The 57,512-nt window shown below is 61.9% G+C and carries 49 protein-coding genes and 1 pseudogene (1 of these 50 running past the window's edge); 17 read left to right on the forward strand and 33 right to left on the reverse strand.

Annotation, left to right across the window (positions count from 1 at the left end; genetic code table 11):
* The first annotated feature begins 273 nt into the window (after positions 1–273).
* Positions 274–1,644 (forward strand): transposase, encoded by a 1,371-nt coding sequence (locus ACSX1D_RS08355; RefSeq protein ID WP_439861095.1) that lies wholly within the window; start codon positions 274–276, stop codon positions 1,642–1,644.
* A 663-nt stretch (positions 1,645–2,307) separates the two neighbouring features.
* The gene (locus ACSX1D_RS08360; RefSeq protein ID WP_439861792.1) at positions 2,308–3,438 is read left to right on the forward strand and encodes a restriction endonuclease; all 1,131 of its coding nucleotides are present in this window, start codon (positions 2,308–2,310) and stop codon (positions 3,436–3,438) included.
* 365 nt (positions 3,439–3,803) lie between these two features.
* Here the strand turns inward: ACSX1D_RS08360 and ACSX1D_RS08365 are convergent, their stop codons facing one another.
* The 7 genes and pseudogenes from ACSX1D_RS08365 to ACSX1D_RS08395 form a co-directional block, all read right to left on the reverse strand.
* Complete coding sequence (locus ACSX1D_RS08365; RefSeq protein ID WP_439861793.1) at positions 3,804–4,190, reverse strand: hypothetical protein; 387 nt, start codon at positions 4,188–4,190, stop codon at positions 3,804–3,806.
* 589 nt (positions 4,191–4,779) lie between these two features.
* Positions 4,780–5,286 (reverse strand): annotated as a pseudogene (locus ACSX1D_RS08370) (RES family NAD+ phosphorylase); the annotation flags it as partial.
* Positions 5,280–5,684: an antitoxin Xre-like helix-turn-helix domain-containing protein gene (locus ACSX1D_RS08375; protein WP_439861794.1), complete on the reverse strand. Its 405-nt coding sequence runs from the start codon at positions 5,682–5,684 to the stop codon at positions 5,280–5,282. The gene ACSX1D_RS08375 and the pseudogene ACSX1D_RS08370, both read right to left, overlap by 7 nt.
* A 118-nt stretch (positions 5,685–5,802) precedes the next feature.
* Entirely contained in the window at positions 5,803–6,111 is a 309-nt protein-coding gene (locus tag ACSX1D_RS08380) for a helix-turn-helix domain-containing protein (protein ID WP_439861795.1), read from the reverse strand.
* The gene (locus ACSX1D_RS08385; protein ID WP_439861796.1) at positions 6,108–6,452 is read right to left on the reverse strand and encodes a toxin; all 345 of its coding nucleotides are present in this window, start codon (positions 6,450–6,452) and stop codon (positions 6,108–6,110) included. The genes ACSX1D_RS08380 and ACSX1D_RS08385 overlap by 4 nt, the downstream gene beginning before the upstream one ends.
* Before the next feature lie 193 nt (positions 6,453–6,645).
* Positions 6,646–7,572 carry a LysR family transcriptional regulator gene (locus ACSX1D_RS08390; RefSeq protein WP_439861797.1) on the reverse strand — a complete coding sequence of 309 codons (927 nt, stop codon included), beginning with the start codon at positions 7,570–7,572 and terminating at the stop codon, positions 6,646–6,648.
* A 22-nt stretch (positions 7,573–7,594) separates the two neighbouring features.
* The gene (locus ACSX1D_RS08395) at positions 7,595–8,794 is read right to left on the reverse strand and encodes an MFS transporter (RefSeq protein WP_439862282.1); all 1,200 of its coding nucleotides are present in this window, start codon (positions 8,792–8,794) and stop codon (positions 7,595–7,597) included.
* A 154-nt stretch (positions 8,795–8,948) separates the two neighbouring features.
* Between ACSX1D_RS08395 and ACSX1D_RS08400 the strand changes: the two genes are divergently transcribed.
* Complete coding sequence (locus ACSX1D_RS08400) at positions 8,949–9,818, forward strand: helix-turn-helix transcriptional regulator (protein WP_439861798.1); 870 nt, start codon at positions 8,949–8,951, stop codon at positions 9,816–9,818.
* On the opposite strand, the gene ACSX1D_RS08405 is transcribed toward ACSX1D_RS08400, so the two are convergent.
* The 9 genes from ACSX1D_RS08405 to ACSX1D_RS08445 form a co-directional block, all read right to left on the reverse strand.
* Complete coding sequence (locus ACSX1D_RS08405) at positions 9,815–11,758, reverse strand: DUF3363 domain-containing protein (protein WP_439861799.1); 1,944 nt, start codon at positions 11,756–11,758, stop codon at positions 9,815–9,817. The genes ACSX1D_RS08400 and ACSX1D_RS08405 overlap by 4 nt on opposite strands.
* A gap of 351 nt (positions 11,759–12,109) precedes the next feature.
* Entirely contained in the window at positions 12,110–12,634 is a 525-nt protein-coding gene (locus tag ACSX1D_RS08410; RefSeq protein ID WP_439861800.1) for a S26 family signal peptidase, read from the reverse strand.
* A complete protein-coding gene (locus ACSX1D_RS08415; RefSeq protein ID WP_439861801.1) occupies positions 12,631–12,873 on the reverse strand; it encodes a hypothetical protein in 243 nt (80 codons plus the stop codon). Before ACSX1D_RS08415 ends, ACSX1D_RS08410 begins: the two co-directional genes overlap by 4 nt.
* Entirely contained in the window at positions 12,870–13,508 is a 639-nt protein-coding gene (gene parA / locus ACSX1D_RS08420) for a ParA family partition ATPase (protein WP_439861802.1), read from the reverse strand. The genes ACSX1D_RS08415 and parA overlap by 4 nt, the downstream gene beginning before the upstream one ends.
* Before the next feature lie 244 nt (positions 13,509–13,752).
* Positions 13,753–14,580 (reverse strand): replication initiator protein A, encoded by an 828-nt coding sequence (locus ACSX1D_RS08425; RefSeq protein ID WP_439861803.1) that lies wholly within the window; start codon positions 14,578–14,580, stop codon positions 13,753–13,755.
* An 11-nt stretch (positions 14,581–14,591) separates the two neighbouring features.
* Complete coding sequence (locus tag ACSX1D_RS08430; protein ID WP_439862283.1) at positions 14,592–14,873, reverse strand: helix-turn-helix transcriptional regulator; 282 nt, start codon at positions 14,871–14,873, stop codon at positions 14,592–14,594.
* Between the two features lie 600 nt (positions 14,874–15,473).
* Positions 15,474–15,986, reverse strand: coding sequence for an antirestriction protein ArdA (locus ACSX1D_RS08435; protein ID WP_439861804.1), 513 nt, complete (start codon positions 15,984–15,986; stop codon positions 15,474–15,476).
* Between the two features lie 206 nt (positions 15,987–16,192).
* Positions 16,193–16,489, reverse strand: coding sequence for a LasR-specific antiactivator QslA (locus ACSX1D_RS08440; RefSeq protein ID WP_439861805.1), 297 nt, complete (start codon positions 16,487–16,489; stop codon positions 16,193–16,195).
* A complete protein-coding gene (locus ACSX1D_RS08445; RefSeq protein ID WP_439861806.1) occupies positions 16,482–16,757 on the reverse strand; it encodes a hypothetical protein in 276 nt (91 codons plus the stop codon). The genes ACSX1D_RS08440 and ACSX1D_RS08445 overlap by 8 nt, the downstream gene beginning before the upstream one ends.
* 595 nt (positions 16,758–17,352) lie before the next feature.
* Between ACSX1D_RS08445 and ACSX1D_RS08450 the strand changes: the two genes are divergently transcribed.
* The 5 genes from ACSX1D_RS08450 (at position 17,353) to ACSX1D_RS08470 (ending at position 25,231) form a co-directional block, all read left to right on the forward strand.
* On the forward strand, positions 17,353–18,714 hold the full coding sequence (locus tag ACSX1D_RS08450) for a purine-cytosine permease family protein (RefSeq protein WP_439861807.1): 1,362 nt from the start codon (positions 17,353–17,355) through the stop codon (positions 18,712–18,714).
* A 112-nt stretch (positions 18,715–18,826) separates the two neighbouring features.
* The gene (locus tag ACSX1D_RS08455) at positions 18,827–20,005 is read left to right on the forward strand and encodes a porin (protein WP_439861808.1); all 1,179 of its coding nucleotides are present in this window, start codon (positions 18,827–18,829) and stop codon (positions 20,003–20,005) included.
* Between the two features lie 364 nt (positions 20,006–20,369).
* The gene (gene capB, locus ACSX1D_RS08460) at positions 20,370–22,049 is read left to right on the forward strand and encodes a caprolactamase subunit beta (protein ID WP_439862284.1); all 1,680 of its coding nucleotides are present in this window, start codon (positions 20,370–20,372) and stop codon (positions 22,047–22,049) included.
* Between the two features lie 35 nt (positions 22,050–22,084).
* Positions 22,085–24,175: a caprolactamase subunit alpha gene (gene capA / locus ACSX1D_RS08465; RefSeq protein WP_439861809.1), complete on the forward strand. Its 2,091-nt coding sequence runs from the start codon at positions 22,085–22,087 to the stop codon at positions 24,173–24,175.
* 96 nt (positions 24,176–24,271) lie between these two features.
* On the forward strand, positions 24,272–25,231 hold the full coding sequence (locus ACSX1D_RS08470) for a helix-turn-helix domain-containing protein (protein WP_439861810.1): 960 nt from the start codon (positions 24,272–24,274) through the stop codon (positions 25,229–25,231).
* Positions 25,232–25,646: 415 nt separating this feature from the next.
* Here ACSX1D_RS08470 and gabT read toward each other — a convergent pair whose 3' ends face one another.
* From gabT to csiR, 9 genes are all read right to left on the reverse strand, one after another.
* Positions 25,647–26,927 carry a 4-aminobutyrate--2-oxoglutarate transaminase gene (gene gabT / locus ACSX1D_RS08475; RefSeq protein WP_439861811.1) on the reverse strand — a complete coding sequence of 427 codons (1,281 nt, stop codon included), beginning with the start codon at positions 26,925–26,927 and terminating at the stop codon, positions 25,647–25,649.
* A gap of 91 nt (positions 26,928–27,018) precedes the next feature.
* Positions 27,019–28,482: an NADP-dependent succinate-semialdehyde dehydrogenase gene (gene gabD / locus ACSX1D_RS08480; protein WP_439861812.1), complete on the reverse strand. Its 1,464-nt coding sequence runs from the start codon at positions 28,480–28,482 to the stop codon at positions 27,019–27,021.
* Between the two features lie 19 nt (positions 28,483–28,501).
* Complete coding sequence (locus ACSX1D_RS08485) at positions 28,502–29,329, reverse strand: ABC transporter permease (RefSeq protein ID WP_439861813.1); 828 nt, start codon at positions 29,327–29,329, stop codon at positions 28,502–28,504.
* 13 nt (positions 29,330–29,342) lie between these two features.
* Positions 29,343–30,590, reverse strand: a complete 1,248-nt coding sequence (locus ACSX1D_RS08490; RefSeq protein ID WP_439861814.1) for an ABC transporter permease — start codon at positions 30,588–30,590, stop codon at positions 29,343–29,345.
* Between the two features lie 66 nt (positions 30,591–30,656).
* Positions 30,657–31,688 (reverse strand): ABC transporter substrate-binding protein, encoded by a 1,032-nt coding sequence (locus tag ACSX1D_RS08495; protein WP_439861815.1) that lies wholly within the window; start codon positions 31,686–31,688, stop codon positions 30,657–30,659.
* A gap of 43 nt (positions 31,689–31,731) precedes the next feature.
* Positions 31,732–32,844 carry an ABC transporter ATP-binding protein gene (locus ACSX1D_RS08500; protein WP_439861816.1) on the reverse strand — a complete coding sequence of 371 codons (1,113 nt, stop codon included), beginning with the start codon at positions 32,842–32,844 and terminating at the stop codon, positions 31,732–31,734.
* 158 nt (positions 32,845–33,002) lie between these two features.
* The gene (locus tag ACSX1D_RS08505; RefSeq protein ID WP_439861817.1) at positions 33,003–33,632 is read right to left on the reverse strand and encodes a response regulator; all 630 of its coding nucleotides are present in this window, start codon (positions 33,630–33,632) and stop codon (positions 33,003–33,005) included.
* Positions 33,629–36,037 (reverse strand): PAS domain-containing sensor histidine kinase, encoded by a 2,409-nt coding sequence (locus ACSX1D_RS08510; protein ID WP_439861818.1) that lies wholly within the window; start codon positions 36,035–36,037, stop codon positions 33,629–33,631. Before ACSX1D_RS08510 ends, ACSX1D_RS08505 begins: the two co-directional genes overlap by 4 nt.
* 68 nt (positions 36,038–36,105) lie before the next feature.
* Entirely contained in the window at positions 36,106–36,825 is a 720-nt protein-coding gene (gene csiR / locus ACSX1D_RS08515; protein ID WP_439861819.1) for a DNA-binding transcriptional regulator CsiR, read from the reverse strand.
* A gap of 187 nt (positions 36,826–37,012) precedes the next feature.
* On the opposite strand from csiR, the gene glaH reads away from it, so the two are divergent.
* The 4 genes from glaH (at position 37,013) to gabD (ACSX1D_RS08535) (ending at position 42,431) form a co-directional block, all read left to right on the forward strand.
* Positions 37,013–37,990, forward strand: coding sequence for a glutarate dioxygenase GlaH (glaH, locus tag ACSX1D_RS08520; RefSeq protein ID WP_439861820.1), 978 nt, complete (start codon positions 37,013–37,015; stop codon positions 37,988–37,990).
* 62 nt (positions 37,991–38,052) lie between these two features.
* Positions 38,053–39,282 carry an L-2-hydroxyglutarate oxidase gene (lhgO, locus tag ACSX1D_RS08525; protein WP_439861821.1) on the forward strand — a complete coding sequence of 410 codons (1,230 nt, stop codon included), beginning with the start codon at positions 38,053–38,055 and terminating at the stop codon, positions 39,280–39,282.
* A gap of 225 nt (positions 39,283–39,507) precedes the next feature.
* Positions 39,508–40,875, forward strand: a complete 1,368-nt coding sequence (locus ACSX1D_RS08530; RefSeq protein ID WP_439861822.1) for an aspartate aminotransferase family protein — start codon at positions 39,508–39,510, stop codon at positions 40,873–40,875.
* Between the two features lie 104 nt (positions 40,876–40,979).
* Positions 40,980–42,431, forward strand: a complete 1,452-nt coding sequence (gene gabD, locus ACSX1D_RS08535) for an NADP-dependent succinate-semialdehyde dehydrogenase (RefSeq protein ID WP_439861823.1) — start codon at positions 40,980–40,982, stop codon at positions 42,429–42,431.
* 112 nt (positions 42,432–42,543) lie between these two features.
* Here gabD (ACSX1D_RS08535) and ACSX1D_RS08540 read toward each other — a convergent pair whose 3' ends face one another.
* The gene (locus ACSX1D_RS08540) at positions 42,544–42,732 is read right to left on the reverse strand and encodes an HU family DNA-binding protein (RefSeq protein WP_439862285.1); all 189 of its coding nucleotides are present in this window, start codon (positions 42,730–42,732) and stop codon (positions 42,544–42,546) included.
* Positions 42,733–43,420: 688 nt separating this feature from the next.
* On the opposite strand from ACSX1D_RS08540, the gene ACSX1D_RS08545 reads away from it, so the two are divergent.
* The 5 genes from ACSX1D_RS08545 (at position 43,421) to ACSX1D_RS08565 (ending at position 50,202) form a co-directional block, all read left to right on the forward strand.
* Positions 43,421–44,080: a TetR/AcrR family transcriptional regulator gene (locus ACSX1D_RS08545; protein ID WP_439861824.1), complete on the forward strand. Its 660-nt coding sequence runs from the start codon at positions 43,421–43,423 to the stop codon at positions 44,078–44,080.
* A gap of 264 nt (positions 44,081–44,344) precedes the next feature.
* Positions 44,345–46,945, forward strand: a complete 2,601-nt coding sequence (gene acnB, locus ACSX1D_RS08550; RefSeq protein WP_439861825.1) for a bifunctional aconitate hydratase 2/2-methylisocitrate dehydratase — start codon at positions 44,345–44,347, stop codon at positions 46,943–46,945.
* A gap of 51 nt (positions 46,946–46,996) precedes the next feature.
* A complete protein-coding gene (locus tag ACSX1D_RS08555) occupies positions 46,997–47,251 on the forward strand; it encodes an OadG family protein (RefSeq protein ID WP_439861826.1) in 255 nt (84 codons plus the stop codon).
* Positions 47,252–47,276: 25 nt separating this feature from the next.
* Complete coding sequence (gene oadA / locus ACSX1D_RS08560; protein WP_439859104.1) at positions 47,277–49,055, forward strand: sodium-extruding oxaloacetate decarboxylase subunit alpha; 1,779 nt, start codon at positions 47,277–47,279, stop codon at positions 49,053–49,055.
* Positions 49,056–49,065: 10 nt separating this feature from the next.
* Positions 49,066–50,202 (forward strand): sodium ion-translocating decarboxylase subunit beta, encoded by a 1,137-nt coding sequence (locus ACSX1D_RS08565; protein ID WP_439859103.1) that lies wholly within the window; start codon positions 49,066–49,068, stop codon positions 50,200–50,202.
* A gap of 270 nt (positions 50,203–50,472) precedes the next feature.
* On the opposite strand, the gene ACSX1D_RS08570 is transcribed toward ACSX1D_RS08565, so the two are convergent.
* From ACSX1D_RS08570 to ACSX1D_RS08600, 7 genes are all read right to left on the reverse strand, one after another.
* Positions 50,473–51,657: an acetyl-CoA C-acyltransferase family protein gene (locus ACSX1D_RS08570; RefSeq protein ID WP_439861827.1), complete on the reverse strand. Its 1,185-nt coding sequence runs from the start codon at positions 51,655–51,657 to the stop codon at positions 50,473–50,475.
* Between the two features lie 384 nt (positions 51,658–52,041).
* On the reverse strand, positions 52,042–53,355 hold the full coding sequence (locus ACSX1D_RS08575) for a spinster family MFS transporter (protein ID WP_439861828.1): 1,314 nt from the start codon (positions 53,353–53,355) through the stop codon (positions 52,042–52,044).
* 65 nt (positions 53,356–53,420) lie between these two features.
* Entirely contained in the window at positions 53,421–54,449 is a 1,029-nt protein-coding gene (gene dmpG / locus ACSX1D_RS08580; RefSeq protein WP_439861829.1) for a 4-hydroxy-2-oxovalerate aldolase, read from the reverse strand.
* Between the two features lie 9 nt (positions 54,450–54,458).
* Positions 54,459–55,388: an acetaldehyde dehydrogenase (acetylating) gene (locus tag ACSX1D_RS08585; RefSeq protein ID WP_439861830.1), complete on the reverse strand. Its 930-nt coding sequence runs from the start codon at positions 55,386–55,388 to the stop codon at positions 54,459–54,461.
* Positions 55,389–55,419: 31 nt separating this feature from the next.
* The gene (locus ACSX1D_RS08590) at positions 55,420–56,211 is read right to left on the reverse strand and encodes a fumarylacetoacetate hydrolase family protein (protein WP_439861831.1); all 792 of its coding nucleotides are present in this window, start codon (positions 56,209–56,211) and stop codon (positions 55,420–55,422) included.
* A gap of 73 nt (positions 56,212–56,284) precedes the next feature.
* Positions 56,285–57,058 (reverse strand): glucose 1-dehydrogenase, encoded by a 774-nt coding sequence (locus ACSX1D_RS08595; protein ID WP_439861832.1) that lies wholly within the window; start codon positions 57,056–57,058, stop codon positions 56,285–56,287.
* A gap of 52 nt (positions 57,059–57,110) precedes the next feature.
* Positions 57,111–57,512: the 3' portion of a flavin reductase gene (locus ACSX1D_RS08600; RefSeq protein ID WP_439861833.1), read on the reverse strand. 579 nt of this gene lie beyond the right edge of the window; only the last 402 of its 981 coding nucleotides appear in the window; its start codon lies beyond the right edge, outside the window; its stop codon occupies positions 57,111–57,113.

The following is a 57,512-nucleotide window of genomic DNA, read 5'->3' on the forward strand; positions in this document are numbered from 1 at the left end:
TTGAGAACGTACTAACAGTAACATCCAGTACGACAGTATCCGGAGGGCTGCATCATCCTCGCCGAATGATGATGGAGGCGGGGGCGTATGGCCTGGCCTGCAGCTACCGACCGCGTCTGGCCCCTGGGGCTCATCCGCCTGTGACAACCGGCTGCAGTCGACCCAATGCAGCCGGTGGCGATAGGCTGGAGTCGGGCGATTCTGTTGAAAAAGTAGCTGCCACCCCGAGACGCCGGCAGAATTGCTCTGTCAGCGAGCGCGGGGGCGAACAGCATGATGGGACAGTTACCGGGAGGACAGCAGCGGCTGTTCTACTCGTTCAACTTGGAAGAGCATGTCCCGCCGCAACACCTCCTGCGCAGCATCGACCAGTGCCTGGATCTCAGTGACCTGCGCGCCCACCTGGCGGATTTCTATAGTCCCATCGGGCGACCCTCGATTGACCCGGAGTTGATGGTGCGCATGCTGGTCGTCGGCTACTGCTATGGCATCCGCTCCGAACGACGGCTATGCGAAGAAGTGCACCTCAACCTGGCCTACCGTTGGTTCTGCCGGTTGGGTCTGGAGGATGAAGTCCCCAATCACTCGACCTTCTCGAAGAATCGCCACGGCCGCTTCCGTGACAGCGGCCTGTTCCGCTGGTTGTTCAATGAGGTGCTGCGACGCTGCATGGCGGCCGGCCTGGTCAAGGGCGAAGGCTTCGCCGTCGACGCCAGCATCATCAAGGCGGATGCCAGCCGGCAACGTGGGGTGGCGGGAGATGAAGTCGATTGGAGTGATCCAAAGCTCAGCAGCCGCGCCGTACGCGAGTACCTCGAAGCCCTTGATGAAGAGGCGCTGGCTGAGACTCTTCCCAAGAAAATTTCGCTCACCGACCCTCAGTCCCGTTGGACAGCAGCGCCAGGCGGCCCGGCTTACTTTGCCTACTCCACCAACTACCTGATCGACACCGAGCACGGCGTGATCATGGATGTAGAGTCGACTCCGGCGCATCGTACCGCCGAGGTCGATTCGACCAGGACGATGGTTGAGCGTGTCGAAGCGCAGTTCGACCTCACACCGGAACGCCTCATCGGCGACACCGCCTATGGCACTGCGCCGATGCTGGCCTGGATGGTCGAAGAGAAGAACATCGAGCCGCATGTGCCGGTGTGGGACAAGACCGAACGCAAGGACGACAGCCTCTCCAGTAATGACTTCCACTGGAATCAGGAGGCCAATGAATACCGCTGCCCAGCCGGCAAACCGCTGCGCAGTGCATGGCGCACCTTCACCCAGCAAAGATCGCGGGTGACCAAGGCCAACACCATCATCTACCGCTCCAGCCAAACTGACTGCGCCACCTGCCCGCTGAAAGCGAAGTGCTGCCCCAATACCGCATTCCGCAAGATCGCTCGGAGCATCCATGAAGCGGCCCGTGACGTGGCGCGACGCATCGCCAAGACGCCGGAATACCTCGTCTCTCGTTGCGAACGGAAGAAGGTGGAGATGCTGTTCGCCCACCTCAAACGGATCATGAAACTCGACCGTTTACGACTGCGTGGACTGACGGGTGCGACTGACGAATTCACCTTGGCGGCGACCGTGCAAAACCTGAGACGTATGGCCAAGCTACTGCCTCACGGGCCGCCGATCACGGGATAGGTGCGCCTGCGGCGAGCAGAAACCCTCGAAATAACCTTCAGACCTGGGCAAGGAAGCTCAGTGATACGCCGAAAGGCAACTTGAAGTGGCTTCCAGCCACTTCGACAGCAGGCACATCCGGCCGGCTGGCTGCCGCTGAACCTACTTTTTCAACAGAATCGGCCAGAAGCGGACTTTCAGTACAGCCTGCTCAAGTAAAAAAGCCACTTCGGGATTTAACGTGTTGCACTGACATCGACCTGCCCACTAGCCAGCAACGCGCCACGTATAAAGCCTTCCGCCAAGCGGCGTTCAACGAAGTCGCGTACATAGGACGCACTGCCCCCCCCCCCTACTTCCCAACGGCTCTTTCTGAAGCCTCCAGCCATTCGGCCCGGGCATTACGTTGCAGGTGTCCACTTCCGCCCTCATAGCATGGCTACCCCACAATAGCAAATTCCTGCCAGTTCTGGCATTTCAGCTTGATCCAGTCCCCACTCCCATCCCACCGAGTTCTACAACAAAGATAATTTACAAGAAGAATTGCAAGTAAGTTTTGGGATACTACAATTTAGTCAGCCATGATTATTAATAAATGCCAGCTAGCCAATTAGGCTGCGTGCGCAGCTAAAATATTTTTATTCGCGAGCGGGTCTCCGCACGAAGAGCAGGAGGGAATGACAGGTGCATTACTTTGATGATGAAAAATTTGCTCAATACATACTAGGAGAGTCAGGGATTTTTACACCTGATTCTGCACGGATAGTGCAGTTGTGGAATGAAATATCCGAAGAATGCATGGAGCTATATGGAATATATTCGGTCAGCCAAATAGACCATGAAGATTATGAGGGGTTTGAGTACATGCTGGCCCACTATGAAGAATATAGACACTATGAAAGCCACGATGAATGCTCCGCCGACTTTGATTGCAACCTCTATAACGACCCGCGATTCGACATTGCAAATAAATTCAAGTGCCTAATTGATAGCATTAATGAGGCCGCCAGCAGTTTTCAGCTAGATCTGAGAGTATCCAGAAGTGATTCGCCAGAAAAAATCTCTAGCCACATTATTGAAATCACAAAAACACTCATAGAAAAAGATGAATTATTCAACCAAGAAAATCTCTCGCAAGTGCTTGATGACTACTGTATGGATAATTACACATCCATATGCAAAAGTCTTAATGGCAATACCTCCAGCTGCGGACTCAAAGGAATTCTGGCAGCCCAAGACTTCTCTAGGTTTATTGCTGGATTATATGAGGAATTGGGGCGACTGTCGCCTTTTTTAGAGTTCCTAATAAGGCACAAAGAAAGCATATTGAACTTTTTTAATGGACGAAATGTCAGGCTCGTAACCGGCGAGCTTGATTGGGCCAAGATTCGTAAACTATTGAAGAAGGACTTTGCTTACCAAGGACAGGTTGAGCATTTGCTTTTTGAGAGATTCATCTACTCAAAAAACTCTTCCACTCCAACGCTCCCTAGTACGACCTCAAAAGGTCAAGACTTAGAGGTGTCGATTTCAAGGCTCTATGAATCGCTTGGATATAGGGTGACACTAACTAAGACTTCCGGCGACTTTGGCGTGGATATAATTGCCGAGTCAAACTCAGAAACAATTGCGATTCAGTGCAAGAATTACGAATCCCTGGTTGGAGTTGACGCAATCATGCAGGCATACTCTGGAGGTCGTTTTCATGACTGTTCCAGATATTGTGTCGTTACAACTTCAGGTTTTACCGAGCCCGCAAGAGAGATGGCAGATAAGCTTGGCGTTGAAGTACTAATCTATAGCGGAACCAGGTAATATTGTAAGTCATGGGAAAGTGCGGCCGATTAATTCACCAAAAGATATAGTTTATATCATTAAACTATTTAGGGGGAACCCGCCCCTCGGCTTACCAGAGGCTTTTTCCGTGGCTGTTTAGCCCAGTTGCGTGTCCTGAAACCTGGAAGGCGGCGTTGACGCGTTTTACGATCAGGTCGAAGACAGGCTGCCGCAGCAGTAACCCCAACCCCGGTTACACAAAATTCTGCACACCCTATTGGTTCCGGTCTTTCGTAATGGGCAGCTTCCAACTCAGAGCAGCCACTCGCGACTGGCAACAACCGGTCAATAAATGAGAGTTTACCCTATAAATTAATTCGTCCAATTTTTCTGTCCCGCAATGGCTATTTGAAGTCTTTATGTGAGAATTTTTTTATGTCGGCATGATTTTCCTCGCCAAGGATCACTGAACGAACCTCAAGAGTCTTTTCGTCCAACTTCTTGTAATAGACCCGAAGGTTTTGCGACCACCGCCCTATGTATTCGTCTTTCCATCGAATCTCTGTTGGCTCAATTTTGCACCAGAACTTGAAATGCTTTCCGTCTGATGGGCGCAGATAAGAGACCTCCACGATACCCTCTTGGGAAGATAAAACCTTAACTGCTCTGGCACTGTGTCCGTTATTTGTGGCAATGGCTGCTTGGCACAGTTGTGCATCGTTGAACGCTGGCGCAGCGATAAGCACTGGCGATATAAAAATCGTTGCGATGAGAACAAGAAGAGCCCGCATGATTTTTTCTCCGGTTAGCCTCAACGCCAAGGTTCAACAGCAGGCCCCTAAGCCTGGGCAAGAAGCACTAACATTCGGTGGTGCTAGGCATGCGGTCACTGGGACTGTGAAGTCGATTTGCAGAATACGCACTTGGACCAATCGTATTGGGTGGACATGCCGTAGCGCCTGGCAATTGGACAACTGTCTTTGTCGCTGCAGTCGGTACGCGAGACAGTACGGGCGAGTTCTGCCCCGTTGTTGTCCAAGAGAATCTGGTGATCTCGATTAATGGTTACGGTGCGGCCTACTAGCGTGCAGGCGAATGCTGTGTTCGTGGACTCAATATGGCTGCGTGTCATCTGTTTTCCCCCGGTAGAGATGATGGATACGGATGAGCGAATTGTGGGCCAAACGATGTACACACGACAGCTTAGACGGCCGCAAGCGCCCAGTCGATAAAGGCGAAGGGCAGAGTGCGAGGGGGAAACTCGTGTCCGACAAAGGGGTAGATTTTTTTGGTGTTTGGATGTCCGCTTTTTGCCGACTTCAGCCTGTTGCGACAGGCCAAAATTTGCGAGTTGCACTGACTATCTATCTGGGGGTACGGGAGTTGATGCGAGTGCGTGTCGTCGTCAGGGGGCGTAGATGGGGTTCGACAGCGGCACCGGTGTCGCGTCCTTTATCCCAGCATCTGCGAAGCTGCAGGTCAGTCCGCGGAAGACGAAGCGTTTGTAATTGAGCACCGGCATGTTCGCCCAGTAGCGCTCCTAGTGATGCTGGACCTCGGCAATCGCAGTGTCCATTCTGTCGACTAGGCAGAGCACGCTGAAGCTGCGGTTGCTGAAGCGCGAGCCGGTCGGGTTCACATGGGTAAAGGGCGCTGTAGGAACATTCCGGAATACCGAGCGGGATTTGCTCGCGGTGAATTAGCTCTAGCCGGTTACGCTCATTCTTCAACCTGGGGTTGGTCAGTGCCTGAAGCTGACTGAGCACGTCGAAGTCTCGGCGTCGGCCACGTCATCGAACAGGGCGATGGGGGAGGCTTGGAGTTGAGCAGGCGGTAGGCCTGCAGGCTGTTGCCCTTCAGGGCGGCAAGGCCGTCGAGCGCTACCACTGGGCACTGCGAAGAGTACTGATGCACCGGAACGTCTCGTACAGCGAGATCATGTCGCCCTGGGCCATGACCTCAAGCGGCGCGCGCCCGTTGAAGAACTCGTTGCGGTTCGCCATCGCGGGGAAGCCGTAGACGTTTTCCGGGTTGTCGAACACCTGGCGCAGTGCCGCGTGGATGTTCAGCACGAAGCTGATGCGTTGCATCTGATCGTCGTCCAGGCTGACCGACCACGCCGAGTCCTGTTGCCGGGCTCGGGTGTAGGTGCTGCGCGAGATGCGCAAGATGTGGCAGGCCTGCTCGCAGGACGCCTTCGACCTGTCCAGGATATTCAGCGCCGCACGCAGGCCCGCTGCGCATTGGCTTTTCGAGAGGCTCTGGGCTTGGCTGGCAGTTTTCATGGCGTGGGGGCAATCTGGGTCTAAAGACTCAAGGTCAGCATTATTGAATCAGTAGCTCAAGCCGCCCGAAGGTATAGCCGACTCGGCACTGTTACGGGAAACAACAGTACCCATCGACCTATGCCAGCTCGCGAATAAGTTCCGGATGCTTGCTCAGGATACGGATCAGGACAGTGGCCTGATCATTGGGCTTCGAACGGTTCTGTTCCCAGTTTTTCAGGGTCGCCGGCTTGGCGTGGATGGCTTGGGCAAAGACCCCCTGCGACATCTGCAGCTTTTCCCGCAGGGCGACGATTTCCGCACCAGTCGCAGGCTCAATTGGTTTGTATTCGACCTTGTGGGTGCGCAAGGTGCGTTTGCCTTCGCGTGCCGCAGTCAGGTCGTCGAAGCCTTCGATCAGCTCAGAAAATATATTGCGCTTGGTCATGGTGATTCTCTCGCTTTCACTTCTCGATCCAGCAGTGCCTTCAGTTGCTTGCGCTGGTCATTGCTCAGCTCGTCGAGTTCGTCCTTGTCATACAGGGTAAAGAGCCAGAACTGCGACCCGCTGTGCCAGTAGTAGTAAATAACCCGAATCCCGCCTCGCTTTCCCTTGCTGCGTTTGGGGTCGCCGAAACGGATCTTCCTCAGTCCGCCGGTGTGGGCGATGACCGCGCCGGCCTCCGGGTTAGCCAGCAGCATTTGCTGAAACGCCGAGTACTCTTCGTCGTCCAGATAGCTCTTGCGATTGCGTTCGAACGGGGACAGTTCGACGAACAGTGCTTTCATATATGTGCGCTATTTGCGTATATTTATAGAGGTGCGGTGCATCCTGTCAAGAAGCGTGTTGCGCCGTACGAGGCAGTCGATAGGCCAAAGTGTCTCTGCGCGGTGACATTGTTTGAAGCACCCAGCCTGGCTCTTCGGTAGCACGACCCGGCCGGCGAGTCCGATTGTCCTTCGACTCTGAGGCGCCTGTTCATCAAGCGATCTCTAATCGTTGCGCCTGGTCATCCAGGCAGCTCTGGTCATCTGCAGGTATCACTCGGCCGATAAACCTTCCGAGTTGCTCGGACGGTTCGCCCTCGCGCCGCACCAGGTAGGTGGTCAGCATTGCCGGGCAGTCGGCCAGCGGCCGGGCCACTACATCGGGGTTGTTGAGCCCGGTGATCTTGGTCAGGCTGGAGAAGCCCAGCCCGTAGCCGGCCGCCACCAGCGCCATCATCAGGTCCAGGGTCGGTACGCGGTCGGCGATGGTCAGCCGGGTATTTACCGTGCCCAGAACTCGCTGCAACTGCTGCCAGAAGCCTTCGCAGACCTGGGGATCGCAGAGCACCAGGGGGTAGCGCACCACCTCGTCGAGCGGCACGTGGCGATAGCTCAGCAGGGGATGGCGGGTCGGTACCGCCACCACCAGCGGATCGAACCAGACCGGTTCGGCCACCAGGCCGTCGCCGACTTCGGCGGACTGGGCCAGGCCAATGTCGAACAGGTCGTCGTTCAACCCTCTGACCAGCTCGCTGAAGCTGACCTCAGCCAGGCAGATCTCCACCTCCGGCTCTTCCTCGCGGCACTGGGCGAGCAGGGTGGCCAGGCGTGCCTGGGGGATGCCGTCGGACAGCCCGACCCGGATGCGCCCGCGGTAGCCGGCGGCGGCACTCTTGACTCTGGCCTTGGCCTGGTCTACCACGGCCATGATCCGGCGCGCTTCCTCCAGCAGCACCTGGCCAGCCCAGGTCAGGCGGGTGCGCCGCGTGGTGCGCTCGAACAGTTGCACGCCCAGGCGGTACTCCAGTTCCTTGATGATCCGCGAGAGCGGCGACTGTTCGATATGCAGGCGCGCAGCCGCCCGGGCAAAGTGCAACTCCTCGGCGACGGCGATGAAACAACGAAGATGGCGCAACTCCATGCCCACACCTCCTGGCGATGAATCAGCTATAGGGTTCGGCTTGCACGTCGCTGCTCCAGCTCGGCTGGCGACGCAGGTTGATGATCTGCAGCAGGGCGCCCAGGGCGGCCACGCCACCGGCGCTGGCGGCGAGGGTCCAGGTGGGCAGCTGCAACAGCAGCACGAAGCCACCGGCCGCGGCACCGATGGCGCTGCCCAGGTAGAGCGCCGACTCGTTCAGCGCGATGGCCAGGTTGCCGTCGCCCTGGGCTTGGCGTGCCAGGATCAGCTCGTTGTTCTGCGGCACCTGCAGCGCCCAGCCGACCGCGCCCCAGACGGCGATGGGCAGCATCACCAGCCAGGTGCTGAGGGCTGCGGCCAGCGGCAGCACGAACAGCGACACGGCGAGGATCAGCATGATGGAGAAGGTCAGCACCGGGCCCTTGATACGATCCACCAGCGGGCCGATCAGGAAGCTGCCCAGCACGCCGCCGATGCCCCAGACCCACAGGTAGGGGGTGACCGAGCGCACCGCCCCATAGTCCGGGTCGGCCAGCAGCGGGGCGATGAAGGTGTACATGCCGAGGCTGGCGATGGCGGCCAGCAGCGACACCAGCAGGATCACCAGCACATGGCCGTCGCCCAGGATCGCCAGCTTCTGGCCCAGGGTGCTGGCGGTGGCGGCCGGCAGTGCCGGAAGCTTCAGCAGCAGACCGAAGAAGGCCAGTAGGCCGAGCCCGGTAACCAGCCACAGGGCGGCCTGCCAGCCCAGTTGCTCGGCGATCAGCAGGCTGAGCGGCACGCCCAGCACCACGCCGCTGGCCATGCCGCCCATGATGATGGCGATGGCCTGGCCGCGCTTTTCCGGGGTGGACACCGCCGCCGAGGCGCCGATGCCCATGGCCAGGTAGACGCCGGCGCCGATGCCGGCGATGGCGCGCCAGGCCATCAGCGCGGTGAAGCTCTCCGCCAGCGCACTGGCGGCGTTGGCGATGACGAACAGGCCCAGGGCCAGCAGCAGGCCGGCACGCTGGCTGTGGGCCGGGGTCAGGGCAACGAAGATCGGCGAACCCAGGCCATAGGCCAGGGTGAAGGCGGTGACCAACTGCGCGGCCACCGCGACGGACACCGCGAACGAGGCCTCGATCATCGGGATCAACCCGGCGGTGACATAGGAGGCCATGCCGAGGGCGAAGGCCCCCAGCGCTATCAGATAGATGGGGGAATGCTTGGGTGTGTGCATGCTCATGCTCGCTTGCGCTCCAGGGTGGCGCGTGGGTGGAACAGCTGAAGGCTGTAGCGTCTGGTACAAGTCTTTGCGGCTGTGGAGGGCTATTCTTCTCGGGATTTATAAGGGTTACAATTTGACTGTTTATACTGTTACTAGAGGTAATCGGATGAGCGCGCCCCGCACCCTCGAACCTACCCGGGCGGAACTGGCCGAGTTCCTGCGCAGCCGCCGCGAACGCATCTCGCCGGAGGAGGTGGGGTTGCCGGCGGGTAGTCGGCGGCGCACGCCGGGGCTACGCCGCGAGGAGGTGGCGGCCTTGGCCGGGGTGGGCTTGTCCTGGTACACCTGGCTCGAACAGGGGCGGGACATCAGCGTCTCCGCGACCTTCCTCGACAACCTCTCGCGCACGCTCAAGCTCGACGCCACCGAGCGCCGTCACCTGTTCCTCCTCGCCCACCAGCGCCTGCCGCCGGAGCCGGGGCGCACCTGGTGCGTGGTGCCGCCGCTGATCCACCGCCTGATGGGCGACCTGCCGACGCGCCCGGCTTACGTGCTCAATCTGCGTTGGGACGTGCTGGCCTGGAATGGCGCGGCGGACCGGGTGTTCGGCTTCGCCGCGCAGCCGGTGGAGCGGCGCAACCTGCTGTGGCTGCTGTTCACCAGCCCGGCCATGCGCGAGTTGTTCGAACCTTGGGACGAGCAGGCGTTGCAGATCCTCTCCAGCTTCCGCCGTGACTTCGTCCGTGCCACCCAGGACCCGGATATAACTGCGCTGGTGAAGGCCCTGGAAAAAGCCTCGCCCGACTTCAAGGCCTGGTGGCGCCAGCAGGACATCCACGGCCCCTGCCAGGGCATCCGTCATTTGCACATCGAGGATGTCGGTCCCGTCGACTTCGAGCACACCACCCTGACCATCGATGAGGACCGCCACCTGCGTCTGGTCTACTACGCGGCGAAGGAGGGCAGGGCGCAGAGCCGCGCCTTCGAGCAGTGGCTGCAGCAGGCGCCCGAGCCGGCTGGAGTACCGGCCGCTTAACCAATCGATGGGCCGCGCTGGCGGCCCAATTGCCAGGACACGCCGTTGCCCTGCACCACGGCAGACAGGCTCTGGCCGAGCTTCTGCTCGATCACCGGCTTCCAAGGCACCAGGCTGAAGCCGATGCCATCGTCGAGCAGGGCAAAGCGCCCGCTGGCCAGTTGCAGGCTGCGCCGGTAGACCCCGCTGACCCGCTCGCCTTCGACCACCGGACGGTGCCGCATCCCCGTCTGCGCCGTGATCTCGCGCGCCGCCGCCGTCAGCTCGCGACCACGCAGGGTGGCCAGCAGGTTGCGCGCCAGCACCACGCGCTGACCCTGGCGCTGGGCCAGGCCGTGCTCCACCAGAAAGTCCGCACGCTGGCGCAGGGCCTCGCGCACCTCGGTGCCGAAGCCATGGTTGGCCAGCTCGCGGCTGCCACCGAGCAACTGCTGGTCCAGCCAGGTTGCACCGATGGCCCTGACCTGCCGCTCGATGGGCAGCGGCGTGCGCAGCTCCACGGCGACCTCACCAAGGCGGCGGGCGTCATGCCGCAGTCCCTGCTCCGGCAGGTCGGCCGGCACACACCAGACACCCTCGGCCACCCGCTCGACGATGCCGGCCCGGCGCAGGGCCTCCAGGCGCCTTACATGGCGCTCGGCCAGCGCCGTGGGATCCGCCCCGTCGCCTGACTGCGACCGGGCCAGGTGCTGATCGGTGCGATAGAGGCCGCCCGCCGCCAGCGCAGCAATCGAGCGGTCCACCGCGCGCGGTTCGCTCAGTGTCCGCGCCTCCACCACGGCGCCGATGGGGTAGTCGGCCAGTTCCGTGCGAGCCGGCAGGGCCAGGTAGTGGGCCTTGCCATCGAGGCCATCGACCACCAGGTAGCCACGGTCGTGCAGTTCATCGGCGAGCCCCTTGGCCACCACCCGGCCGGTCACCGCAGGGCTGCCGTTACCGGAATCGAATACCGCTAGTTCTCGCGGCGTACCGCCCATCGCGCGCTGTAGCGTGCGCACGATATCGCCGCGCTCGCCCAGGGCTCGCAGGGTCGCCTCGGCATCGTCGCGCACGAGCCACTGTCCAGGCCGAACCTCATGGGCCAGGTCCAGCCGCTGCAGGTGCTGCAGGCGGCCGATCAGCAACTGCCGGCGCGGATGATTGGCGAGGCGCTTCAGGCTCAGCACGCCGGCCTGGCGCTCACGCAGCAGGGCGCGATCCAGGCTGGTAAAGCGCTGCTGCTCCACCTCGCGCTGCAGGCCCTGCTGGATCTCCAGTTCGGTGCGTGGGCCGAGCCATTCGGTGGCCAGTTCGGCGGCGCGGTTGCGCATGCCTTCGGCGATGTAGTCGCGCGCGATCACCAGGTCCTTGCCGGTGTCGTCCTTGCCGCGCAGGACGATATGGGTGTGCGGGTTGTCGGTGTTCCAGTGGTCGACCGCCACCCAATCCAGGCGCGTGCCCAGGTCCTGTTCCATGCGGCTCATCAGGTGGCGGGTGTAGGTGCGCAGGTCGTCGAGCTGCTCGGCGTCTTCGGGCGAGACGATGAAGCGGAACTGGTGGCGGTCCTCGCGGCCGCGCTCCTCGAAGGCTTCCACATCGGCCTGGTCGGTCTGCGGGCCGTAGGCCTGGCCCGGATCGCCCTCGCGACTGACGCCATCGCGCTCGATGTAGCGCAGGTGGCTCAGGGTCGAGCGCTTGCCCGCCTGGCGCAGGTTCACCAGGCGCGTCTTGATGGTGACCCGGCGGGCGTTGGGCGGCAGTTGCTGTGCACTGAACCGCGCGGCGACATGCCCACGGCCGAGGCGGGCGCCGGGCTGCTGGCCGGTTATGCGCGGCTTGCCGGCGCCGGCCTTGTTGGCCTGGCGCAGTACCTGGTTGATGTAGCTTTGGCCGCGTTGCTTCGGCTTGCCCGGCTGGGGGCGAAAGCCTTGCTCGTCGTTCTGATGGTGCTCCTTGCTCATGCTGATTCCTCTTCCATGTCGATCGTAGTGTGGCGTGCCGGGCACGCTCATAGGCCGGTGCTGATCCGGGGTGAACACGATCACGGCACCTGGTGAACTTGATGCGGTGCCGCCTCCAACCCCCGTGCAGACTGCTTTCCAGGGCTAGCGAAGTGCCGCCCCCTTTTATCTTGCCCTCCGCTTTTCCCGTGCCTTTGTGCTCCTAGGTTGGGTAATCAGGTGAGGTGGGACGTGGACTTCCAAAGTCCCAGACCGGCAGGCGAGGGCAGTTATATCGGCATGACGGTGGTGCTCGACTCCGCAAGCCGAGCACACGCATTCGGCAGACGGATTGACTCTGAGAGGGTCTGTTCATCGACGCGACTTCAGCCACAAGGGCTGCGCCCGGCCGATCACCGTGTCGGCTGAGACCGGGCCGAAGTAACGGCTGTCGAACGACTCCGGATGGCTGCCGAGCAGGAACAGCTCCCCGCCCATCAGGCGTCGACAGCCTCGCCAGACCGGCAGCGCACGACCTTGTCGATCCCCGCGCAACTGCCTGGCCACCAGCAGGCCGTCGACCCCCAACTGACTGTCACGCACGCACACCTGCTGTGGCGCGACCGCCGCAACGCTCTTCAACAGGGGCAAGTTCGCCGGCAGGTAACCACGCTGCGCCGCCAGTGCCATCACCTCTGGCGGCAGGTGGACCAGCAGCAGATCTCCGGCTGCAAGCGTGCTGGTTGCTGTGATGCGATACCAGCCGATGGGCACGCTGTCGGAGGAGTTGTAGACGAGTTGGGGCGGCGATGTCGCGAACGCTGCCCAACCCAGTGCCAGCAGGCTGCCAACGGCCAGCGCCAGGGGCCACCGCGCACGCTGACTGCTCGGCCTCATGGCGTGGCCTCCGGGTATTCCCGCTCCAGCACCTCGCGCAGCAACTGCGCCACCGTCACGCCGCGGTTGAACGCCGCCAGCTTGATCCGCGTGCGCAGGACGGGCGTCACGTCCAGCGTCAGCCGCGCGGTGTAGCGTGCCGCCTTGCTGGGGGCGATGGCGGTGCCCTGGCGTATCCAGGCCTCGGCCTGCGGATCGGCCAACGGCCGTGCACCGATGCTGATGCGCTTGCCGCTCATGGCGCCCACCTCAGCAGCTCGTCGACCAGGTGGCTGACCTCGCGTGCGGCGACGCTGTCCGGTGCCAGTTCGCAGGCCAGTCGACCGGCCGCCACGCTCTCGGCAAACACGATGCGCTGGCGTACTTCGGCCTGCAGCGCCGGCAGCGGTTGGTCGGCCAAGGCGCCGCGCGCCTCGCGGCCGATCACTGTGGTGCTGACCCTGCGGTTGATGGCGAACGCTGCTTGCAGCGTGGGACGAAACAACTGCGCCTCGCGGATCAGGTTGACCATCTCCGCGCTGGCCCACAGGTCGTAGGGGCTGGGCTGCACCGGGATCAACACACGCTCGGCGGCCAGCAACGCCGAGCGGGCGAGGGCGGCGATGCGCGGTGGTCCGTCGATGATCAGGTGATCGGCACGCCGGGCCAGCTCCGGTGCCTCCTGGTGCAGCGTCTCGCGCGCCAGGCCGACAGTGCCGAACAGCCTGGGCAAGCCCTGCTGGCTGCGCCGCTGGGTCCAGTCCAGCGCCGAGCCCTGAGGATCGGCATCGAGCAGGATGACGTTATGGCCGCGCAGGGCCAGTTCGCCGGCGATGTGGGTGGCCAGGGTGGTCTTGCCCACCCCGCCTTTCTGGTTGAGTAGGGCGAGGATCATGGCCGTTTCTCCCCGGCCAAACCGCCCCAATCAGCACCTATCCACAACTGGGCGCAGCCCCAATAACAAGTTAGAGCTTTTAAGTTAGTTAAGTTAAGGGAGGCTGCAGGCCACGCCAGCCGTGGCCTGCAGAGGATTTCGTGCGCCTGATGGCACGAGGGTGATGCTCCTGATAGCACGTGCCGGCGTGCGCCTGATAGCACGTCGGGATTCACAGCTTTTCCAGAGGATATCCCCGTGCCGTCTACGGCACGGCCCGGAAGCTCAGTAGTTCCACTGACGGTGAGAGTCGAACGATGCCCAGGCGATAGCCCGGCAGCGACTGCCGGGTGACCAATGCACGCAGGTCGAGGGCGAAGTCCGAGTAACGCGCCGTGCTCCCCGACTTGCGGTACAGGTGGCGAAAGTCGAACTGCCAGCCGTCCTCCTGGCGCCCGCCGTGCTTGCGCACCAGGCGGTACAGCCAGCGCTCGATGCCGCCGGAGAGGCGGAAGTAGGCCGGGTCGATGGTCAGCACCAAGGCCTGATCGAGCACCCCGCGGTAGAACCAGTCCGGCAGGATCAGCTCGATGCCCAGCGGCCGGCCATCCGCCTCGGCCAGCTCCTTCCACTCGTTGATCCAGGAGAACCGGTGCAGGCGCCGGCCCGTGGGTGCGCGAAGCGAGGTCGCCACGCTGGTCGACTGCAGCCGATCCAGGGCGGCCTTGAGGCGCTGGTAGTCGCGCAGCGAGGTGCCGCGGCCGATGAAGCGCAGGATCTGGTAGGGCGTCGCACGCATCAGCCGCGAGGTGGGAATGCCGGCATCGCGCGCCTCGACGATCTGGCTGGCGGCCCAGATCAGGATGTCGGCATCCCAGATCGTGGCGATGCCATGATCCAGGGTGCCCTCCACGCGCACCGTCACCTCGCCCGAGCGAAAGTCGATCGGTACGGTGCGCCGCGACTTGGCCAGCGAGAAGAACGGATGCGCCATTAGGTCCTGGGCGTCGCGCGGCGCCAGGTCGCCCGGCAGGGCGCGGAACAGGTCCAGTTGCTCGCCCTGCGCCGGCAGGGAGCCTACGTCGCGACTCATGGGCAGGGGCTTCACTGCTCATCACGCTGCGCTCCCGGGTGGCGGTCGAGGTACTCGGGGTCGAAGGTGGTCTCGAAGCTGCGTTCACCGGCCCAGGCCTCGAGATCGGCCAGCGCGTACATCACCCGCCGACCGAACTTGTGGAAACGCGGCCCGCCGCCGATCACCCGCTGCTTCTCCAGCGTGCGTGGCGACAAGCGCAGGAAGGCCGCTGCTTCGTGGTTGGTGAGGTAGCGCGGCGAAGGGCAGGCCTGAGGCGTTTGCGCTTCACTGGCGCGCTCTACAGGCCTCATGACGTGGGCCGTAGGGCCGGCCTTGCGGTGCAGCGGGGAGTCGAGATCGATGGGCTGCGGGTGACGGGAAGGCTCGGGTGAGTGCGACATGGGGGGTCCTCCGTTGACGTGGGAGGTGCACCGTGCGGCAGTCGGCGCGCTCGATCATGCCGGGTTGGGTCAGGGCGAAGGCGCAGGCAGGAGGGGAGTGGATTGAGACCCGCAGGGTCTGGATGCTGACCGAACACAACCCACTCGTGCGAGCGACCACCGGCGACCAGCCCCCGCACCGAGACAGATTCGCACGGTCCTACGGATTTGCGGATCTGCGGCTTTCTGTAGAAGCGCAAAAGCGCATCGGCGGATTTCCGTAAATCCGTAAAAGCGCAGATCCGTTTCTGCACAAATCCGTAGATCCGTAGAAGCGGATCTACGGATTTGGGTAAAGACGTAAGACCGTAACAGTCTGAGTCGGCAGACACCAGAATGGGGCTGCTGCACGCCGATTGCCGGGGGCGTGCACCCGTGCATCAGCCTCCTGGGTGGGGCGCGCGGGTGGCCGGCAGGACAGGGGCGCAGAAAACAAAGGCACCGGGTAGGCCCCGGTGCCCTGCGTTCGGTCTAGCGATTCCAGAACACGTGCACCTGCTCGAAGCCGGTCTCCAGGGTAAAGACATCGCCGCCCATCTCCATGTCGCGGGCCATGGCACGGTAGTCGATGTACATGGCCAAGTGCGGCGGAATACTGGTGGTTTGCTCGGTCAGCTCCTGGGCGTAGTCAGCCAGCGAGGCGTAGCAGCCGCAGTAATCTTCCTCAGCCGCCTTGCGCGCCTGCTCCAGGTCGTCGAAGTGGGCGAGCAGGGCGCCGCCAAACTCCGGGTACTCCTCGATAAAGCAGGCAACTTCGTGGGCGCTTTCGAGGCCTTCGTACTCACCGAGGCGGTAGCCATCGAAACCCTCGAAGTCGTGGATGGCGTATTCCTCCGCTCCCTCGACCGGCGAGGCCGCCAACATCGCCTCGACCTGCGCCTGGATGTCGTCCAGCTCCAGGGTGGCATCGATCCAGACACCATGCAGGTGGCCGGCGTTGTAGGCGGCCAGGTCGGCCACATAGATCCTGATTGCTTCGCTCATGGCTTTCGCTCCTTCGTCTTCCGGGTTCTGCGCTTGCGCGGCGCGTGAACCCCTGCCGACTAGGGCGACTAAGGCCGTGGTGAAAAAATCAGGAAAAATCGCGGAGGCTCCACCCAGCGCAGGCCGGGTGGAAACCGTCTATTTTTCTTGATTTTGAGGGGGCAAGAACCCCTGCTCCTGGCGCCAGTGCCGGCCCAGTTGCTGGCCTAGAGGCTCAGGGTCACGTCCCTGAGCGGCTCCATCCCGCAACGGGGTGAGCACAGGCGCTGGTGGATGCGGCTGAGAAAGCCCACTTCGAAGGCACGCCGCTCAATGGCGCGGGGCAGGTGATCGCGTTCGGCGATCATCGCCGCCCAGAGCCAACCGCTGCGCGGGTTGTCGAGCCAGGCCTGGGCGAAGCTGACGCCGCGGTCAAATACCTGGCGACAGTCGTCGGCCCAGGTGATCTGCATGCCCAGGTGGTCATCATGGGCGGGCAGTTGGGTGACGACAGCCTTAGCCATGAAGTGCCCCTCCTCGCGCCTCGGACAGCGCACGGCGGTACAGCACGACCAGCTCATCCAGCAGGTCCAGGGCCGAGTAGGCCGTAATCCGCAGGCGCAGGTTCTCCGGCTGCAAGCCATCCGGTTCGGCTATCTGATCGAGCAGATTGCCGAGCATTGTGGCGCGCAACTCGGCGGCCGCCTCGACGGGCAGGGGCGAGCGTTCGGACTCGTGCAGTGAGCTTGGCTGGCGCGGGAAGGGGAGGATGCAGGTTTCGAACTCAGCCATGGCGCACCTCCCGGATGGAGGCGAACAACAAGACCAGAGGCCCAGGGCGGAGCCCTTGGGTAAAAAGGGGGTAGCGCATTTTCCTTATGCTCCTTGGTTCGATTAAGGAGCTGCCACCCACCGTTCTGACGCAGTATGGTGGCAGACCGTACGGGGGTCAGAAACCGGAAACCAAGGGAACCGGCCAGGCAAAAGCCTGCCCCGCACGGCCTGCCATAGAAAAGCGATGGCAGGACATTGGAATGTCTGCCGCTCCGCTATGACGCTACCGCGCCCTGGTTTCATCGGGTTCTGACGCCCGGCCGTGGGATTGACCACGACGGGCGCACTCTAGCCTGCGGGTTTCGGGATGGCAACCTGCTGTGGCGTAGGTGGGGCATATCGATCTTTGCGTTATTCTGCTACCAACTGATCGCCCTGGCTTCTGCCCTCGGCGCGGTTACGCGGCGCTCTGGCTGCATAGCCGCTTGCCAATTGAAACTACCGCGATTCAGTTCTCTGTATGACAAAAGATAGGACAGTCAGCAGCAAGTAATTACCCGCCTGACGCACTTACGATCATGACTCAACTCATTCCTACAACAAGAGAAGAGTCATGGCCGGAAACATTGAAAGACAAGTCGATAGTGTCGACTACACCGCCGTCGCGGTTCCTGAGGGACACCGTATGAACAAGGGGTCCCTGACGATGGCCTGGTGGGCCATCTGTAGCGCCATGTTCTGGCTAGTGGTTTCTGCCACTTTGGCGATGAATTTTGGTACCAAGAACGCCATCATCGGTTTGCTCCTATCGGTCGTCACCTATGCGGTGATTAACGGCGTCATTGCACGCTACGCCATCAAGACAGGCTTGTCGGTAGCCCTGTTTTCCCGCGTACTATTTGGTCGATCTGGTGCTGCATTGGCAACGCTGATCTTCTTCGCAACTGCGATCTACTACAGCGTATTTGAAGGCTCTGTGATTGCGATCGCCATTCACGATTACGTGTCGGGGCTGACGCTCAATCAGGCTTATCTACTGGTGGTAGCCTATAGCGTACCGCTGGTATTTGGCAGCGTTCAGAACTGGCTGGATAGGCTCAATGGCCTACTGTTGCCATTCTATCTGGCAGGGTTGGTCGCAGTGGTCGTGATGGCCGTCGATACGTACGGCTACAGCTCGGCATGGCTGAATATGGGGCCGCCAAGTGGCCCAGTCGAGAGTGGCTGGTGGAATTGCTTTACCTATTTCATGGGCGTGTGGATTCTCATGATGTACACCTGGGACTACGCGCGATTCGGTCGCCAGGAGGATGCCAGCTTCCATGCCAAGGTCAACTTTGGCCTGCCTTTCTATATCTTCACTTTTCTGGTCAATGGGCTGGTCGGGATCTTTCTTGCTGCCACCATTCCAACCCAAGGTGGTCTTTCGGAGGTTTCGGTGGTGCTGGCCATCGTCGAGTTGATGGGCATTTGGGGCCTGATCTTTGTGTGGGTCAGCCAGACTCGCATCAATACCGCCAATTTCTTTATGGCGGCCAGCAATATGCATGCCTTCTTCGGTCGTTTCGGCTTGTCCAAGATCCCCTATATGGTCTGGACTATCGTCGTCGGGGTAGTGGTTTACCTGCTGATGCTATTCGATGTGTTTAGCTACATCCTGCAGGCCTTGGCCTACCAGAGTATTTTTGTAGTCGCCTGGGTGGCGATCGCCTTGGCGCATATCAGCTCGCCAAAGTACGCGCAGCTGTTCGAGGGCAAGGTCGAGTTCGAGCAGGACCGTGTCACCTCGTTTAACCCTTGCGGATTGACTGCTTGGTTCTTTGCTGCGGCTCTGGGAATTGCAGTGCTAAATTTCGGCAGTGCTGCGCTAGCCACCTTTTCGGCGCCCTTGACCTTCTTTAGCGCATTCGGCGCGTACTGGCTGTTACTCAATAGCGCGAAGCGCAGCTGGTTCGTACGCGCTAGTTGCGGTTGAAAAAGCGCTCACTCTTCCGCTCTAGATACAGCGCCTAAGGCTTAGCCGTAGAGTTCAACCGGCTCCCCTTAGGTTGCATAAAACAAGAAATATAATACCAAGAGAATGCTCTATGTATAAGATCTGCCACCGGAAGCTGTTCTCGCTGGTTCTGCTTCCAATGTCGATTGCATTAGATATGCCGGCCTACGCGGTAACCATCAACGAAAATCTGGATATTGGTGGCGCTGTCCGCGCCCGCGTCGACTATGATCCGGATCGCGATATCGAAAAACTCAGTTTCGATACGTTTTTCTTGACCGCTACGTACAACTCCAGTAGTTGGATCGGTGCGGCCAAGTACCGCTTTTACGGCAAGGCCTATCCTTTTGATTACACTGATAAGATCGGTGATATTTCCTTCGCCGAGTATGCTTGGATTGGTTACAAATTTGACGAGAGTCGGCAGGTACAGGCTGGCCTCAACAAGATTCCCTTTGGGTTGCAGCCGTACTTTGGCAGTCCCTTCTTCGAGTCGTTGGGTAATGTTATCGGCCTGGAGGACATCCAGGATCTAGGCATCAAATACATCCACCAAGGCGGTGACTGGAATCTGCAGGCCGGATACTACCTTCAGCCTGCCGATCAAGGGCAGGGCACTAGCAGGGGCGGGAAGACTTATGCGACCAGTGTTGCGGCTGCCGATGACTATGTCGTCGGTGGCAGTAACAACAAGGAGCGCGACATCTTTGTCGGGCGAGTCGCCCGCAATTTGAGTCTGGGAGGCTGGCAGACAGAAGTCGGCGTTTCGGCGCTAACCTCCACGTTGGAAAACCGTGACAGCGGTGAGGATGGCCGGCGCCATGCCGTGGCGCTGCATTACCACGGCAAGAATGGTCCCTGGGGCCTGCAGTTGCAGGCCACCCGTCAGGACATGCGTCCCAGAAATCCTGAGAGCAACAAGGTCGTTAGCTTCGGCAGTTTCGACGGGACTTTTAACGTTGCCTCCAGGGGGAATCTCTATGTGGCGGACTTGAGTTACGACGTGCCAGGTACTTTCGGCTGGCTCTCTGGCATGAAGGTCTATGGCAACTACAGCAGGTTCGAAAAGGACGAGCCTAACTTCGACGACTCGCAACGCTTCATTTTAGGTACTTCGTTCTCCCTCAAGGACTTGTGGATAGCCGTTGAATGGTTGCACGGCAAGAATGATCCCTACATAGGCGGAAGTAGCTACACCCAGAGTTTGGGTAGCGGCGGTAGCAATCAATGGGAGAATCAGTTGTACACCAATATCGGCTATTACTTCTAAGCCAGTCACGTATCTTTCGGATAGACAATCCACGTCATGCTTCCTGCTTGGCCAGCCTCGTGCTGGCCTTTTTTATTTGGGCGCTGAGCACCATCTTCAAGCCACTAGAGCCCATCGTACCAATATTCCTAGACAGATCGCCCGGGCGTTCCTCCCCGTGGCCTGTTCTAGGTTCCCTCAGAAGCAAAAGGTTGTGCGCCTCATGACAAGTCTGTGGGCATTGCTGCGCGTAGCTTAGAGGTGTGGGCAGGACGACTTTCCGCCCCCACCTGGCTAACAACAAGATTTCTGGTGACCCATGAGCACAGTAGATCCGATCACCCTGGCAGTCGTGCGCGGTGCGCTCGAAACCGCCCAGCGAGAAATGACCCTGACGCTGGAAAAGACCGGCCGCTCGAGCGTGTTCAACCTCGCTCACGACTATTCCAACGCACTTTTCGACCATCTACCGGAGATGATCCTGCAAGGGCAGGACATCCCGATCCATCTCGGTTCTTTGATCCCTGCGATGAAGTGCGTGGCCGGTTTCTTCGGCGACGACATCGCTGAGGGAGACGTCATTTACCATAACGACCCTGCGTACAAAGGCAGTCATATCATTGATTGCTGCATGTACAAGCCTGTGTTCTACAAGGGCGAGTTGGTTTTCTGGACCGTGTGCAAGGGGCACTTGACCGATATTGGTGGTCCCGTGCCGGCGGGATATAACCCTGACGCCAAGGAAATCTACGCCGAAGGACTGCGCATTCCGCCGGTCAAGTTATGGTCTCAGGGCAAGCGGCGTGAAGATGTAATTAACCTATTGCTGACCAATATGCGTGCGCGGCCCTATCAGGAGGGCGACCTGAACGCCCAGTACGGAGCCTGTAGTGTGGGCGAGCGTCACCTGATCGAATTGCTCGATCGCTATGGTGTCGAAGAAGTGCGGGCTTGTATCGCTGAACTGAAGGACATGGCCGACCGGCATATGCGTTCACTGCTGCGAGGTGTGCCGGATGGTTTCTACAGTGGAACCGCAGTTCTCGAGGACTCAGGACACGGTTTCGGTGAGCTCTCGATTACTGCAAAGGTAGAAATCCGCGGTGACGAGGCACATGTGCTCATCGAGAGTCCTCCACAAGTGCCTTACTTCATCAACTCGTATGAAGGCAACTCGATCTCTGGGGTCTATCTAGGCCTGATGATGTTCGCTCAGGTCCCGCCTCCCTACAACGAAGGGCTGTACCGTTGCGTCAGCGTTGATCTAGGGCCGCCCGGCACCCTGTGCAACGCCCAAGAGCCGGCTCCGCACGTAAATAGCACTACAACCCCTATGGAAACTCTCGCCGATGCAGTGCGCCTGGCGCTGGAGCAAGCCGCGCCAGATCGCGTCACTGCCTCCTGGGGACATGCCAGTGGTATCAACATCGCCGGCCGCGACCCGCGCAACGGCAATGATGAATACGTAACCATGGTGCTGGCCTCGATCATCTCCGGTGCCGGCGCCAACAAAGCCATGGACGGTTGGCCGGCTTGTGGCCCGCTCTGCTGTTTCGGGGCGTTGATGTCCGGTGATATCGAGCTTCTGGAGTACTCCTATCCCGTGCTCATCCACCGCTATAGCTTGATGATCGATAGTGGTGGGGCGGGCGAGTTCCGCGGTGGCTCCGGCACCCGCATCGAACTGGAGCCGCTCAATCACGCCATGACGGTGGTCGGATTTGGTGAGGGGCGGCAGCTGCCAACCGCTGGTGCGGCAGGTGCAAAGAACGTACTGCTCGAACCGAAACTGGGGCGACTGATTCACCGGCATGTCGACGGCGACGAAACCCACTACATCCAGAATGCTCTGATAACTGCTCAGCCGGGCGAGCGGGTGATCAACGTCAATCCAGGTGGCGGCGGATATGGCGATCCAATGCGCCGCCCTGTGTCGGATGTACTCAACGATGTACTCAACGGTTTGGTATCGCGTGAAGGTGCGCAACTAGAGTACGGCGTCGTCCTCGACAGCACCGGCCAACTCGACGAAGCAGCAACACGCGCTAACCGTGCTGCGCATTGATCGCCGTCCCCTGAGCAAAAGCAGAGACTCATACCATGACTAAGCAACAATATCGCCTGGGTATCGATGCCGGCGGCACTTTCACCGACTTCATTCTTGCCGACCACAGTGGTAACGTGCAGCTGTTCAAGGCTCCTTCTACCCCACATGACGGGACCGTGGCGATACGCAACGGCCTGGCGCAGATTGCCGACGCCATTGGACGCACCCCGGCAGAGATCATTGCCGACTGTGACCTGTGTATCAACGGAACTACCGTGGCCCTGAACGCACTGATCGAAAAGACCGGCGTCAAGGTTGGCTTGTTGTGCACCGAGGGCCATGAGGACAGCTTGGAAATACGTCTTGGCCATAAGGAGGACGGCCATCGATACGATGCGAGCTACCCACCGGCGCATATGTTGGTGCCGCGTCACTTGCGGCGTCCAATTGGCGGGCGGATTCTTAGTGATGGCAGCGAATACAGTCCGCTGGATGAAACCGCGATACAGGCTGCGATTGAATACTTCCGTGAACAAGACGTAAAGGCGGTAGCAATTTCCTTTGTCTGGTCAGTGCGCAATCCAAGCCATGAGCAGCGCGCAGCAGAGTTGGTGCGCGCCGCATTGCCAGATGTGTTTGTGTGCACTGGTAACGAAGTTTTTCCGCAGATTCGCGAGTACACCCGCACTTCCACTACGGTGGTCAACGCCTATCTTAGTCCTGTGATGGGGCGTTACATCGAGCGTATCGATGCATTGTTCGAAGAACTAGGTGCGCACCAGCCTACCCGCTACTTCCAGTCCAATGGCGGCCTGGCGCCCGGCGCAGTGATGCGCGAGCGAGCGGTCAATGCGATCAACTCGGGACCGGCTTCTGCTCCGCAAGCCGGCCTGTGTGTGGCACAACCATTTGGTATCGACAACGTGATCACGGTCGACATGGGGGGCACCTCGTTCGACATCACCTTGACCAAATCTGGGCGTACGAACTTCAGCAAGGACACCGACTTCCTGCGTTATCGCATCGGCGTACCAATGATCCAAGTGGAGACGCTTGGTGCTGGCGGGGGGTCGATCGCCCACCTTGACGACTTCGGCATGCTTCAGGTAGGTCCACGCAGCGCCGGGGCCAACCCTGGGCCTGTGTGCTATGGCAAAGGCGGAGGGGAGCCGACCGTGACCGACGCCAACCTGGCGCTCGGCTATCTGGCGGACGGCGCGTTGCTAGGTGGCAGTATTCGCCTGAATCGACAAGCCGCAATCGACGCGATCCGAAGCAAAATTGCCGAGCCACTTGGCATCAGTGTCGAGCGTGCTGCTATAGGCATTATCACCCTGGTAAACCTTAATATGGTCAGCGGCATTCGTCGGGTATCCGTCGAGCGTGGTTATGATCCGCGTGACTTTGCGCTAATCGGCGCCGGCGGAGCTGCTGGTATGCATGTGATGCGCCTGGCCGAGGAGATCGGGAGCAAGGTCGTGCTGATCCCCAAGGTGGCCTCGGGATTGTGCGCCTTCGGTCAGATCCTCTCGGACATCCGTTACGATCAGCTGACAACTCTACCAATGCGTCTGGACGATGATTTTGTTGACCTGGAGCAACTGAACGTCGCTCTGCATGACCTGCGTGAGCGGGGTATGGCCGATCTACGCGACGATGGCTTCAGCGCCGGTAATCAGGTGGAGTGTCATTACAACCTGGAAATCCGCTATCTGGGGCAGATCCACGAGTGCAGCGTCGAACTCACGAGCGAGCAGCTCGACAGTCAGGGGCTTCATGAGCTGCGCGAGGCGTTTCACCGTAAGCATAAGGCACTGTTTTCCTACAGCGAGCCTGATAGCCCGGTTGAGTTGGTGAACCTGGAGTGTTCAGTAATCGCGCGCTTGAAGCGGCCGCCGATGCCTGAACTGGCAGCCCCGGGCGAAGCCTCTGCAGCAGTCCCTGCTAGCCATAGGCCTATGCTCTTTAACGCGCAAGACGAATGGCAGGATACCGCAGTTTATGATGGTGATCGCATAGAGGTAGGGCAGATGATTAAAGGGCCCTGCGTGATTCAGGAGGCCACCACCAACATCGTTGTTCCGCCAGGCTGGAATGTGACGCTGGCTCCCTCGGCCACCTATCAACTGACCCCCGGTAATTGACCCACGGAACGCGATAGTCAAGGATGGCGTAATAACGACACCAACGTAAACAGCGTTGGTGTCGTCCTCATAATAACTACAAGTTGAGGACCCGCCATGGCACATCAATTGTCTACACGGTTCTGGCCCGAGAGTGAAAGGCAACCGCGCTGGGCCGAAGCCATCGGCAGTACATATTTCCCGCTGACGCTTGAGTTCAATTCCAGCGCCAGTTTTCAAGGTAGCCTGAAGATCTGGGAGACGGGCAGTACACCTTTGACGCTTTCTCGCCTGCGCTCTAGCCAGCTTGGCTATTCGCGCAGCAAGGCGCAGGTCAGTGAAGATCCTGAACCCTGCTATTTGGTTACTGTTCCACGCCGGACCGAAGTGCACTTCGAGCAAGACGGACGTGTCCTGCATTGTCGACCAGGCGGCTTTATCTTTGAGCGTGGTGATGCCCCATATCGTTTTCACTACGCTGCCGACAACGATCTTTGGGTGTTCAAGCTGCCTGAGCGCGCTCTTCATGGCCAACTGCGCGGTGTCGAGCGCTATACGCGTTTCTGTTTCGATGCCCAGCGTGGTCTCGGGAGGATTTTTGTCGACCAGTTAGCGATGTGTGCCGCGCGCTTTGATGAGTGTGACGAGGCCGCGCGGCATATGTTGCTGGAACAGGCCTGTTCGACTCTGCTATTGGCACTACGCCAAGATGAACGGGTGCTCAATAGTGAAAATTCAAACGTGGCAGCTTTGCATCTGAGGCAGATCGAGCGCTATGTTGAACAGAATCTCTGCTCGCCTGAACTGGCACCACAACAAGTAGCTCAAGCGTGCGGCATATCCGTGCGCTATTTGCACAAGCTGTTTTCCACGACGCCCTACAGTCTCGGAGAGTGGATTCGTCTGCAGCGCCTGGAGGCGGTATACCAGCGCCTACGTGACCCGCACTGCCATCTCACGATTGGGGAGCTGGCCTTTCGCTGGGGCTTCAGCGATCAGGCTCAATTTTCCCGCAGTTTTCGCCAGCACTTCGGCTGTACTGCCAGTGAGGCCCGAGTATTGCCGGTCAAGCATTAGGCGGGCAACTGAGCTATCGAAGCGACGCTGGAGTGCTGAATGGGGCGGTTGCTATCTCAAGAAATACGACCAAGGAGGCGGCTTCTGGGGCAGTGAGCTGGTTCACTGGCGGATCCAGCTCAGCGTTCCAGGTGTCCGATGGCGGCTGATAGGCCACTGCTCTTCTGGTTCTTAGGCGCGCAGCGAGCGACAATCAGAGAGCCTGCCGGGCTTTATGTTCTAGGTGATATTTCTTGGGCCTACATCACGATCATTCTGGACGTTCTGGCCTTCATCGATGGCGATGAAAGATGACCTGCTATACCTGCTTTTGGGTTGACGGCAGGGTGGCTGATGCTTCGGAGCGGTTACTTATGCGAGCCAGTTAGCAGGCAAAAAAAGACCCGCCGCAGCGGGTCTTCTTGCATCACCGGCCTCAGGCCAGTTCGTCGAAGCACTCCTTGATGATCGCCAGGCCCTTGTCCAGCTGGGCATCCGGCGCGGTGACCGGCACCAGCACGCGCACCACGTTGCCGTAGGTGCCGCAGGACAGCAGGATCAGCCCCTTGTCGCGCGCCTTGGCGACGATCTGCCCGGTCAGCGCGGCATTGGGCTTGTGCAGGTCGCCGTCCTCGAACAGCTCCACGGCGATCATCGAGCCCAGGGCGCGCACGTCGCCGATGGCCTTGTGCTTGGCCTGGATCTCCTTCAGGCCGCTGACCAGGCGCTCGCCGACCGCCTTGGAGCGCTCCAGCAGCTTCTCCTCGTCGAACACCTGCATCACCGCCAGGGCCGCGGCGCAGGCGATCGGGCTGCCGGCATAGGTGCCGCCCAGGCCACCCGGGGCGATGGCGTCCATGTACTCGGCCTTGCCGCACACGCCGGCCAGGGGGAAGCCGCCGGCGATGGACTTGGCGAAGGTGGTCAGGTCGGCGGCCACGCCCATCTGCTCCATGGCGAAGAAGGTGCCGGTGCGCCCGGCGCCGGTCTGCACCTCGTCGGCGATCAGCAGGATGCCGTGCTGGTCGCACAGCGCACGCAGGCGCTGCATGAAGTCCTTCGGCGCGACATAGAAGCCGCCCTCGCCCTGCACCGGCTCGACGATGATCGCGGCGATGTCACGGGGCTCGGCGTCGTTCTTGAAGATGCGTTCGATGCTGGCCATGGCGTCGTCGCTGCTGACGCCGTGCAGCGCACAGGGGTACTGGGCGCGATACACGCCGCCGGGCATCAGGCCCATGCCGGCCGAGTAGGGCGCGACCTTGCCGGTCAGGCTCAGGGTCATCATGGTGCGGCCGTGATAACCGCCGGTGAAGGCGATCACCCCGGCGCGGCCGGTGGCGGCGCGGGCGATCTTCACCGCGTTCTCCACCGCCTCGGAGCCGGTGGTGACCAGCAGGGTCTTCTTGGCGAAGTCGCCCGGCACCCGCGCGGCGACCTGTTCACAGACCTCGACATAGGGCTCGTAGGCCAGCACCTGGAAGCAGGTGTGGCTGAGCTTGGTCAGTTGCTCCTGCACCGCGGCGATGATCTTGGGGTGCAGGTGGCCGGTGTTGAGCACGGCGATGCCGCCGGCGAAGTCGATGAACTCGCGGCCCTCGACGTCGGTGACCGTGGCGTTCTCCGCGCTGTCGGCGAAGATCGGGTGGATCTGCCCCACGCCACGCGGAACGGCGGCGGTGCGGCGCTGCATCAGGGATTCATTGGTCTTGCTCATGACTTCCTCGGGTAGGTTGTGCGGGGCCGCCTGGGCCATGCGCACCGGAAAGTTAACCAAGGTGCGCGCGGCGCACCCTACGAAAGGGCAATCAGATACCCAGGCACAGGTACTTGATTTCCAGGTATTCATCCAGGCCGTACTTTGAGCCCTCACGGCCCAGGCCCGAAGCCTTCATGCCGCCGAACGGCGCCACCTCGGTGGAAATCACCCCGGTGTTGATGCCGATCATGCCGTACTCCAGGGCCTCGGCCACGCGGAACACCCGAGCCAGGTCACGGGCATAGAAGTAGCCGGCCAGGCCGAACTCGGTGTCGTTGGCCATGGCGATCACCTCGGCCTCGTCCCGGAAACGGAACAGCGGCGCCAGCGGGCCGAAGGTTTCCTCCCTGGACACGGCGGCATGCTTGGGCACGTCCAGCAGGATGGTCGGCTCGAAGAAGGTGCCGCCCAGGGCATGGGGCTTGCCGCCGGCGAGCAGGCGGGCGCCCTTGCTCAGGGCGTCGTCCAGGTGGTGCTGGACCTTGGCCACGGCGTTGCCGTCGATCAACGGGCCGGTGGTCACGCCAGCGTCCATGCCGTTGCCGACCTGCAGCTTGGCCACGGCGGCAGCCAGCTTTTCCGCGAAGGCGTCGTACACGGCGTCCTGCACGTAGATGCGGTTGGCGCAGACGCAGGTCTGGCCGTTGTTGCGGTACTTGGAGATCATCGCGCCCTCGACTGCCGCGTCCAGGTCGGCGTCGTCGAAGACGATGAAGGGGGCATTGCCGCCCAGTTCCAGGGACAGTTTCTTCAGGGTCGGCGCGCACTGCTCCATCAGCTTGATGCCTACGCCGGTCGAGCCGGTGAAGCTGAGCTTGCGCACCACGGGACTCTCGCACAGTTCGGCGCCGACCTCGCGGGAGGCCAGCACGTCGGCGGTGACCACGCTGAGCAGGCCCGCCGGAAGGCCGGCGCGCTCGGCCAGGGCGACCAGAGCGAGGGCCGAGAAGGGTGTCTGCGGTGCCGGCTTGAGCACCATGGCGCAACCGGCCGCCAGGGCCGGCGCGGCCTTGCGGGTGATCATCGCGCTGGGGAAGTTCCACGGGGTGATGGCGGCGGTGACGCCAACTGGCTCCCTCTGCACCAGGATGCGCTTGTCGACGGCATGGCCCGGCACCACGTCGCCATAGGCCCGCTTGGCCTCCTCGGCGAACCACTCGATGAAGGATGCGGCGTAGGCGATCTCTCCGCGGGCTTCGGCCAAGGGCTTGCCCTGCTCAAAGGTCATGATCCGCGCCAGGTCTTCCTGATTGGCCAGCACCAGTTCGTACCAGCGGCGCAGCAGGTTGGCCCGCTCCTTGGCGGTCCGCGCACGCCAGGCCGGCTGGGCGGCCTGAGCGGCTTCGATGGCGCGGCGGGTTTCGCTTCTGCCCATGTTCGGCACGCTGCCCAGGGCTTCGCCGTTGGCCGGGTTGAGGATGGTGGTGCGCTGACCGCTGTCGGCTTCGCACCACTGGCCGTTCACATGAGCCTGCTGGCGCAGCAGGCTGGGATCTTGCAATTCTAAGGACATGATGGACCTCTACTCTCGGTCAGGCAGGCTGCTGGGTACGCAGTTTCTCGCTGCGTCCGCGCAGCCATTCCAGGGTCAGCAGCAGGAGGATGGAGAAGCCGATCAGCAGGGTAGCCGCCGCCGCGATGGTCGGGCTGAGGTTCTCGCGAATGCCGCTGAACATCTGCCGCGGCAGGGTCACTTGTTCCGGGCCTGCGAGGAACAGGGTCACCACCACCTCGTCGAAGGACGTGGCGAAGGCGAACAGCGCGCCGGAGATCACCCCCGGGGCGATCAGCGGCAGAGTCACCCGGCGGAACGCGGTGATCGGTGAGGCGCCGAGGCTGGCGGCGGCGCGTACCAGGTTGTAATTGAAACCCTGCAGAGTCGCCGACACGGTGATGATGACGAAGGGCACGCCGAGCACCGCGTGTACCAAGATCAGCGACAGGTAGCTGTTGCCCATGCCCAGCGGGGCGAGGAACAGGTAGCTGGCCACGCCGACGATCACCACGGGCACCACCATCGGCGAGATCACCAGGCTCATCACCAGGGCCTTGCCGCGGAATTCGCCGCGGGTCAGACCGATGGCTGCCAGGGTGCCCAGCACCATGGCGATCAGGGTGGCCGCCGGGGCGATGATCAGGCTGTTCTTCAGGGCGCGCATCCAGCCGGCGGACTCGAAGAAGTCCTGGTACCACTGCAGGGAGAAGCCCTGCAGCGGGTAGACCAGGAAACTGCCGGAGTTGAACGACAACGGGATGATCACCAGCACCGGCAGGATCAGAAACAGCAGCACCAGAGCGCAGAGGGTGCGCAGGCTGTAGTGCCAGATCCGCTCGATGGGTGACATGTAGGGGCTTAGCATCTCGACTCTCTCCTCAACTCATGCGCAGGCGGCTTGCGCCGACCAGCCAGCTGTAGACCACATAGAGCACCAGGGTGGCGAGCAGCAGCAGGCCACCCAGCGCCGTGGCCATGCCCCAGTTGATGCTGACGTTGGTGTAGAAGGCCACGAAGTAGCTGACCATCTGGTCGTTCGGGCTGCCCAGCAGGGCCGGGGTGATGTAGTAGCCGATCGATAGGATGAACACTAGCAGGCAGCCGGCGCTGATCCCGGCCAGGGTCTGCGGGAAGTACACCCGCCAGAAACTGGCGAAGGGGTGGCAGCCAAGGGAGATCGCCGCGCGCATGTAGGTCGGCGAGATGCCCTTCATGACGCTGTAGATCGGCAGAATCATGAACGGCAGCATGATGTGCACCATGGAGATGTACACCCCGAAGCGGTTGAACACCAGCTGCAAGGGCTCATCGATGATGCCCAGGCTGAGCAGGGCGCCGTTGATCAGGCCGGAGGACTGCAGCAATACGATCCAGGCCGCCACGCGCACCAGGATCGAGGTCCAGAACGGCAGCAGCACCAGGATCATCAGCAGGTTGCTCTGCCGGGTCGGCAGGTTGGCCAGCAAGTAGGCCAGGGGGTAGGCCAGCAGCAGGCAGATGGCGGTGATCACCAGGCCCATCCAGAAGGTGCGGGCGAAGATGTCCAGGTAGATGGCCTGGTCCGGCGAGGCCGGGGCCAGTTCGCCGAGGTCGTCGATGCGGTGATCGACGGCCGCCAGCAGGTAATAGGGGCTGATGCTGCTACTGTTGCGGCGGATCACCTGCCAATAGGCCGGATCGCCCCAGCGCTCGTCGAGGCCTTCCAGGGCATCCTTGTAGGAGGTTGGTTCGTCCTTGAAGGGCAGGGCCCGGGCGGTCTTCATCATCAGGCTGCGATAGCCGGCCTGTTCCATGTTCATGCGCTTGGACAAGTCGCCGATGCTGCGATTCTTGCGCGCTTCGGCCAGATCCATGCTGAGCGCCCGGTATACCGGTTCGGCCGGCAGGGCGCGGCCGTCCCAGCTGGCGATGGCCTCGACGGTGCGCGGCATGCTGCTCACCACCTCGGGGTTGTTCACGCTTTTGTAGAGCAGCGCGGCAATCGGCACCAGGAAGACCAGCACGAGAAACACCAGCAGCGGCATGATCAAGGCCTGGGCTTTCAGGCGATTGAGCCGCTCGGCACGGGCCAGGCGCTGCTTCAGCGTGGGGCCGGCGACCTCGTTCAGGGGCACTGCAATGGCCATAACGAACTCCGAAAATCAGGAAAGACGCCCCTCCCCTAAAGGGGAGGGGGAGTTGCCAGGGGCGGCTTAGCGGGCGGCCCAGGCGTTGAAGCGCTGCTCCAGCTGCTCGCCGTAGTCGGCCCAGAAGGTCACGTCGATGGCCACCTGGTTGGCGATGTTTTCCGGGGTGGTCGGCATATTCTTCAGCAGCTTGGCATCGAGCAGGTCGATGGCCTGCTTGTTGGCCGGGCCGTAGGCGATGTTTTCCGAGAAGGTCTTCTGCTGCTCGGGTTGCACGCTGAAGGCGACGAACTGCTGGGCAGCCTCGAGATTCTTGGCTCCACGGGGGATTGCCCAGCTGTCGAAGTCGTAGATGCCGCCGTCCCACACCACTTGCAAATTGCTCTCGTCCTGTACCGCGGCGATACGGCCGTTGTAGGCCGAGCTCATCACCACGTCGCCGGAGGCGAGGAACTGCGGCGGCTGGGCGCCGGCTTCCCACCACTGGATGCTCGGCTTGATCTGGTCGAGCTTGGCGAAGGCGCGGTCCTGGCCTTCCTTGGTGGCCAACACGGCGTAGACGTCCTTCGGCGCCACGCCGTCGGCCATCAGGGCGAATTCCAGGGTGTACTTGGCGCCCTTGCGCAGGCCGCGCTTGCCGGGGAATTTCTCGGTGTCCCAGAAGTCGGCCCAGCCGTTCGGCGCGGCGCTGAGCTTGTCGGCGTTGTAGGCCAGCACCGTGGACCAGACGAAGAAGCCGACGCCGCAAGGCTGGATCGCGCCGGGGATGAAGTCTTCGGGGTTGCCGAACTGGGCCGGATCGAGCTCCTCGAACAGACCTTCGTCGCAGCCGCGCGACAGTTCGGGCGACTCCACTTCGACCAGGTTCCAGGACACGCTGTTGGTATCGACCATGGCCTTGACCTTGGCCATTTCACCGTTGTAATCGCCGGAGATGATCCTGCCACCGGTGTTCTTTTCCCAGGGCTGGTAGAAGGCCTTGATCTGGGCGTCCTTGTTCGCGCCACCGAAGGCGATCACGGTCAGGTCCGCCGCCATTGCCGGGGCGGCGCAGGCCATTGCCAGTGCCAGGGCGGTGAGCGAGAGAGTCTTGGTCATTGTTGTTGTCTCCACTGTGCAGGGTTGGTAAAGCGCTGGGGGATCAGTGCGATTCGTGCAGGGGGTCTAAGGCGCGGACATGTTCGACCTGCCAGCCGAGGGGCACGACATCACCCACGGCGAGCGCCGGGTCGAGTTCGGCAATCGGCTGTTTGACGAAGAAGTCGTTCTTGCCGCAGACCTCCAGGCGGACCCGCACGTGATCGCCGAGGTAGATGAACTCGGCCACGCGGCCGGAGAAACGGTTGTCGCAGGCCTCGCTGGAGCCGTTCAGGCGCACGCGCTCGGGGCGCACCGAAAGGGTCACCGGGGCGCCCGGCTGGCCAACGTTGACCGCCAGGGCTTCGACCTTCTCGCCGCGGGCCAGCTCGACCACACAGCGGTCGCCGGTCTGGCTGAGCAGGCGGCCGCCGATCCGGTTGTTCTCGCCGATGAAGTTGGCGACGAAGGTATTGCGCGGCTCTTCATAGAGGCTGCGGGGATCGGCGATCTGCTGGATCTCGCCTTGATGGAAGACCGCGACCCGGTCGGACATGGTCAAGGCCTCGCCCTGGTCGTGGGTGACGTAGACCACGGTGACGCCCAGGCGCTGATGCAGGTGCTTGATCTCCATCTGCATGTGCTCGCGCAGCTGCTTGTCGAGGGCGCCCAGGGGTTCATCCATCAGTACCAGCTGCGGCTCGAATACCAGGGCCCGGGCCAGGGCCACGCGCTGCTGCTGGCCGCCGGACAGCTGGCCGGGGTAACGATTGCGGAAGCTGTCCAACTGGACCATGGACAGTGCCTTCTTGACCCGTTCGGTGCAGTCGGTGCGGGACATGCCGCGCACCGAGAGCGGGAAGGCCAGGTTTTCCGCCACGGTCATGTGCGGGAACAGGGCATAGTTCTGGAACACCATGCCGATGTCGCGCTTGTGCGGCGGCAGTTTGTTCAGCGAACGGCCGTCGAGCAGGATTTCGCCGGCGGTGGGGGTTTCGAAACCGGCCAGCATCATCAGGCTGGTGGTCTTGCCGGAGCCAGAGGGGCCCAGCAGGGTCAGAAACTCGCCCTTGCGGATATCCAGATTGAGATCTTTAACGATCAGGTTTTCGCCGTCGTAGCTCTTCTGTACACCACGAAAGCTCACCAGCACGTCGTTTGTCTGAGACCCGGTCATCGCCATACCCTTGTTGTTGTCTACACGCGGTTGGGCACAGATTAGGGGCGGCGGTGGGCGGGAAAAATCGGGCGGGATGACAAGTGTTTATCAGGCGGGCGGAGAATCTGCTGTAGGAATCGCCCTACAACAGGCCGGCGCGGCTCCGGCGCGCAGGCTCAGATCAGCTTGTGGTCCATGGCGTAGCGCACCAGGTCGGCCACCGACGTTACGCCAAGCTTCTGCATCAGGCGGGCCTTGTGGGTGCTGACGGTCTTGTTGCTGACCGCCAGGTGCAGGGCGATTTCGTTGACCCCCTCGCCGCGGGCCAGGCGCTCGAACACCGAGAACTCGCGCTCGGACAGTTGCGCGTGGGGCGGTCGGGAGTCCGTCAGGCCGACCTCGAAGACCATGCGGTCGGCCAGCGCCGGGTCGATATAGCGTCCGCCACCGGCGACCTTGCGGATCGCGGTGATCAGCAGGGCCGGTTCACTGTCCTTGGTGGCGTAGCCGGCAGCACCGACCTTGAGTGCTCGCGCCGCCATCTGCGCCTCGTCATGCATGGACAGCATGAGAATCGCCGGCGCATCGGCCAGGGCGCGAATGCGCGGGATCGCCTCCAGGCCGTTGACCCCGGGCATGGAGATATCCAGCAGCACCACATCGCAGGGGGTACGGCGCAGGCACTCGAGCAGCTGTTCGCCGTTGCTCGCCTCGCCAACCACCTGCAGGTCGTGCGCCATGCCGATGAGCGTCTTGATGCCTTCACGCACGATAGTGTGGTCTTCGGCCACCAGTACTCGGATCACGCCAGCTCCTCCTCGGTCAATGCCACGCGGGCCAACAGGGTAGTGCCCTGCCCGGGCTGGCTGTCAATCGTCAGGCTGCCGCCGAGCATCAGGATACGCTCTTGCATGCCGACCAGGCCGAAGGATTGCCCGGGTTTGCCGGCATCGGTGGCGAAACCCTTGCCGTCATCGCTGATGTGCAGGCACAGCTCGCCGTCCTCCAAGCGCAGCATCACCTCGACACTATGGGCCTCGGCGTGACGCATGACATTGGTCAGCGCCTCCTGGAGAATGCGGAACAGGCCTACGGCCTTGGCGTCGCTGAGCTTGGGCAAATGCTCGGGCACCTCCACCAGACAGGGGATCTGACTGCGTGCCTCGAAGCGGCGCACCTGCCATTCGATCGCCGAGGCGATACCGGCATCGAGAATCGGCGGGCGCAGGGCAGTGGCCACGTCGCGCACCAGCTGGAACAGCTGGGCGATCAGGCGCTTCATGCTCTGCAGCCGCTCATCCAGGCCCGGCACCTGGCCGGCGCAGGCCAGTTCGCACATGGCGGTCTCCAGCTTGAGCACGGTCAGTACCTGGCCGAGTTCGTCGTGCACTTCACGGGCGATGCGCGCCTTTTCCTCCTCGCGAACGCTTTCCAGATGCTTGGACAATTCGCGCAGCTGGCTGCGTGACTCGGCCAGCTCCAGTTCGACCTGCTTGTTCGCGGTGATGTCCCAGACGATGCCGTCCCACAGCACCCGACCCTCGTCCAGGCGGCGCGCGGTGGCCCGGATGTCGGCCCAGCGCAACTGGCCGTCACGGGTGAGGATGCGTCCCTGCCAGTACCAGTCGCTGTCACTGGCCAGGGCGCTCTGCTGGCTCCGCATGTAGCCGGGCAGATCCTCTGGGTGAACCAGGCTCTGGAGTCCGCGGTCGGCGCGTTGCAGCTGCTCGGCCGGATAGCCGACCAGCTCCAGGCTCGCAGTACTGATGTAGGCGAATACCACCGGCTGGTTGGCGACCGCTCGTTCCAGACGAAACACCAGGCCTGGCACGTTGCCGGCGATGCCCTTGAAGCGCGCCTCGCTTTCTTGCAGGGCTGCGCTGGTGCGACGGCGCTCGGTGACATCGGTGAGGAACACCACCAGGTACTCGGACTCGCGAAAACGCAGGAAGCTCAGGGACACATCCACCGGCAACAGGCTGCCGTCGGCGCACAGGCATTCGGTTTCGAAGCCCAGGGGCTCGTCTCCGCGGCTGCGTGCCTGCTTCCATAGACTCAGCCAGCGGTCCATGTCCAGGCTCGCTTCCAGATCGCGTAGCGGGCGCTCGACCAGCGAGCCTGGGGCGTAGCCGAGCATCGTCTCGGCTGCGTGGTTGGCGTAGCGGACATGACTGTCCCAGTTGACCCAGAGAATCCCCACTGTGCTGTGGTCGATGGAGAATTGACTCAGGCGCAGGGCTTGCTCGGCGACCTCGCGTACGGCCAGTTGGTGGCGGCTGTCGAGCAGCTGGTGTTCCAAGGAGCGGCGCTGTCGGTGCAAGTGCAGTAGGCTGATGGCCGCGCCAAGCAGGGCGATCAGCAGCAACAGGGTCAGGCTCCGCCAGAAGGCCAGGGAGTCGCCTACTTGCGGGCGCTTGAGCGGCAGCCAGCGTTCGCGCAGGCGGTCGACTTCGCCTGCGGGCATGGCGCGCAGGGCCCGCTCGATGATTTCCGCCAGTAGCGGTTGGTCGCGACGGCTGGCGATGCGCAGCAATCTTGGAAGGCCGAGATCGCCGACAATGCTCAGTCCGGAAAATTGTGGTTCGCGCAGCAGCAGGCTGAGGCGCGCCTCATCCACCACCGCATAGCTTGCCTTTTGCTGTAGCACCTGTTGCAGGGCGCTGCGCGCCGAGGTCACCGGCAGTAGCCGCAATTGGCTATAAGTGCTGTGCAGGTAGGCTTCAGCGGGGCTGGGCGCGCGCACAGCCAGCAGCTCGGTTGGCCCCAGGAGGTCAAGGTCGACCACTGCGCCGGCGAGTCGCTCGCCTACCAGCAGATGCGGCACCCGCATGTAAGGATCGGAGTACAGCCAGCGTCGCAGGCCGGCAGGGGTCTGTTGCATACCTGGAACCAGGTCCAGTTCGCCGCGTTGTGCAGCGGCGTTCAGTTCGGCGCGGGTGGAGAAACGCCGCCACTGTGGCTCCACGCCCATGTTCTCAAGCAACAGGTTGATCAGCTCGACATTGGCGCCGGAGAGCTTTTGCTGACGCTGGTCGTAGCGCGCCCAGGGGGCCTGCATGAGCAGCCCCACCCGCAGCTGACGATGCTCCTCGAGCCATTGCTGTTGCTCGGCGGTGAAGGTTGGGCGGGTCGACGGCGTTGCGGCTTCGGCATGGATCAGCAGGGGCCAGGTCAGGAGCAGTGCGAGGGCGGCCGGGAGCAATCGGTTCATGCTGGAAGTTGTCCTGAAGAAGCGTTTGGGGCATTGCCGAAGCCAGCCGGGATGGTCAGGCGTGAACGCTATTCCATGAGCTCGGAGTCGGCCAGCGAGGCGGCTGGCGCGTTGTTGCGCATGATTTCCGCAATGATCGGCACCGGCGTCATCAAGTGAGCCTGCATCAGCTCGCAGGCCCTCGATGCGTTCCGCGCGAGGATGGCGTCGACTAGTTCGCTGTGTTCCTGGCGCTTGAGGGCTAACGCCTCTTCGGAGAACACCGTGCGCCGCAGCCACAAATGACGATAGCGCTCGGCCTGGTCGAACAGGTAGGCGCGCGCCTGCAGCAGGTGACGGGAACCGCAGCCGGCAGCGATGGCGCTGTGGAAGGTTTTGTGCCGGGTATCCCAGACTTCCAGCATCTGCTCCTGGCTGTTCACTTCCATCACCTTGGCAAGGGTGTGCGAGCTGGCCAGCACCTGAGCCTCCCAGGCGTCATCGCCGCGCTCGATGGCGAGCTTCAGTACCAGCGCCTCGAGGTTGGCACGGGCGTCGTAGATGTCCTGCATCTCGCTAAGCGACATGGGTGCCACGCGGTAGCCGCGCTGGCTAATCGCGACTACCAAATTCTCAGCCACCAGCTGCGACAGCGCCTCGCGCAGCGGCCCCACGCCCAATGCGTAGCGCTCCTTGAGCGTGCTCATCAGGAGTTTTTCGGCGGGCTTGAAATGCCCCTGAATGATGTCCCGCTTGAGCCACTCATAGCCGTTAACGGAGGAGTTCTGTCGGGGGGCGAGGGTATCCATGGCCATGTTCCTCAGGGCGTTTTGCGCATCATACCGAAGTGACGAAACAACGACTAAGTGAGGATGTCGATCGTTAAAATCGATGAATAATAAAAATGTAGACATTTTGTTTTAGTGGCGATATTTTCCTCCCGTCGGCCGCCTTGTTAGAGGGCGGCGCACCGCTCACCCACGTCAGGACACCGACATGAATGCCTTTACCCAGCTCAAAGACCTCGTGATGCCGCTACCGACTGCCACTCAGGGTTATTCCCTGGCGCCTTCTGCACAGTCGTCACGCCTACTCGAACTGACCTTCGCCAAGGGCACTGTGGAGGCCTTCTGTGAAGCGGTGGCCGAGTGGCCGGTGCAGGCGCTGGAGTACAAGTCGTTCTTGCGTTTTCGCTTTGCCAAGATTCTCGATGATCTGTGCGGCAACACCCTGCGGCCAGTGCTGCTCAACACCCTGATGGACCGCGCCACAGGCGGTATGCTGATCAGGCCGGAGGGGCTGAGCGACGTGACCCAGGCCGAGGACATGGTCAAGTTCTCCACGGCCGTGGCCCATCTGCTCGGGCGCTCGAACTACGATGCAATGAGCGGGCAGTTCTACGCGCGCTTCGTGGTGGAGAACGTCGACAATTCCGACAGCTACCTGCGCCAGCCGCATCGGGTGATGGAGCTGCACAACGACGGCACCTTCGTCGATCAGATCACCGACTACGTGCTGATGATGAAGATCGATGAGCAGAACATCGAAGGTGGCAATTCGCTGATCCTGCACCTGGACGATTGGGAGGACCGTGACGCGTTCTTTCATCATCCGCTGGCAAGGCGAGTAATGCGCTGGACCGCGCCGCCGAGCAAGAAGGTCGACAAGGACGTGTTCCATGCGGTGTTCGATGTCGACGCCGAGGGCCGGCCGACCATGCGCTACATCGACCAGTTCGTGCAGCCCAAGGACTTCGACGAGGGCAACTGGCTGACCGACCTGTCGACCTCCCTGGAAGGCAGCAAGCAGAAGCTGTCCGTACCGGTGCCGGTGGGCAACTTCCTGCTGATCAACAACCTCTACTGGCTGCATGGGCGCGATCGCTTCATCCCGCATCCGGGATTGCGCCGTGAATTGATGCGCCAGCGCGGTTACTTCAGCTACCCCAAGCTGGGCCACCAGCAAGGGCAATAACAGTCCGCGGGATTTCCATCATCAGGCCGTGTGGAAACGCCGGCTCACCAGAGGTTTGCGCCGTGTACGATTTCGTGATTATCGGCGGTGGCATCGTCGGCATGTCCACTGCCATGCAGCTGATCAAGGCCTACCCAGAGGCTAGGATTCTGCTGCTCGAAAAAGAGTCGGGGCCGGCCCGGCACCAGACCGGGCACAACAGCGGGGTGATCCACGCCGGGGTCTACTACACCCCAGGTAGCCTCAAGGCCAGGTTCTGCCTGGAAGGCAATCGTGCCACCAAGGCATTCTGCGATGAGCAGGGCATCGCCTATGACGAGTGCGGCAAGTTGCTGGTCGCCACCAACGAGGTGGAGATGCAGCGCATGCGCGCGCTATGGGAGCGAACCGCGGCCAATGGCCTGGAGCGTGAGTGGTTGTCGGCCGGGCAGCTCAAGGAGCGCGAGCCAAACATCACCGGCATCGGCGGCATCTTCGTGCCCTCCAGTGGCATCGTGAACTTCGCCGAGGTCACCGTGGCCATGGCGCGCGAGTTCCAGAGGCGCGGCGGCGAGATCTGCTATGGCGCCGAGGTCACCAGTCTCAAGGAGCTGGCGACAGAAATGCAGGTACAGACGCGGGTGGGCACCTTCAGTACGCGCTTTATGGTCAGCTGTTCGGGGCTGATGGCCGACCGCCTGGTGCGCATGCTCGGTCTGGATCCTGGCTTCAGCATCTGTCCGTTCCGCGGCGAGTACTACCTGCTGCCGCCACAGCACAACCGGATCGTCAATCACCTGATCTACCCGATTCCCGACCCGTCCATGCCGTTTCTCGGCGTGCACCTGACGCGGATGATCGACGGCAGTGTCACGGTGGGGCCGAATGCGGTGTTGGCGCTCAAGCGCGAGGGCTACCGCAAGCGCGATATCTCCCTGGCCGATACCTGCGCCATGCTCACCGATGTAGGCATCCTCAAGGTGTTGCGGGATAACCTGCGCCCCGGTTTGGTCGAGATGAAGAACTCGCTGTTCAAGCGTGGCTACCTGCAGCAGGTGCGCAAATACTGCCCCAGCCTGGGAGTGCAGGATCTCAAACCATACCCGGCCGGAGTCCGAGCCCAGGCAGTTTCCAGGGACGGCAAGCTGATCGAGGACTTCCTGTTCCGCAATACCCGGCGCAGCGTGAACGTGTGCAACGCGCCGTCGCCGGCGGCGACTTCCGCCATCCCCATCGGTGCCTACATCATCGAGCAGATCGACGCCCAGCTGCAGGGGTTGCCCGGTTTTGCCAAGGCCCGGGAGCGGGCTTGAGCGATATGGGCGATTGAGACAGTGCGCTGGGATGAACAAGCCAGTGCGCCTGGCGACAAGCCCAAGGGCTGCTCGCAGGCTTAGTCTTTCGCCCAGTGCACTCGATTATCCGTGGCAAGTGCCGCACTGGGCCGCAGTGAGTGCGAACCACTACACAACAGGCATTAGGCTGCATCGCAGCTGTCCTTAATCACCAAGCATCGTCAGTCCTTTTGAGAGCGTGTCATGAACCAGCCACTGTCCTCGCTGCCAGAAAAAGACATTCAGTATCAGTTGCACCCCTACACCAACGCCCGCCTGCACCAAGAAGTCGGTCCATTGATCATCGAGCGTGGGGAGGGCATCTACGTCTATGACGATCAGGGCAAGGCCTACATCGAAGCCATGGCCGGACTGTGGAGTGCCGCCCTGGGTTTCAGCAATCAGCGACTGATCAAGGCCGCCGAGCAGCAGCTCAATACCCTGCCGTTCTATCACCTGTTCAGCCACAAGTCCCACCGACCGAGTATTGAGCTGGCGGAAAGACTGATCGAGATGGCGCCGGTGCCAATGAGTAAGGTGTTCTTCACCAACTCGGGCTCCGAGGCCAACGATACTGTGGTGAAGATGGTCTGGTACCTGAACAACGCTCTGGGTAAGCCGGACAAGAAGAAATTCATCAGCCGGGTCAACGGTTACCATGGCATCACGGTCGTCAGTGCCAGCCTCACCGGCCTTCCGGGTAATCAGCGCGGCTTCGATCTGCCGTTGCCGGGCTTCCTGCATGTCGGCTGCCCACATCATTACCGTTTCGCCCAACCGGGAGAGAGCGAAGAGCAGTTTGCCGACCGCCTGGCTGCGGAGTTGGAGCAGCGTATTCTCACCGAGGGCGCGGACACTATCGCGGCCTTCATCGGTGAGCCGCTGATGGGCGCCGGTGGCGTTATTGTGCCGCCGCGTACGTACTGGGAAAAAATTCAGAAGGTCTGCCGCAAGTACGACATCCTCGTAGTTGCCGACGAAGTCATTTGTGGCTTCGGTCGCACCGGACAGATGTTTGGTAGCCAGACCTTCGGTATCCAGCCGGACATCATGGTGGTCTCCAAGCAACTGTCTTCGTCGTATCAGCCAATTGCGGCGATCCTGATCAACGACAAGGTGTTTCAAGGCATCGCCGACCAGACCCAGAGCCTTGGCACCCTGGGGCATGGCTTCACTGGCAGTGGTCATCCAGTGGCTACTGCCGTAGCCCTGGAGAACCTGAAAGTCATCGAAGAGAACAACCTGGTTGAGCACGCTGCACAGATGGGGCAGCTGCTGCGTACTGGTTTGCAGGACTTCGCGGATCATCCACTGGTTGGAGAGATCCGAGGCTGTGGTCTGATCGCTGCTGTCGAGTTGGTCGGTGATCGGGCGACTAAAGCGCCGCATCAAACGCTCGGAACCCTGGGACGCTACATGGCCGGTAGGGCCCAGGAGCACGGCATGATCACGCGCGCCATGGGTGATGCCGTTGCATTCTGCCCGCCGTTGATTGTTAACGAGCAGGAGGTCGGGCTAATTCTGGATCGTTTCGCCAGGGCATTGGACGACACCACCCAATGGGTTGGGTAGGCGAGTTGAGGGCAAGAACCTATGGTCGTCCTCTGCTCCCATCTGCTCGAATCCTATCGTTTTAAGTCGAACAGGACTGAATACAGCCTCTTTTGGAGTTCACCATGCAATTGAAAGACGCCCAACTGTTCCGTCAGCAGGCCTTTATCGACGGCCAATGGCTCGACGCGGACAGCGGCCAGACCATCAAGGTCAACAACCCCGCCACCGGCGAGATCCTCGGCAGCGTGCCGAAGATGGGCGCTTCCGAGACCCGCCGCGCCATCGAGGCCGCCGACCGTGCGCTGCCGGCCTGGCGTGCGCTGACCGCCAAGGAACGCGCGGGCAAGCTGCGTCGCTGGTTCGAGCTGCTGATGGAGAACCAGGACGACCTCGGCCGCCTGATGACCCTGGAACAGGGCAAGCCGCTGGCCGAGGCCAAGGGTGAGATCGCCTATGCCGCCTCCTTCATCGAGTGGTTCGCCGAGGAGGCCAAGCGCGTCTACGGCGACGTGATTCCCGGCCACCAGCCGGACAAGCGCCTGATCGTGCTCAAGCAGCCGATCGGCGTCACCGCCGCCATCACCCCGTGGAACTTCCCGGCGGCGATGATCACCCGCAAGGCCGGCCCGGCCCTGGCCGCCGGCTGCACCATGGTGATCAAACCGGCCTCGCAGACGCCCTTCTCCGCCCTGGCCCTGGTGGCCCTGGCCGAGCGCGCCGGCATCCCCAAGGGCGTGCTCAGCGTGGTCACCGGCAGCGCCGGCGAAGTCGGCGGCGAGCTGACCAGCAACCCGATCGTGCGCAAGCTGAGCTTCACCGGTTCCACCGAGATCGGCCGCCAGCTGATGGCCGAGTGCGCCCAGGACATCAAGAAGGTGTCGCTGGAACTCGGTGGCAACGCGCCCTTTATCGTCTTCGACGACGCCGACCTGGACAAGGCGGTGGAAGGCGCACTGATCTCCAAATACCGCAACAACGGCCAGACCTGCGTCTGCGCCAACCGCATCTACGTCCAGGACGCGGTCTACGATGCCTTCGCCGAGAAGCTGGCCGCCGCGGTGGCCAAGTTGCAGATCGGCAACGGCCTGGAGGAGGGCGTCACCACCGGCCCGCTGATCGACGACAAGGCCGTGGCCAAGGTCCAGGAACACATCGCCGACGCGGTGGGCAAGGGCGCCAAGCTGCTCACCGGCGGCAAGCCGCACAGCCTGGGTGGCAGCTTCTTCGAGCCGACCATCCTCACCGACGTGCCGCGCAACGCCGCGGTGGCCAAGGAGGAGACCTTCGGTCCGCTGGCGCCGCTGTTCCGCTTCAAGGACGAGGCCGAGGTGATCGCCATGTCCAACGACACCGAGTTCGGCCTGGCCTCCTACTTCTATGCCCGCGACCTGGGCCGGGTGTTCCGCGTGGCCGAGGCCCTGGAATACGGCATGGTCGGCATCAACACCGGGCTGATCTCCAACGAGGTGGCGCCGTTCGGCGGGGTCAAGGCCTCCGGCCTGGGGCGCGAGGGCTCGAAGTACGGCATCGAGGATTACCTGGAAATCAAATACCTCTGCCTGGGGGGGATTTGAGATTTCCCATAGGTACTCTCTAACGAGATGATGCCCATCCTTGCTTATTGCTTCGGCCTTCGCACGACATGTGAGGGTCGGAGAATGCAGGGCCGCCTGCGGAGCGGATTAGTCAGCTAACCGCGTCCTTCAGCGACTTGCCTGGCCGAAAGCTGGGCTGCTTGGCTATCGCGCTCGTGATTGCAGTTCCTGTCCGGGGGCATCCTTCTCGCGCTGCACGGACTTTCACCGCAAAGGTGCCAGATCCAACAAGCGATACGTCCTCGCCATTCTTTAAAGCGGATGAGGTGCTGCCAGTAATGGCTTCTAGCCCTTTCGTCCGCGAAGTCGAGCCGACTCTCCAGAAGGCCCGGCAGGACTTGCGTCAGCAGGCCTTCCTCGAGAGATGGGGAATACGACGAGACTCATTCAGGGCAGGCGGCAGGATTGTCGTCGCGACTTGCGGAGTCAACGTGCTCGCTGGCGCCGCCGCCACGCCACAGCCGAATTTCCTCTCGCGCCTTATCGAGTGTCGCGCGCGCAAGGCATACGCGAACCAACAATGTGTGGCATATACGGTGGCCAGGGCAGCGCCCATTTTTGAACTCCTAGGTTCGCTGATCTGGTCTCTTTGGACGATGTGGGACATTTGAGGGTAGTTAAAATCAGTTTTGCCTGATGCTGGTAGGAATAGGTAGCTACTGCGTTACGATGGGACTGGCTAATAGTCGGTATTGTGAAATGCATTCGAGAGTATCTTTTGCTGAACTCCTGTTTGGTTGTCGGTGGGATTGCGCTGTGCCGAAGAATTTCGCCAGATTTTTCTCTCTAATGTCGAGATGATCTCAAGAGCAGGGTGTTGGAGATTTTCCTGGCTAGAGATTACGGGTTTATATTTATCTGCAGGTTAAGTATTTTAGCTCTGCCTGGCAGGTAAAGTTCGTGAGATATGAGCAGGCTTGGGATGTCGCGCGCGTTAGCGCTTTCATTGCGGGCAGGAGCTATTAGATATGCACAAGTTACAATTTGATCGCTCTCTGCCTAGCACCTGCCCGCGTACGTGCATGCCCAGTCCAGAGAACGATCGGCATCAACATGTTCGCGACGTGGCGCTATCGCTCTTTGCCAGTGCGGGGTATGCGAATGTAAGCCTGCGTCAGTTGGCCGAAGGAGTTGGCTTGCACGTTGGCTCACTCTACAATCACATTGAAAGTAAGCAAGCGCTTCTTTTTGAGCTGATTCGCGATCACCTGGAAAACCTGTTGGATCATGTCGAGTGGCAAGTAAAGAAACGCCGTGGGGTAGAGGCTAGATTGCACGCTTTTATTGCCAGCTATATTGACTTCCAACTCTTGCATAAGGAGCACGCTCAGCTGAGTGCGTTGGAGTTACGTAACCTTGATCCGGAACAATTGCATGAAATTGCCGAGCTCTATAAGAGTTACCGCGGTCGACTTGAGGCAATTATTAACGAAGGTGTGAAGACCGGACTGTTCTTCGCGCATCCGCTATCGGCCGCTACCCACGGGATACTTGGCATGCTCTCCAGCATTGCCTTCTGGTTCACTGAGGACGCGCCATTGTCAAAGGACCAGCTTATTAGCCAGTACAGCGCCATGGTGCGTTGCTCGCTTCGCATGCCCTCGAGCCTTTCTCCATCAGTAGCCTGATACCGGGGAACTCAGATGCACAAAACCGTCAGTCAACGTTGCCGCGATTCGATCACCTCCGAACTTCTGTCCCAGTGCCGCGTACATCCGAACAGAGCGGTGAGCGCGTGCAGCCTTCGACAATCGCTAGTCAATGTTATGTAGAGGCAGGCCGTCCGCGGAAGTCGGCGGTCACCCTCATCCGCAGGTGGTCTGCTTCTACACCCTAATCCTTAACACGCAATCGAGTCCTGTATTGCAGCGGGCCTACTCAGGGGAATCACCGTGCTTGAAGCCTATCGAAACCACCTCGCCGAGCGCGCCGCTGAAGGCCTGCCAGGCTTGGCGCTGAACGCCGAACAAACCGCAGGCCTGGTCGAGCTGCTGAAAAACCCGCCGGCTGGCGAAGAAGAATTCCTCGTTGACCTGATCACCAACCGCGTGCCGCCAGGCGTCGACGAAGCCGCCTACGTCAAGGCCGGGTTCCTCTCTGCCGTGGCCAAGGGCGAAGCCGCTTCTCCACTGATCAACAAGCAGCGCGCCGTCGAGCTGCTCGGCACCATGCAGGGCGGCTACAACATCGCCACCCTGGTCGAGCTGCTAGATGACGCCGAGCTGGCCAGCGTCGCCGCCGAGCAACTGAAGCACACCCTGCTGATGTTCGACGCCTTCCACGACGTCGCCGAGAAAGCCAAGGCCGGCAACGCCCACGCCAAGGCCGTGCTGCAGTCCTGGGCCGATGGCGAGTGGTTCACCAAGCGCCCGGCGATCGCCGAGAAGTACAGCCTGGCGGTATTCAAGGTGCCCGGCGAAACCAACACCGACGACCTGTCCCCGGCGCCCGACGCCTGGTCGCGTCCGGACATCCCGCTGCACGCCCTGGCCATGCTGAAGATGGCCCGCGACGGCATCGTGCCCGAGCAGCAAGGCGCCATCGGTCCGCTCAAGCAGATCGAAGAGGTCAAGGCCAAGGGCTTCCCGGTCGCCTACGTCGGCGACGTGGTCGGTACCGGTTCCTCGCGCAAGTCCGCCACCAACTCGGTGCTGTGGTTCTTCGGCGACGACATCCCCTATGTGCCGAACAAGCGCGCCGGCGGCTTCTGCTTCGGCTCCAAGATCGCCCCGATCTTCTACAACACCATGGAAGACGCCGGCGCCCTTCCGATCGAGTTCGACGTGTCGAACCTCAACATGGGCGACGTGATCGACGTCTATCCCTACGCCGGCAAGGTGTGCAAGCACGGCACTGAAGAAGTCATCACCACCTTTGAACTGAAGACCCCGGTGCTGCTCGATGAAGTCCGCGCCGGCGGCCGTATCCCGCTGATCGTCGGCCGCGGCCTGACCGAGAAGGCCCGTGCCGAACTGGGTCTGGGCAGCTCCGACCTGTTCAAGAAGCCGGAGCAGCCGGCCGACAGCGGCAAGGGCTTCACCCTGGCGCAGAAGATGGTCGGCAAGGCCTGCGGCGTGACCGGCGTGCGTCCGGGCACCTACTGCGAGCCGAAGATGACCACCGTCGGCTCCCAGGACACCACTGGCCCGATGACCCGCGACGAGCTGAAGGACCTGGCCTGCCTGGGCTTCTCCGCCGACCTGGTGATGCAGTCCTTCTGCCACACCGCGGCCTACCCAAAGCCGATCGACGTCACCACCCACCACACCCTGCCGGACTTCATCCGCACCCGTGGCGGCGTGTCCCTGCGTCCGGGCGACGGCATCATCCACAGCTGGCTGAACCGCATGCTGCTGCCGGACACCGTCGGCACCGGCGGCGACTCGCACACCCGTTTCCCGATCGGCATCAGCTTCCCGGCCGGTTCCGGCCTGGTGGCCTTCGCCGCCGCCACCGGCGTCATGCCGCTGGACATGCCGGAATCGGTGCTGGTGCGCTTCAAGGGCAAGATGCAGCCCGGGATCACCCTGCGTGACCTGGTCCATGCGATTCCCTACTACGCCATCCAGAAGGGCCTGCTGACCGTCGAGAAGAAGGGCAAGAAGAACGCCTTCTCCGGCCGCATCCTGGAGATCGAAGGCCTCGACGAGCTGACCGTCGAGCAGGCGTTCGAGCTGTCCGACGCCTCCGCCGAGCGTTCGGCCGCCGGTTGCACCATCAAGCTGCCGGAAAAGGCCATCGCCGAGTACCTGAAGTCGAACATCACCCTGCTGCGCTGGATGATCGGCGAAGGCTATGGCGATGCCCGCACCCTGGAACGCCGCGCCCAGGCGATGGAAGCCTGGCTGGCCAAGCCGGAGCTGATGAGCGCCGATGCCGACGCCGAATACGCCGAAGTCATCGAGATCGACCTCAACGAGCTGAAGGAGCCGGTGCTCTGCGCACCGAACGATCCGGACGACGCCCGTCTGCTGTCCACCGTGGCCGGCGACAAGATCGACGAGGTGTTCATCGGTTCGTGCATGACCAACATCGGTCACTTCCGCGCTGCCGGCAAGCTGCTGGACAAGGTCAAGGGCGGCATTCCGACCCGTCTGTGGCTGTCGCCGCCGACCAAGATGGATGCCCACCAGCTGACCGAGGAAGGCTACTACGGCATCTACGGCAAGGCCGGTGCGCGCATGGAAATGCCGGGCTGCTCGCTGTGCATGGGTAACCAGGCACGGGTCGCCGCCAACTCCACCGTGGTCTCGACCTCGACCCGTAACTTCCCCAACCGTCTGGGCGATGGCGCCAACGTGTACCTGGCCTCTGCCGAACTGGCAGCGGTCGCCGCGATCATCGGCAAGCTGCCGACCGTCGAGGAGTACATGGTCTACGCCAAGGACATCGACAGCATGGCTGCCGACGTCTACCGCTACCTGAGCTTCGACCAGATCGCCGAGTTCCGCGAAGCCGCTGCCAACGCCCAGATTCCGGTCGTTCAAGCGTGATCCCGAAACAGCAAAGAGCAGCGGCCCCGGCCGCTGCAACAAGGATTCCCCATGACTGCTAACCAACTCCTGCTCGAGGGCGTCGAGCTCATGCTGTTCGGCATGGGTTCCGTGTTCATCTTCCTGGTTCTGCTGATTTTCGCGATTCGCCTGATGGCGCGGCTGCTCGAGCGCTTCGCCGCGCCTGCGCCGCAACGTGTCGCCACCGCGCCTGCGCCAGTCAAGGCCGCGCTGCACGAGCCCGAACCCGACGTACTCGCCGCCATCCAGGCCGCCATTCATCAACACCGCGCGCGCCGCGGCTGATCCAGGTTTGACAGGGAGCTTTGCTATGACCGCTGAGAAAAAGGCCCTCGGCATCACCGACGTGGTGCTGCGTGACGCCCACCAATCCATTCTGGCCACCCGCGTGCGCCTCGAGGACATGCTGCCGATCGCGCCCAAGCTCGATCAGGTCGGCTTCTGGTCGGTGGAGTCCTGGGGCGGCGCGACCTTCGACGCCTGTATCCGCTACCTCGGCGAAGACCCGTGGGAGCGCATCCGTGCCCTGAAACAGGCCATGCCCAATACCCGCCAGCAGATGCTGCTGCGCGGGCAGAACCTGCTCGGCTACCGGCACTACGCCGACGACGTGGTGGAGAAGTTCGTCGAGCGCGCCGCGGTGAACGGCGTCGACGTGTTCCGCGTGTTCGACGCGATGAACGACCCGCGCAACCTGCAGACCGCCCTGCAGGCGGTTAAGCGCCAGGGCAAGCACGCCCAGGGCACCATCTCCTACACCACCAGCCCGGTGCACACCCTGCAGATGTGGGTCGACCTGGCCAAGCAGATCGAGGACATGGGCGCCGACTCCATCGCCATCAAGGACATGGCCGGCATCCTCACTCCCTATATCGCCTTTGAGCTGGTGTCGCGGCTCAAGGCCAGCCTGTCGATCCCGATCCACATGCAGTGCCACGCCACCGCCGGGCTGTCCTCCGTGGCCATCCTCAAGGCGGTGGAAGCCGGTATCGACAACGTCGACACGGCGATTTCCTCGCTGTCGATGACCTATGGCCATTCGCCGACCGAGTCGGTGGTGGCGATGTTCCAGGGCACCGAGCGCGATACCGGGCTGAACCTCGAGTTGCTGGAGGAGATCGCCGCCTACTTCCGCGAGGTGCGCAAGAAGTACGCGAAATTCGAGGGCAATCTCAAGGGCGTCGACTCGCGCATTCTGGTCGCCCAGGTGCCGGGCGGCATGCTCACCAACATGGAGAACCAGCTCAAGGAGCAGGGTGCCCAGGACAAGTTCGACCAGGTACTGGCGGAGATCCCGCGGGTGCGCGAAGACCTGGGCTTCATCCCGCTGGTGACCCCGACCTCGCAGATCGTCGGCACCCAGGCGGTGATCAACGTGTTGACCGGCGAGCGCTACAAGTCGATTACCAAGGAAACCGCCGGCGTGCTCAAGGGCGAGTACGGCGCGGCGCCAGCGCCGTTCAACGCCGAGCTGCAGGCGCGCGTGCTGGATGGTGGCGAGGCCATCAGCTGTCGCCCGGCCGACCTGCTCGAGGCCGAGATGGACAAGCTGACCGCCGAACTCAAGGGCATCGCCCAGGAGAAGGGCATCAAGCTGGCCAAGGATGAAATCGACGACGTGTTGACTTATGCGCTGTTCCCGCAGATCGGCCTGAAGTTCCTGGAAAACCGTGGCAACCCGGCGGCCTTCGAGCCGGTGCCGAGCGGACAGGAACTGCCGGCGCGCGAGGCTGGCAAACCCGAGGTCTATACCGTCGAAGTCGGCGGCAAGTCCTACGTGGTGCAGGTGGGCGAGGGCGGCGATATCAGTGGCATCAAGGCCCTGGGGGGCAGCAGTGGCGCGCCCGCCGCCGCAGCGGCCGCTCCGGTTGGCGCTGGTGAGTCGCAGACCGCGCCGCTGGCCGGCAACATCTTCAAGGTACTGGTGCAGCCGGGCGCTGTGGTCGAGGAAGGGCAGCTGGTGATCATCCTCGAGGCGATGAAGATGGAAACCGAGATTCGCGCACTCAAGGCTGGCACCGTCGCCGCCGTCAACGTCAAGGTCGGTGATGCGGTGGCGGTGGGCGACAGCCTGCTGGCCATCGCCTGAGGGGCGCGTCATGGAGAAGCTTGTCAAACTGTGGCAGAGCACCGGCCTCTATCACCTCGAGCCCGGCCAGGGCCTGATGATCCTGGTCTGCGTGGGGCTGATCTACCTGGCGATCCGCAAGGGTTTCGAGCCGTTGCTGCTGATCCCCATCGGTTTCGGTGGGGTGCTGGCCAACATTCCGGTGGCCAACATGGCCGAGGGTGCCGGTTTCCTGCACATGATCTATGAGGTCGGCCTGCCCACCAGCCTGTTCCCGCTGCTGATCTTCATGGGCGTCGGCGCCATGACCGACTTCGGGCCGATGCTGGCCAACCCGAAGACCCTGCTGCTCGGCGCGGCGGCGCAGTTCGGCATCTTCGCCACCCTGATCGGCGCCCTGGCGCTGACCGCTCTGGGCATCCCCGGCATGGAGTTCAGCCTCAAGGAGGCGGCGTCCATCGCCATCATCGGTGGCGCCGATGGCCCGACCTCGATCTTCGTCACCTCCAAGCTGGCGCCGGACCTGCTCGGCCCGATCGCCGTGGCGGCCTATTCCTACATGGCCCTGGTGCCGCTGATCCAGCCGCCGATTATGCGTGCGCTGACCACCAAGGAAGAGCGCGCCATCGTCATGCAGCAACTGCGGCATGTCAGTCAGGTCGAGAAGATCGTCTTTCCGCTGGTGCTCTGCCTGCTGGTCGGCATGCTGCTGCCGGACGCCGCGCCGCTGGTGGGCATGTTCGCCTTCGGCAACCTGTTGCGCGAGGCCGGCGTGGTCGAGCGCCTGGCGGACACCTCGCGCAATGCGCTGATCAACATCGTCACCATCGGTCTGGGGCTCACCGTGGGCTCCAAGCTGTCGGCCGAGGCCTTCCTGCAGCTCAAGACCCTGGGCATTCTGGTGCTGGGCATGGTGGCCTTCTGCGGCGGTACCGCGGCCGGGGTGCTGATGGCCAAGGGCATGAACCTGCTCAGCAGCAACAAGATCAACCCGCTGATTGGCTCGGCCGGGGTGTCGGCGGTGCCGATGGCGGCGCGGGTGTCGAACAGGGTCGGCCTGGAAGCCAACCCGCAGAACTTCCTGCTGATGCATGCCATGGGGCCGAACGTGGCCGGGGTGATCGGCTCGGCGGTGGCGGCGGGGGTGTTGCTCAACTTCGTCGGCTGAGCCGAATTCATCAATACCTAGTCTGGTTGCTGCATATTGAGTAGAACGCCCCGACTCGCTCGGGGCGTTTGCTTTTGCAGTTGAATAACTCAACCCAAGCCTGCTCAGGTCAACCGATCGATCACTTCGAGCGCCAGTAACGTTTATCGCGTGCTTAGGGTTCTAGCCCGGCATCGCCAGGTAGATTTCTGTCGAGATGCCGACCGCTGCGGACATAGTCAAACGCTAGGGCAGCTGGGAGCTGCCCATCCTCGTAACCTTTTCAGGTCGTCAAATACGTTCAAGGATCACTGCGATACCCTGGCCGCCCCCTATGCACATAGTCACCAGGGCATAGCGTCCTTGAATCCTGTGCAGCTCATGGATCGCCTTCGTAGCAATAATGGCTCCTGTCGCGCCAATAGGGTGTCCCAGTGAAATCCCGGAGCCATTGGGGTTGACCTTCTCCGGGTCGAAGTCGAGTTCCTGCGCGACGGCGCATGCTTGTGCTGCGAAGGCTTCGTTGGACTCGATCACATCCAGGTCTTTGACGCTGAGACCGGCGCGTTGCAGGGCCAAGCGAGTCGCCGGGATCGGCCCCAGGCCCATCAGGGTCGGCTCTACACCGGAATGGGCATAGGCCACCAGTCGCGCCATGGGAGTAAGGCCATCGCGACTCACGGCTTCTGCGCTGGCGAGCAGCAGCGCACTTGCCCCGTCATTCAGCCCAGAAGAGTTGCCTGCGGTCACACTGCCGTCTTTCTTGAAGGCAGGCTTCATTTGTGCCAGCTGGGCCATGCTCATGTCGCTTTGTACGTACTCATCCACGGTGAAAAGCTGAGAGCCCTTACGGGTCTGCAATTCAACCGGAACTATCTGGTCGGCAAAGCGACCTTGCGCCAGCGCGCGTGCGGCTCGCTGATAGCTCTGCAAAGCCAAGGCGTCCTGCTGCTCACGGCTGATGCCATAGCGTGTGGCAATGTTCTCGGCTGTTACTCCCATATGAATGCCGTGCTTGGGATCGTGCAGAACGCCGAGCATGTAGTCGATCGCTTGCATATCTCCCATGCGCGCCCCCCATCGGGCAGCCGGCAACATGTACGGGCCTCGACTCATGGACTCAACCCCGCCGGCCAAGGCAACCTCGGCATCGCCGAGTTGGATCAGTTGCGCGGCATTGACGATTGCCTGCAGACCCGAGCCACAGAGGCGATTGACGTTATAGGCAGTCGCCGTTTCGGGGATGCCGGCATTTAGCGCTGCAAGACGACTCAGGTAGGCATCTTCTGGCACGGTGGGGATGACATTGCCAAAGATGACCTGGTCAACACGGGTGGGGTGGCTACCAGCACGCTGCACTGCCGCCTGACTGACCAGGCTGGCGAGTTGCGACGGGGGCACATCTTTGAGGGAACCACCAAACTTGCCGATGGCGGTGCGGACAGCACTGACGATAAATACTTCGGGGCGATTCATGTGTGGCTCCGGTGACAGATACAGATTGAGTCCGGCGCAATGCGCGGTTCGCGGCTTCGGGAGTCCTCTCCAGAGCAAAAGGGAGCACTAGCGGACCCTGAGTGGATACGGACTGTGGGTAATTGAATGGGTTGAGTTGCAGCCTGGCCGGAGTCGAGCGACGGCGATTCGTTCAGGCAATACCTGTGCGTGTTGTTGCAATCCCGCTGGCATAAGGTTCTTGCCTTAGTCATCCAGGCCAAGTCTCTGCGGCGCAAGCGAAGTCGAGCGCACGGGTATTCTGTGAATCGCGGTGCCTGCGCTCATCGTCCTTTGGGACTAATCGATGACGCCGCTGACATGAGAGCGCAGATCAGCGACGGGGCGCGGTCCGATGCGAGCTGGTTAGGCAGGAATGGCGCGCCAGGTATCGCGCGTCAATACATGGGTACGGAAGAGCAGGTACAGGGTGGCAATCACTGGCAGGCTGACCAGCAACAATGCGTAGCGCAGTGATTCGACGCCAAAGAATGGTCTGAGCGCGTCGCTGAACAAACCGGTCACAAACGGTCCTATGCCAACGCCGAGCAGTGTCGTCACGATTGTTTGCAAGGCGACGGCTGTGCTGCGCTGATCGGCCGGCACCAGTTGGGTAACCAAGTTGAACGAAGGCGCGACCCACCACACCGAGAAAAAGCTATAGAGGCCACACCAGAGCATGGCGCTGGGCACTGGCAGCTGACCGAGTTGGAGTACGGGGCCGCTTGGCCAGAACAGGTAAGTCACCAGGGCTGCGTTGCTGATCAGGTGGCCGAGGACCGGAATGCCGATCTGCCAGTGACGGTTCTGCCGAGTCATGTGATCGGTCAGCCAACCGCTGAACAGGCCACCGAAGCCGGCTGCCGTGCCGCATACGACCCCAGCCAGCATGCCGGCGTGTTGCAGTGACAGTGCGTGCGAGCGCACCAGAAAACTGGTATTCCACATCCCGATTGCGTAGGCGCTGAGTGAGGTCAGGCCGCAGGCGAGGATCAGACAGCGATAGGCGGGCAGTGCCCAGAGCGCTCCAGCCGCATTGAACAGGCCTTGCACTGGCTGGGGCGGACTCGTCGGCCTCAGGTCCCAGCGGCCGCGCTGGGGATCGCGGGCAAGGAACGCCAGGACCGTCGAGAACAACAGCGCCGGCAGTCCGATGCAGATGAAGGCGGCACGCCAACCATACTGGCCCACGACCCAGGCGCCGAGGCTGAGGCCGAGGATAACGGAAAAGGTTGGGGCTGCAGTGAAGCAGCTGATCGCGAAGGAGCGCCGATGCGGCGGATAGAGGTCCGCGATGATCGACATCGATGCCGAGGTGGCCGGTGACTCGGATGCAGCCACCGCCATCCGGGCTATGGCCAGTGCGATGAAACTTCCCGCCAGGCCACAGGCCATGGTCGCCAGGGCCCAGAGCAGGCAGGAGATTGCCAGCAGGCGGGTGCGTGGCATGCGATCGGCCAGGCGACCTGCCGGAAGGGCGAGCAGGGCATATACCGCGGCGAAAGCAGGCCCGGAAATCAAGCCCATGGCCATGTCGCTGACACCGAACTCGAGCTTGATGGGTTCGATCATCACCGCAAGGATCTGTCTGCCCACAAAGTTGTCGGCGAACATGACCGCCAGAACAAGCAACAGGCCGTGATTGCGCCAGCCGGCAGCAGCGGGTTGTGCACTGGGCATCTGTAGCTCCTTGACGAGGCGCGGCATCGGGTGCGGCTCGGCGGGATGCCGAGCCGCTAGTGGAGCTACGCGCTGAGGCGTTGCTTGGCCAGGGTCATGGCGGTGTCTTCGATCATGTCCTCCTGGCCGCCGACCATGCCGCGGCGTCCCATTTCCACGAGAATCTCCCGCGCCGAAACGCCGTATTTCTTCTCGGCACGTTTGGCGAACAGCAGGAAGGAGCCGTAGACGCCGGCATAGCCCATGGTCAGGGCGTCGCGATCGCTGCGAATGGGGAAGTCCATGATCGGCACTACCAGATCTTCGGCCACATCCTGGATACCGAATACGCTGACACCGGTTTCGATGCCCATGCGGTCACAGACGGCCACCAGGACCTCCATCGGCGTATTGCCTGCGCCGGCACCCAGGCCTGCGCAGGCCGCGTCGATACGGCTAGCCCCGCCCTCGATGGCGGCAATCGAGTTGGCCACCCCCATGGACAGGTTGTGATGGCCATGGAAGCCAATCTCGGTGTCGGGGTGCAGGGCTTCACGCAGCGCCGCAACGCGGGCCTTGACGTCCTGGGGCAGCAGGTAGCCGGCCGAGTCGGTGATGTAGATGCAGTTGGCGCCGTAGCCTTCCATCAGCTTGCCCTGCTTGACCAGCCCTTCCGGGCTGTTCATATGGGCCATCATCAGGAAGCCCACGGTATCCATGTCCAGCTTGCGGGCCATGGCAATGTGCTGCTCGGAAACGTCAGCCTCGGTGCAGTGGGTGGCCACACGGATGGTGTGAACACCAAGATCACGGGCCATGCGCAGGTGGTCGACGGTACCAATACCCGGCAACAGCAGGGCCGAAACTTTCGCCTGCTTTATCAGCGGAATGACCGCCGACAGGTACTCCTCGTCGGTATGCGCCGGGAAGCCGTAGTTGACCGAGCTTCCGCCCAGGCCATCGCCGTGGGTGACTTCGATCAGTGGGACCCCGGCGGCATCCAGACCACAGGCGATGTCCTTCATCTGCTGCAGGCTGATCTGGTGCCGCTTTGGGTGCATACCGTCGCGCAGGCACATGTCGTGGACGGTGATTTTCTTTCCGCGAAGATCCATGAGTGCTCCTTAGGCGATAGCAGGTTGTTGGGCGCTGGGCGTTAGCACCAGCTCACCCTTGAGGATTTCTTCGGCGAACATCTCGGCGGTGCGCGCGGCGGCGGCAGTCATGATGTCGAGGTTGCCGGCGTACTTGGGCAAGTAATCCCCCAGGCCTTCGACTTCCATGAAGATCGACACGCGATTACCGTCGAACACCGGACCGTTGACCAACTTGTAGCCGGGCACGTACTTCTGCACCTGCTCAATCATCGCCTCGATGGCCGCGGTAATGGCTGGCTGATCGGGCTCGGTTTCGGTCAGGCAATGCACCGTGTCGCGCATGATCAGCGGCGGCTCGGCCGGATTGATGATGATGATTGCCTTGCCCTGCTTGGCACCGCCGACCTTCTCGACTGCCGCCGAGGTGGTGCGGGTGAATTCGTCGATATTCTTGCGCGTGCCCGGGCCGACCGATTTGGAGGCGGCGGTGGCGATGATCTCGGCATAGGCGACCGGCTGCACGCCGGATACCGCCGCCACCAGCGGAATGGTCGCCTGGCCACCGCACGTGACCATGTTGACGTTCATGGCCCCGAGCTGGAGGTTCTGCTTGAGGTTGACCGGCGGCACGCAATAGGGGCCGATCGCCGCGGGGGTGAGGTCGATCATCAGCACACCCAGCTCGTTGAGCTTGCGGCTGTTCTCGGCGTGCACGTAGGCCGAGGTGGCGTCGAACGCGATCTGGATGCCGTCTTCGAGGACGTGGGGCAGCAAGCCATCGACGCCGTCGCTGGTGGTCTTCAAACCCAGCTCTCGGGCACGGGCCAAGCCTTCGGAGGAGGCGTCGATACCGACCATCCATACCGGCTCAAGCACATCGCTGCGCTTGAGTTTGTAGAGCAGATCGGTGCCGATGTTACCTGGCCCGATCAGGGCGCATTTGATCTTTTGGTTCATGGTCAGTGGCTCCAGAGAAAGGGGTCGCAGCTCAGTCGACGAAACGCAAACGCGATTCGCCGAGACCGCTGAGCGTCAGGCTGATTTCGTCACCGGGCACTACCGGCACCAGCGGCGCCAGGGCACCGGACAGAATGATTTCGCCTTTGCGGAAAGGAATGCCGAACTCGCCGAGGGTATTGGCCAGCCAGGCCACGGCCTCGCAGGGATGTCCCTGGACCGCAGAGCCGAGGCCACGACCGGCCGGCTGACCGTTCTTCAGCAGCTGCAACTCGACCTGGGCGAGATCCAGCTCGCGGGGATTGATCCGCTGCGAACCCAGGGCAAAAACGCCGCAGGAGGCGTTATCGGCCACCGTGTCTTGAATGCGGATCTGCCAGTTATCGATACGCGAGTCGACGATCTCGAAGCAGGGCGCCACCCATTGACTGGCGGCCAGCACATCTTCGGCGGTGATGCCTGGGCCGTGCAGGTCCTCCCCGAGGATGAAGGCAATCTCTCCCTCGGCGCGTGGCTGAATCAGGTTGTAGGCGGCGAAGCTGACGTCGCTGCCATCGGCTACCTGCATGCTGTCAGTGAGGAAGCCAAAGTCCGGCTGGTGGACATTGAGCATGTCCTGGACCGCACGGCTGGTGACGCCGATCTTCTTGCCGATCAACTGTTCGCCCAGTTGCTCGCGCCGTTGCAGAAGGCGCAGAGAGATGCGGTAGGCATTATCCAGGCTGATCGCCGGGTGGCGTTGCGTCAAAGGCGCTAGCGTCTGCCGCGTGCGCAGGGCCGTGAACAGCTCGTCGCCGAGCGCTTCGATCAAGTGGGCGTCCATAGGCTGACGTCACTCCGTTGGTAGGATAAAAAAGCCGGGCCACCTTTGTGAGGTGGTCCCGGCAAAAGTGGTATTAGCCAGGCCAGACGCTGGATTCGGCGCCGCCATCGACCTCTATGATCTTGCCCGTCACCCAGCGTGAGGCCGGGGAGGCCAGATACAACGCAGCAGCGGCGATGTCCTCCGGTTGTCCCAAACTCTGCAGCGGCGTTTCGGTCTCCATGCTCTTGCGCATATCCACCGGCAGCACGCGGTTGAGGGCATCGGTGAGGATTGGCCCGGGGGCAATTGCGTTGACTCGCACCAGCGGGGCGAAATCCTGAGCGAGCAGACGGGTCAGCTGGGTCAGTGCGGCCTTGGCGCTGCCGTATGCGCTGAACTGCGGTTGGGCATAGCGCGCCGCGCCGGAGGTGATATTGAGGATGTTGCCGGTGCCGGCTTCACGCATATGCGGCACCGACAGTTGGCAAAGGGCATAGGCCGAGGTGACGTTAAAGCGCAGGATCTCCTCGAAGCGCTCCGGCGATAGTTGCAGCGGGTCGTTGGGCCCCGCGCCGCCAGCGTTGTTCACCAGGTGAGTGATGCGGCCCAAGGCTTCGCGAGCCTGACTAATGACTGCCTCGCGCTGCTCGGAATCGTTGACGTCGCAAGTCACGGCCAGCGCGCGGCGACCCAGGCTACGCACTTCCTCGGCCACGGCCTCAACGTCGGCCAGAGTACGTGCGGCCAGTACGATGTCGGCGCCGGCCTCGGCGTAGGCCAAGGCGATGGCACGGCCGATACCACGGCCGCCTCCAGTAATGACAGCGACGCCGCCGTCCATCTTGAAATGCTGAAGAATGCTCATCACAGCCCTTTTCGATTCGAGTGGTTGAAGAGTGAGTCGTTTATCGGAGCTTTTAGCGCGGCGCCCAGAGGTCCGGCAGGCCAGGGTCGCTGGCGGCGATCAGGCGCTTGAGCAGGACCTTCAGCGCCATGGCGTCGCCCGCGCCGAGCTTGTCGGATACGTCTTCCTCCACGGCTTTGGCCAGGGCCAGCTCCTGTAGCGAGGCCTCACGACCATCGGCAGTCAGCACGTAGCGGGTGTCCTCGCCATTGAGCTCTCGCGCCACCAGTTTCTGTCCTTCGAGGAAGCGCATGCTTGCCAGGGAGGCCGAATGGCCGGTGTAGCTGACAAAGGCATTGATCTCATCCAGGGTCAGCCTGTCGCGGATGCACAGCACCGAAAGGATGAAGAAGGCGTGCTCGTCCAATTGCTGATTGTTCAGCAGGCGGCGAAGGGCGTTGAGCATCTGGTAATG

Origin of the sequence: Pseudomonas sp. MBLB4136 (assembly GCF_051904765.1) — a bacterium.
Lineage (GTDB): Bacteria > Pseudomonadota > Gammaproteobacteria > Pseudomonadales > Pseudomonadaceae > Aquipseudomonas.

Coding starts and splice junctions, on each gene's coding strand:
- ACSX1D_RS08435 (WP_439861804.1), bottom strand. CDS start 15,986: ATGAGCGAAGCAATCAGGATCTATGTGGCCGACCTGGCCGCCTACAAC.
- ACSX1D_RS08400 (WP_439861798.1), top strand. CDS start 8,949: ATGAGCGCGCCCCGCACCCTCGAACCTACCCGGGCGGAACTGGCCGAG.
- ACSX1D_RS08445 (WP_439861806.1), bottom strand. CDS start 16,757: ATGGCTGAGTTCGAAACCTGCATCCTCCCCTTCCCGCGCCAGCCAAGC.
- ACSX1D_RS08470 (WP_439861810.1), top strand. CDS start 24,272: ATGGCACATCAATTGTCTACACGGTTCTGGCCCGAGAGTGAAAGGCAA.
- ACSX1D_RS08595 (WP_439861832.1), bottom strand. CDS start 57,058: ATGAGCATTCTTCAGCATTTCAAGATGGACGGCGGCGTCGCTGTCATT.
- ACSX1D_RS08440 (WP_439861805.1), bottom strand. CDS start 16,489: ATGGCTAAGGCTGTCGTCACCCAACTGCCCGCCCATGATGACCACCTG.
- glaH (WP_439861820.1), top strand. CDS start 37,013: ATGAATGCCTTTACCCAGCTCAAAGACCTCGTGATGCCGCTACCGACT.
- ACSX1D_RS08375 (WP_439861794.1), bottom strand. CDS start 5,684: ATGAAAACTGCCAGCCAAGCCCAGAGCCTCTCGAAAAGCCAATGCGCA.
- ACSX1D_RS08570 (WP_439861827.1), bottom strand. CDS start 51,657: ATGAATCGCCCCGAAGTATTTATCGTCAGTGCTGTCCGCACCGCCATC.
- ACSX1D_RS08455 (WP_439861808.1), top strand. CDS start 18,827: ATGTATAAGATCTGCCACCGGAAGCTGTTCTCGCTGGTTCTGCTTCCA.
- ACSX1D_RS08425 (WP_439861803.1), bottom strand. CDS start 14,580: ATGAGTCGCGACGTAGGCTCCCTGCCGGCGCAGGGCGAGCAACTGGAC.
- parA (WP_439861802.1), bottom strand. CDS start 13,508: ATGATCCTCGCCCTACTCAACCAGAAAGGCGGGGTGGGCAAGACCACC.
- ACSX1D_RS08495 (WP_439861815.1), bottom strand. CDS start 31,688: ATGACCAAGACTCTCTCGCTCACCGCCCTGGCACTGGCAATGGCCTGC.
- ACSX1D_RS08395 (WP_439862282.1), bottom strand. CDS start 8,794: ATGCACACACCCAAGCATTCCCCCATCTATCTGATAGCGCTGGGGGCC.
- oadA (WP_439859104.1), top strand. CDS start 47,277: ATGACCGCTGAGAAAAAGGCCCTCGGCATCACCGACGTGGTGCTGCGT.
- ACSX1D_RS08485 (WP_439861813.1), bottom strand. CDS start 29,329: ATGCTAAGCCCCTACATGTCACCCATCGAGCGGATCTGGCACTACAGC.
- ACSX1D_RS08565 (WP_439859103.1), top strand. CDS start 49,066: ATGGAGAAGCTTGTCAAACTGTGGCAGAGCACCGGCCTCTATCACCTC.
- ACSX1D_RS08490 (WP_439861814.1), bottom strand. CDS start 30,590: ATGGCCATTGCAGTGCCCCTGAACGAGGTCGCCGGCCCCACGCTGAAG.
- ACSX1D_RS08430 (WP_439862283.1), bottom strand. CDS start 14,873: ATGAGGCCTGTAGAGCGCGCCAGTGAAGCGCAAACGCCTCAGGCCTGC.
- gabD (WP_439861812.1), bottom strand. CDS start 28,482: ATGTCCTTAGAATTGCAAGATCCCAGCCTGCTGCGCCAGCAGGCTCAT.
- ACSX1D_RS08380 (WP_439861795.1), bottom strand. CDS start 6,111: ATGACCAAGCGCAATATATTTTCTGAGCTGATCGAAGGCTTCGACGAC.
- ACSX1D_RS08405 (WP_439861799.1), bottom strand. CDS start 11,758: ATGAGCAAGGAGCACCATCAGAACGACGAGCAAGGCTTTCGCCCCCAG.
- ACSX1D_RS08590 (WP_439861831.1), bottom strand. CDS start 56,211: ATGGACGCCCACTTGATCGAAGCGCTCGGCGACGAGCTGTTCACGGCC.
- ACSX1D_RS08385 (WP_439861796.1), bottom strand. CDS start 6,452: ATGAAAGCACTGTTCGTCGAACTGTCCCCGTTCGAACGCAATCGCAAG.
- capA (WP_439861809.1), top strand. CDS start 22,085: ATGACTAAGCAACAATATCGCCTGGGTATCGATGCCGGCGGCACTTTC.
- gabD (WP_439861823.1), top strand. CDS start 40,980: ATGCAATTGAAAGACGCCCAACTGTTCCGTCAGCAGGCCTTTATCGAC.
- ACSX1D_RS08365 (WP_439861793.1), bottom strand. CDS start 4,190: ATGCGGGCTCTTCTTGTTCTCATCGCAACGATTTTTATATCGCCAGTG.
- ACSX1D_RS08530 (WP_439861822.1), top strand. CDS start 39,508: ATGAACCAGCCACTGTCCTCGCTGCCAGAAAAAGACATTCAGTATCAG.
- dmpG (WP_439861829.1), bottom strand. CDS start 54,449: ATGGATCTTCGCGGAAAGAAAATCACCGTCCACGACATGTGCCTGCGC.
- ACSX1D_RS08410 (WP_439861800.1), bottom strand. CDS start 12,634: ATGAGGCCGAGCAGTCAGCGTGCGCGGTGGCCCCTGGCGCTGGCCGTT.
- csiR (WP_439861819.1), bottom strand. CDS start 36,825: ATGGATACCCTCGCCCCCCGACAGAACTCCTCCGTTAACGGCTATGAG.
- capB (WP_439862284.1), top strand. CDS start 20,370: ATGACCCTGACGCTGGAAAAGACCGGCCGCTCGAGCGTGTTCAACCTC.
- gabT (WP_439861811.1), bottom strand. CDS start 26,927: ATGAGCAAGACCAATGAATCCCTGATGCAGCGCCGCACCGCCGCCGTT.
- ACSX1D_RS08415 (WP_439861801.1), bottom strand. CDS start 12,873: ATGAGCGGCAAGCGCATCAGCATCGGTGCACGGCCGTTGGCCGATCCG.
- ACSX1D_RS08450 (WP_439861807.1), top strand. CDS start 17,353: ATGGCCGGAAACATTGAAAGACAAGTCGATAGTGTCGACTACACCGCC.
- ACSX1D_RS08390 (WP_439861797.1), bottom strand. CDS start 7,572: ATGGAGTTGCGCCATCTTCGTTGTTTCATCGCCGTCGCCGAGGAGTTG.
- ACSX1D_RS08500 (WP_439861816.1), bottom strand. CDS start 32,844: ATGACCGGGTCTCAGACAAACGACGTGCTGGTGAGCTTTCGTGGTGTA.
- ACSX1D_RS08575 (WP_439861828.1), bottom strand. CDS start 53,355: ATGCCCAGTGCACAACCCGCTGCTGCCGGCTGGCGCAATCACGGCCTG.
- ACSX1D_RS08585 (WP_439861830.1), bottom strand. CDS start 55,388: ATGAACCAAAAGATCAAATGCGCCCTGATCGGGCCAGGTAACATCGGC.
- ACSX1D_RS08545 (WP_439861824.1), top strand. CDS start 43,421: ATGCACAAGTTACAATTTGATCGCTCTCTGCCTAGCACCTGCCCGCGT.
- ACSX1D_RS08555 (WP_439861826.1), top strand. CDS start 46,997: ATGACTGCTAACCAACTCCTGCTCGAGGGCGTCGAGCTCATGCTGTTC.
- ACSX1D_RS08355 (WP_439861095.1), top strand. CDS start 274: ATGATGGGACAGTTACCGGGAGGACAGCAGCGGCTGTTCTACTCGTTC.
- ACSX1D_RS08510 (WP_439861818.1), bottom strand. CDS start 36,037: ATGAACCGATTGCTCCCGGCCGCCCTCGCACTGCTCCTGACCTGGCCC.